The following is a 57671-nucleotide window of genomic DNA, read 5'->3' on the forward strand; positions in this document are numbered from 1 at the left end:
CTATTTGCTTTAGATTGTGGTTGAAAGTTAACGCTTACAACGCAATCCTAACACATCCCTCTAACTTTGTCTATTGGTTAAACTAAGTTGATATTTTGGTATTCATTCCCTGTTATATTAGACCGTGAATTATCGTTGATTCTCTCCTCTATCTGTTGCAATTTTATAATCTTCCCCCTAGACTATGAGCATATATTACGTTCTATTTGACTACTGAAGGATGGGTTTACCATGACAAACATCACTGGTGATCAAGCACTGGTTAAGAAGATAAATATGTCTATCGTACTGAATACGATTATCCGCTATTCCCCTCTATCCCGTGTCAAAGTATCCGAATTGACTGGGCTTAATAAAGCAACAGTATCGAATCTTGTGCTTGAGCTGTGCGAGAAACATCTCTTATTAGAGAGCGGACCTGGTGAATCAAGCGGCGGTCGTAAACCACGCATGCTACTGTTTAATGGAAAAGCAGGTTATGCCGTAGGGGTAGAAATTCGCCTTAAGCAGATGGTCGCAATCCTGACGGATCTAGAAGGAAGAATCATTGCAGAGAATGAATGCTTGCTGGAACATCACGATGTGTCATCTGTGTTAAATCGTATGGTGCAGTTGATTAAAGGTCTCATGCAACTTGTACCCCCTTCCCACTACGGGATCGTAGGCGTCGGCGTAGGTGTACCTGGTATGGTAGACAGTGATGGTACTGTTCTATTTGCTCCTAACCTGGGGTGGGAGATGGTTCCACTACGGCAACTCCTTGAAGATGAAGTCGGTGTGCCGGTCACGATTGATAATGAAGCTAACGCTGGAGCCCAGGGTGAGCTTCGATTTGGGGCCGGTCGTGACGCACAGCATCTGCTGTATATTAGTGCTGGAAGCGGTATAGGGTCAGGGATTATTATCAATGGAGAGCTCTACAAGGGAGCACGAGGCTATGCCGGGGAAACTGGACATATGACGATCGAAGCAGACGGGAAGGCGTGCTCATGTGGTAATCGTGGATGCTGGGAGCTATATGCGTCGGAGAAAACCTATAATTCTCTTGATGCTTCTCTCCCTTCACGCCGAACATTGGATTTAGTGAAGTATGCTGAACAAGGGCATGATAATACGATTGCTCATTTTGAAAATATTGGTCGTTACCTCGGGGTTGGTATTACAAATCTCGTGAACGGCTTTAACCCTCAGTCGGTTGTTATCGGAGGCCCGTTGTCGGATGCGCGTGAATGGATTCAAGATACGATCGAGCAAGTCGTCTCTAAGCGAACCCTTCCCTATCACCGTGAACGAATGGAAATACGCTTTGCGGAACTAGGCAGTCGATCTACAGTCATTGGAGCTGCTTACTCAGCTATTTCGCATTTTCTCGGGCCGGTACGTGTGTCAATGCCTGTAAATTGACGTAATTTCGCCTCATTTTTTATTTCGTAACTAAGGTAATATCCATCTGTTTCCTATATAATGGATTTCATATATGTGTGATATATGTCACTTCGAAACACGAAATCTATACGGGAAGATTCAGATAGGAGAGGAACGTTTCATGACTTATGTCGATACTTCGGATATTACGGCACAAATGTTTGTTACCGTGCTGCTATTTCTCTTAGTTATTGCGCCACTGTTCAGCTTAGCTATTCTACGTCTCTTTCAAGGAAAGAAAAAAGCAGGTCTTACGCTTATTGGTGCGGGAATCGGTGCATACGCTATTTTTCAGCTCATCATGGTTATCTTTTTTTGACAAAAAATGAAACATGAAATTCCATAGTGCAACAATCAACTTTGTCATTCTGACGTTTTGTTAGAGAATATCTATATCGCAAAGGGGCTGTCCCAAAAGATCATTAGATCTAGAGGGGTAGCTTCTTCTTTTACGTAAAAGTCGCTCCGCGTACGAAACGTTTCTACCATCGCTGTTGCCCCCAAATTTCATTGAATTATTTAACCAATATGGATGGATCATGATTCTACATCCTCACAAAAAGGATTTTTGTCTAAATTAATATACTTTAAGTTTGTGAGCTTACTCAAGAATGCAGGCTTTTCCTTTAACATATTATTGTTCAGCGATAATGACCGCAGGTTTACTAAGGATTCCATCTCCACTGGCAGCTCCGATATGGCTGTGTAGCAAATGTCCAAACTCTCCAGATTCGTAAGCTTGCCGATTTCCGGTGGAAGCTTCGTCAGGGAAATATCACTTTTTGGAATCATAATGGATAAATCGGTAATCGTATGATAGCTCCCACAATAGACGGTTAAGCTCTTTAAGTGGATCAGCTTGCTGATATCTGCAGATATCCCCTCCAGATCCGCCGTATAAATCGTGAGTCTCTCCAGTGTCGTCAGATCAAACAGTGATCTCGGTAGTCTACGAACATCCTGCTCAAAAATGTACAAATCTTTCAAACCCTTAAGCTCCGAGATGCGTTCTGGAATCTCTTTGATTCCATAAGCCTCAATGGATAGCTTCGAAGGCTGATGGTATGCGGCATCCTCTATAAAAAGCTCAAAATTCTGCTTGTATTCACGACGATCAAAGAACAAACCAGGAATGGATTGAGCCAGATCTTCCGCTTCCGCTTTATCCAACTTCATGCCAGCCATTTGCTCATGTGCGATATTGTACAAAAAGTCTCGTTTCTGTTCATCCCAAAAGCTTAGATCTTCCGGAAGATGTGAATTCTGCCACTCAAACAGACTGTTTGCCGTGTCTTTCAGCACTTTCCCGGCTTCCGGGCAGCATTTGTATATATAATAGGTTCCTTTGCTGTAGGCTATAGCATTGTCCGGCATCATCTCCCCCATATGACGTGTCTCAATCAAAAAGGGCTTTAATGCGGTGAGTGCCCGCTCCCCCTTCTCAGAAAGGCCTAAACTATGGCGGGTTGCTAGCACAAAAAACTTAGACCGTTCCACAACATAATCAATCAAACGTCTATAAGCTTCTCCTTGTATATCACAATAAAATGGAATCATAACATCCCCCCTCTATTTGTCCTAAAGCAATTTGCATAAGATAATACATGTCAACCCCATGATTTGTAAACACACTCCAATGCTTATCTCATACAAAAAAAGAGCAGCTTCACTCTATCAAGTGAAGTGCCCTTTCGTGCTTATAGCTACATATCTAAGTTGTGCGTAGCAGACGCAATCCGTTCAGAATAACCAGAATCGTACTGCCTTCATGGCCAATTACGCCTAGTGGAAGAGCGACGCCTTGGAGAAAATTCGCAACAATTAACGTAAGAATTACGGTGATCGCAAACACCATATTTTGCTTCACAATTCGCTGAGTCTTACGAGCTAGCTTAACGGTTCCTGCAATTTCCTCAATATTATCATTCATCAACACCGCATCTGCCACCTCCAGCGCTGTTCCGCTGCCGGTAACTCCCATGCCGATACCAACTGTTGCAGTTGCTAAAGCAGGCGCATCATTCACTCCATCGCCCACCATAACGACATGCCCATACTGTTCACGCAGATTCTTCAAATGTTCAACTTTATCCTCGGGCAGCAAATCAGAGAAAACCATATCAACCCCCGTCTGCTTCGCAATGACTTGAGCGGTTGCGCTGCGGTCACCCGTTAACATAGCTACTTTAATCCCAAGCTGTTGAAGCTGCTTCACAGCTGCTGCCGCTTGCGGACGCACTGCATCCTGCATAGCGATCATTCCGATCACCCGGTTATCTACGAGGACAACCGATACCGTCTTTCCTTCAGATTCTAGTTCCGAGCGGATAGAGGCCCAATCCTGATCCGATGCTCCTTCCACTCCGGGCCCCAAAGAAGCAGCATAGGTTTTATATTCTTCTAAATCCAGAACATCACTCTTTCCGATCTTCCACACCTTCCCTTGAACCTCAGCCTGCATGCCCCATCCCGTTATAGACTGTGCGTTCTCAGCTGGATGGAGCACTGCGCCTTCCTCTTTCGCCAGCTGAACAATTGCCATGGCAAGCGGATGCTTAGACATACTCTCTACGGATGCACAAATACAGAGTAACTCTTCACGCGACATTCCTTCACCAACAATAAAGTCAGTGACAATCGGTGCTCCCAGCGTCAATGTTCCCGTCTTATCGAATGCCACAACCGCAGTTCGGGCCATATTCTCAATATGGGCTCCACCTTTAAACAATACCCCTTTGCGGGCACGATTCGAGATCGCAGACAGCATGGCAGGCATAATGGAAGACACTAGTGCACATGGTGAAGCAACAACTAGAAATACCATTGCTTTATAGAATGAAGTACTCCAATCCCAACCGAGCAGCGGTGTGGTTAATAAAATTAATCCCATCGTTACGAGGACCACCACTTTGGCATAAATCGATTCGAAACGCTTGATGAAGCGCTCCGATTCCGGAACTTCACTCTCTGCTTCCTCGACTAATTTAATGATTTTGGCAAAAAGAGTCTGGTCTGCAGACTGTGTAACTTCTACATATAACACACCTTCACCATTAAGCGTCCCAGCAAATACCTCATCCCCTACCACCTTATCTACGGGAATGGATTCCCCCGTGATGGAGGACTGATTCACAGAAGAGCCTCCTCGATAAACCTTACCATCAGCAGGTACAAGCTCACCCGGTTTAACAAGGATGAGATCGCCAAGCTCCAATTGATCAATGGAGATCGACACCATCTCACCATTCTCAATACGAAGTGCCGTCTCAGGCTGAAGCTCCATCAGTGAAGAAATGTCCTTGCGACTACGCTGCATGGTGTAGCTTTCCAATGCACCACTTAGCGCAAAGATAAAGATCAGCATCGCCCCTTCATTCCAGTAACCGATCGTCGCAGCTCCCAGCGCAGCAGCAATCATTAACAAATTAACATCCAGATCACGTTCAATGAGAAGTGTCTTAACACCTTCTTTAGCCTTGATCCAGCCCCCTATCGTATATGAGACTACGTATAAAATAACAGATAGAGATTCTGACCACTGGCTCACTGCCCATGCGGCAAGCATGAGAACACCGCTTCCAAGTGCTGCTAGCACCTCCGGATTGCTAAGTAAGCTCTTCAAGTCCCATCCACCCGAATGACGAGGCCTTTGTGGGCCTGCTCCGTTCTCTACCGACGACAAGTCTCCAATCTGTCCACTCTGTACCATTTGCATCGTTAATCAACTCCTATTTGAGAATGAGATCCATTCTTATTCCCCTTAAAATGACACATGCTGCCCCGGCTAAGCCGGAGCAGCATGCTAAATGAGAATGAGAATCATTTTTGTCCTTATACAATTTATTTTCCTTAGACCAACTTTATACTTTTATCATACCCATAACCTGCCTATTTGTAAACCTACATTCGCTTATTCATTGGTGATTTTTTTTTCAAAGCTTGTCCGAGTGATGTAGAGCAAAAAGTCCATGCGAATGTTGTAATCACATGGACTCATTACTCATTGCTCTTAGAAAGATAACTCGCTTATTCAAACTCTCATTTCCTATGCCTCTTCTGCAGTTGGAAGACGACTTAACATCCATTCCAAGCGGATCCCTGCAATACGAACTGCCGCCACCAAGTCAAGTGCACAACATACTTCCGATATGCCAAGCCGGTACACTCTCCGTAAATCTGATACTGTAACTTCCCCGCTTACTCGAATGACCATATGAGGCTTAACACGACGAATACGGAGCAGAATCTCTTCCAAATTAGACCCAAGCAAGGCCGGACTAGCCCAGTCTGTTATCGGTTCATCCATCTTGAAACTGTCCGTTGCTCGGAATGAACTTTCCTCATCGAACCGATGTAACTCCGATTGCTTTTCTGTATCTACAACAATAACATCCGCTAATCGAGCGATTTCTGCCGCATCCACTGGTGCAATCTTAGGGTGAAGCAGGGCTCCGATTTTAGGAACAACAGAAGGCTTCACATGACAAAGTGTCTGCTTTCCAACCTCTTCAATAAAATCATGTGCTGCGATGAAATCTGCTGTATCAGCAGGCCATAGAGCTAACAGCTCTAACCGACTATCCAAGCCTGCTTCATGGCATCTCGCCAACGCACGATATAATGATTCAAGTTGTATATCCTGCAGATCATGCCGGATCTCAGGTCTGCATGCTATAGCTGTATCCCATGCCAGACTTACGGCACACAACGATTCACCCACAGCTTGAAGAACAGCCACCCACTCCTCGGTCCAGAGTGAAATTAGACGTAGACGATAGTGCTGTCTCTCTATTTCCTCCTCACTTTTAAGCCAGTCGCAATAAATTTCATATAATCGTGTATTGTTGTAAAGTATGGCTTCTCCTCGCAGCAGTCCAATGCCTTGGGCACCTCTTTTCATTCCTGAGGTTACCTGCCCCACATCATCCGCACGAATCAATACTTTTAATCTTCGCTTCTCATCACTCCGTAGAAGCAATCGCTCAAGAGAGGATTGATCTTTACCGGAGGCCTCTTTTTTTCGTATAAGTTCTTCTATATCTTCGGGAGCTGCCAGTAACAGTAGAGCCTCTTCATGAGTAACCCCGCCGGTCGCTGTCAATTCACTTAATAAATCAATACCGTTTATATTTCCTGCTGAGCGTTCCCGATCATTTCTGCTGAACATATCATAAAAGCGCTTCCCCAATTCAGTGCCATTTCCCCGTTTCCCCTCGGTCATGATTTTTCTTCTACCCCTTTTCACTTGAATTGGTGGTTCTGTCACCTTCCCTAAAGATTATTATGAAGAAGCTAGAAATATACAGATCAACTGTTTTTTCAGTGCTGGAAATATATAAAAAGGCATTCTCCTCAATGCTGAGGAAAATGCCCTTGAAAATACTTATGATTACATTAATGAACTCATTATTGTTGACTTGCCGTCAGTGCCTGCTCCAAATCATACAAAATATCATCAATCGATTCCGTTCCTACCGAAATGCGGAGAAGTTCAGGGTTTACACCTGCTGAAACTTGCTCTTCTTCCGTTAACTGCTGATGGGTTGTGCTCGCAGGATGAATAATTAACGACTTCGAATCACCGACGTTAGCAAGGTGGGAGAATAGTTTTACATTCTCAATCACTTTACGTCCTGCTTCTGTTCCACCTTTGATACCAAATGTTAAAATAGCACCTTGACCCTTCGGCAAGTACTTCTTAGCGAGCTCATACGATGGATGGCTCGGCAAGCCTGTGTAGCTCACCCACTCCACAGCATCATGGTTTTCTAAGTACTGAGCAACTTTAAGGGCATTTTCACTATGGCGCTCCATACGTAGATGCAAGGTTTCAAGACCTTGAAGAAGCATCCAGGAGTTGAATGGAGAAATGGAAGCCCCGATGTCACGAAGTAACTGTACGCGCGCTTTGATAATGTATGCAATAGGTCCAACCGCTTCTGTGTAGACCACGCCATGGTAACTTGGATCTGGCTCTGTCAATCCCGGGAATTTACCACTTGCAGCCCAGTCGAATTTACCGCCATCCACGATAACACCGCCGATAGAAGTACCGTGACCACCAATAAATTTCGTTGCGGAATGCACCACAATGTCTGCACCATGCTCAATAGGGCGAAGCAGATATGGGCTTGGGAATGTATTATCTACGATAAGCGGAATTCCATTCTCATGGGCAATATTCGCTAAAGCTTCTACATCCAAAACATTCCCCTGTGGGTTTCCAATGGTCTCAGCATACAAAGCTTTAGTCTTATCGTTAATATATTTACGGTAATTCTCTGGATCGGATGAATCAACGAAGTGAACTTTGATTCCTAGCTTAGCAAGTGTGTTAGAAAACAGATTATATGTACCACCGTACAGGCTAGAGGAGGAGATAATCTCATCACCAGCACCCGCAATATTCAGAATTGAGAACGTAATCGCGGCCTGACCAGAAGCTGTAGCCAGTGCACCTGCTCCACCCTCTAATGCAGCGATACGCTGCTCGAACACATCCGTTGTCGGGTTCATAATACGAGTGTAGATGTTACCGAATTCTTTAAGCGAGAACAGATTCGCTGCATGCTCGCTATCCCGGAATCCATAGGATGTCGTCTGGTACAGCGGGACCGCCCGTGACATCGTAGTTGGATCAATCTCCTGACCTGCGTGTACGGCTAACGTTTCAATGGATAATTTGCGTTCGTCTGACATGAATATTTCCTCCCTTTTCTCTCGATGGAAAATTTATGATGAAATAATTTCTCTCATTCTCTCACACTTTCCATCGTTTGAAAAGGTCTAATCCCCATTACATTTATCGGAATTATTTTGTGTCAAAATGATGCGAGCCTACAGTGAAATTAGCTTATTCTGCATACACGGTTCCCCATCCGTAACCCGCTTCTGGAGATGTGTCTTCTGGCATTCCTGGCAAGATTAGACCTCCGTCAATTCGCAGGTTAATTCCTGTAATATAGGATGCTGCATCAGAAGAGAGCCAAGCAATTGCCTCACCGATATCGGATGGTGTTCCAATACGACCTAGTGGTATTTTTCTACCTAGCGGCTCTTGTTCAGCATTTTGATCTAATCGATTCACTGTAGCACCTGGAGCTACACAGTTAACACGAATGCCATATGGCGCCCATTCCAGTGCAAGGGATTGGGCTGAACGAATTAGCGCGGCTTTCATACCGCCATACACACTGTCCTTCGGATAGGCTCTTTCTCCTCGGGATGAGGTAATAAAGATGACATTGCCCGGAATTTTATTCGCAATCATCTCTCGCACTACATACTTACTCAGCAGCATCGGTGCTCTGTAATCCAGTTGAATCGCCATGTCCATAGCGTCTTCTTCCATCTCCGTCAGAATAGCATGATTCCCGATCCCTGCATTGTTAACAAGCAGATCAATACGGCCGAATTCTTCCATCGTCTGCTTAACTACGGACTCCGCTTCTCCTCTAACTGTTAGATCACTCTGAATGATAAGTGGGGCTTTGCCGTAAATATGAGAAATATCTTCTTCCACTTCACGAATATCATCCTCACTTGAATGATAAGTAAGCGCCAAGCGGTACCCTTTCTGAGCTAACACTTTAGCAATTCCTCTACCGATACCAATACCTGCTCCGGTAATCAGAGCTACCTTTTCATTTCCTTGCTCACCTATCGTTCTCATGTTTCAATCTCTCCCTTCAAGGTAAATAGACTGTCCACGAAAATAGTACGCTAAGAAGAGACATTGCACTGCCTCTTGTCTTTTATACCCATGAGAAGCATCTCTGATAGAGGAATAGTAAGAGTAACGCTGGAAATAAAGTCTCAAGCTATCATATTCATTACAATTAGCGTAAAATGTAATATGTACCCAGGAAAAGGAGTCGATACCATGGACATTACCCTTTGGATCATCGCTAGCGTCCTGTTTCTATTTTTCCTCATCATGATTCCCGTCCAATATAATTACATCAAAGCAATAAATGAAGACCAGCGACGAAAAAACAAGACCCAGAATCAATATTATGAAGGCATGTCATACCAGGAAGAACAACTTCATTTCAATACTCAATTAGCGTTTTGGCCCTCTTCTTTTGTTGCATCCCTCATCTATAAAGCTAGACATGGGAAGAGTAAGATAAGCAAACGAAAAAACATCTCCTGATTTGGAGATGTTTTTGTTATGTTACGCTCGTTGCTGGGTTAGTGCATCCATATGAACGAAGAAGGTATCTTCTAAAGTAGGCTCCTTCTCTGAATACCCCGGTCCAGGCGCACTGTGGCCCATTCGTCTTACTCGAACTCCTTGCGGCAACATTCTGAAGTGGATGATACTTTGTTCCGGAATGGTCTCGAATTCTTTAAGACTAACCTCTCCCTCCCACACCTTCAACGGTGCAGCGAGTTTCCAAGCTCGTGGAGAGCCATTGTAACGAATTCGTCCTTTATGGAGCCATACTACGGTGTCCGTTGCGTCCTCCCATTCATTCAGCTCATGTGCCGCAACAATCACCATTCTCCCTTTTGCATAACGGGTTAAATAGGCAATTAAGAATTTGCGCTCTTCCGCGTCCATACCGTTCAAGGGTTCATCCAAAAATAAGAATGATGGCGAAGCCAAAAGTGCCTGAACCACGGCTATTCTGCGCTGTACACCTTGGGATAGATTCTTCACTTTGGTCCGTCGGTGTGCCTCCAATCGAAATTCTTCCATTAATCGATCTATAATTTCTGGAGAACAAATCCCCTTCATTTCAGCCAGATAGGTCAATAATTTGCCTACTTTCATATCTCCGTACAATTCAATATCAGATGGAACATATCCGATCTGACTGCGAACCAGCGGCAGATGGTCCGTTGCCTTACGCCCTTTGTACAATATTGTCCCTTCATCTGGAGCCTGAAGCGTCGTGAGTATTTCCATAAGTGTTGTCTTACCTGCTCCGTTCGCTCCAACAATTAGGTTCAGTCCCATTTGAAGTCTGGCTTTGCCAATTTCCAGCCGATAAGTGCCAGCCTGACGAACAAGTCCTTCTACACTAATCATTGAGCCACGCCCCCAGATAACGTGCTATCCTTACGACTCCGACCATAGGAGAAAATTAACAGCAGCGCACCGATGAGAAGGATACCTATATCTACGGGTGTTTTGATAACATGCGGTACTCCATAACCATTGATCTGCCCTTGAAGCACAATCCACATGCCATAAACTAGAATAGCGGAAAGAATAGAAGCAGCCATTCCTTTTCTGAACATCATATACATGGCAGCGCCGCCCGTTAGAAGTAGAACTCCCATCCATTCAAGTACAAAGGGACCAAACAAAAAATTCGATGTCTCCGCATTCATCGCCCGTATGCCAAGCACTAAAGTGCTGAGCAGAGCCATACCAACCACGATTCCAGTAACCATGAGTAAGCGGCTGTATAACACAAGTGCTGGTGGATACGGGGTGATCGTCTCCACCGCTCTCATTCCGCGGTCCCAAGTTCGGCTACTAAACAACATCGAAGCAATCAGCAGCAGTGGTGTGATAAGTGGAAATATTCCCCCTGGTATACCGGCAAATTGATCAAGCGGATACTCTGGATCAACCAGAAGAATAAGCATGCTAAACACAGCAGCACTAGCGAGCAGGATAGATTTCTGATTGAGACGAAGCTGACTTCGTAACAACTGCTTCAGTGAGGGGGGATCCACCTGCGGGTTAAAGTCCAGCTGGGGAGGTGAGACCTCAAGTTTAAGCTGGTCAAATTCCCCTTGTAGTGAAGCGATCAACTGTGCCGTTTCACTTGGGAGCGGTGGCGGCATAACCGCACCCTTTAGCGGGCCTCTTAGCTCCTCCTCAAGTCTTCTCAATTCATTATCGGAAGGATGATCCATGGGAATACACCTCACTTTCTTTTTGTTCAACTTGCCGACCTTCTTCACTCACTGATTTCCTCCGGGAATTTCCTGGCGGCCCACTGGAGCGAGCCGAAACTGCCGGAGCGTAAGAGTGATCTAGTGTCATTACTTTCTTCAATTTTCTCAATCCATTGTATAAATGTGTCTTCACTGTACTTAGGGGGATATCCAGCAATTCCGATATTTCCTGAAGCTTCATATCGTGAAAGAACCGTAATGAAACCACGTTCTTCTGGACTGCAGGCAGACTCTCAAGTGATGCGGCAATCTCCATTGACGTCTCTTGCCTCTCTACCAGTTCTTCAGCACCAACGGATGGATCCGAACGTTCCGGGAACTCTTCTCCGGCTAGCCCTTCTGAACGGTATACCGAACTCTTCCAATAGTCCTTACATTGATTTAGCGCAACACGGTAGAGCCAAGATCTGACGTGCTCCAAAGCCCCCTGCTGTCTATAATGCCTTATCAACTTAACAAAGGTCTCCTGTACAATATCTTGTGCTTTCTGACGATCCTGCAACTGATTGGATATATAACTAAGCAGCGGGCCGTGATAACGGGTCACGAGCATCTCGAATGCATCTTGGTCACCCGCAGCCATTCTTTCAGATAGCTCCTGATCGGTAATCATGCTTCATCCCCCCTTCCGTATTCGTATTTTTTGTACCATTTACCATCAGGATTGATCTCTACTTTTTGGGATTTGAACGAGGACTACCCACAACCTTATCCCACGCTCGATTCCATTCATCCAAGGATATTGCCTGTTCATTTAGATACATATTCTCTCTTCTACCTGGTTGACTAATACCTTGGTTGTAAAAATGCAGAAGGAGCTTCTTAACTTCACGCTCTTTCCCCTGATCAAGTGCTTTCGAAACCTGCTTCAGCATCTTACGACCAATCCCTTTCGGATCGTAATCCTTATCTTTCATAGTCAGCAATTGAATAGATCGCTTCCATCCGTATTGATCCACAATCTCCTCATCACTTAAGCCTGCTGCTTCCCGGTAATACAGGTACCAGAATAAGCTGCTGATTTTCCCTCGAACATCCTTAGCTGTCTCTTCACTGCTAGTATAGATGCTTAATCCTTCTTGACCCCCAAACATCATGGTATTCATCCAATCACTCGACAAACCATCCGTTGAAGGATCATTGATAAAATTCACTAGCGATAGAATCATTTTATTATCGACTTTCGTATGTTCATCCGAAGCAGCTACACTCCTGCCGAGGTACATAACATGTGTAATTCTAGGTCTAAACTCAGGAATCCAACTTGAGAAATATTCATACTTTCCAGTCAGTTCGCTCATTATTTCCTGACTATATCTCCTATTATATGGTGTCGTAACTAACGTAATCGGAAGATTCTCATACTCCAGTTCCAGCCAATCACGGCTACCTATAAGCGTAAGCCCCCTTACCTCACTGCCAGCAAACTCTTGGTAGCCTTCTTTACGTACCAGCTCGGGAATACCTGTATACAATGGATTCGAATAACCCTCCACCCTCAGTGTCATAGCTGCTGGCGGGAAGTACATTGCTGAATAGTAAAAACCTGTATATATACGAGTGGGATCATAATCATCCACATAAACATCTTGATGTCCAGGAAGTGGGTACCATGCCATAGACTTTGGCAAATTCACCTCAGTACCAACACTGAACGCAGGATACTTCTCGATATTATATCTCTTTAGAAAATTCATCATTTTTCCACTGTACAATACATCAATCTGTAGATTTCCTTTTACTTCATTCGGAATTTCCACATTCAAATGATCTCCTTGCCGACGAAATGTGGTATCAACACCTTGAACAAGCACTTTACTCACTTGGAAGGTTCGATGAAGAGTAAGTGGAAACGAGGTTCTATCCGCAAGTTCCTTATTTGGTACTTCCAGCTTAGCTGAAAGCACGAGCAGATCATCCTTATTTCTCTCTAATGTAATATCATAACTGGAAATCGTTAATCGTTTATCCTTCGAAAAATCTGTTCCTGCTACTCTTAAACTCGGATCATTCTCAATCTCACGAATTACAGCATACCGATCCTGCCACATCGATGCATAGGGTACAAATGCGACAGTGGACAAGATTACAGCTCCTGCAACGAAAACCCAGCAATATTTAATAGTCATCGTAGGACGCGTTCGGTTCAGTAGCAGAAGGCTGACCATCAACATTAGAAGTGTAAAAGCAAGTACGAATACACGGGACTGATTAAGCTCCCCTCTAAACAGCTCATACCCCCAGCTTTCATCACCCATTGGGGCTGTACTAAGGAAAAACTGGCTCAAGTGAAATGTTTTGATTGCAGAAAGTCCAGCTTGTTCGATAAGAAAGATATCCATAAAAAAGGTACCAAACATCCATGCACAGAACCCAATCAGGTACACCACACGATTCGGTATACAGACAGCAAGTAACATCGCTAATGCGAGTGTAACCAAATAGGACACTTCTGCTTGGACTGCAATATTCATCGTATGTCGCAACGCAATACTTCCATCGACACCTTGTCCTACGGACAAAACGTAAAATATAATTGACGTCGGTATGGTGAACAGTGTCATATACAAGAATCCCACGACATACTTGGTCGACAACAGCATGCTGAAGGAAACAGGCAAACTCCGGTTCCATTCAAAAGACGATCGTCTGATATCTCGCCGAACCATCAAAATACCAATCATCATCGCTGGCCCAAGGGAAATGGTATGGGCAACGGAATGATATTGAATCAACTGATTATATATTTCAGAATCGATGTATTCTAAAGAATCAAGCGAAAATACAAGAAACAAAGCACCATATATAACAGGAAATAACGCGAAGACAGGGTTTCCCAATAACAATCGAATTTCGAGCAGCCCATGTTTCAGCCACTTTTTCATTCCCTGTCCCTCCTCAGCAGCGCTAAGTAACCATCCTCAAGCGTTGGCTCTATCCGAACCGCCCCGCTCAGCGGAGGTTCATCGCCAGTCAGTCTGCAGATCATTCCTTCTGGCACCGTACGCGTCGAAATAATGGTAGCCGGATCAACGGCTGCGAACTGGGCAGGACTTAATACTGCTTCCCACACATACCCCTCACCACAGGCTTGAAGATCCTCCAGATCACCTGTCATCAGAAGACTGCCTTGATTCATGACTGCAACCTTACGACAGTTGCTCTCAATATCAGCTACGATATGAGTGGATAGCAGCACTGTCCGATTGATGCTGAACCGAGTCAACATATTTCGAAACCTTACCCTCTCCTGTGGATCGAGACCAGACGTAGGCTCATCTACGATGAGTACATCTGGTGAACCAAGCAAAGCTTGCGCAATTCCTATACGCTGCTTCATTCCCCCAGAGTAGGTTCGAACCTTTTTATCCGCCTTTTCCTGTAAATTGACCATCTCCAAAAGTTTAGAAATTTCCTTACGACGCAAGGCCGGGTCTGTTAGACCTTTCATCACACCGACATAATCAAGATAATCACGTCCGGTCATCTGTGGATAAATATGAAAGTGCTGTGGAAGGTAGCCGAGCATACTCCGAATTTCTTCTGGCCTTCCGAGCGATATACCATTTACCGTGACTTGCCCTGAAGTCGGCGCCAAAAGTGTAGCCAGAATACGCATCAACGTTGTTTTACCCGCACCGTTTGGTCCAAGCAGCCCCGTCATTCCTTTATCGAATGTAAGTGAAACATCGAGAAGTGCCCATTTGCCTTTTCGGTAGGTTTTGGATAGATGCTCAATCGTAATCATGTGTTATACCCTTTCATTCCAACAATAATAAAATAAGTCCGCGCGGTTCTTATTATGGAAACGAATCAGATTTAAGAAAAGTTTGTTTCGCTTAGCATTTACCTTTGATTAATTTTCTATTTAATCCTTAAATATGCCCGGAGGGCCTTTGTTTGGGCTCACCGGGCATACATCCTACAGTATATTAAATTTTCATATCATTGATTATTTATGATGTAAAGGAATCATCCTACCTACCGATGCTGCTCATACTGATTCGCTCGGCTAATGACTTGAATCGTCTGAATCTCCTGCGGTGAAAGAGGCTCCATATCTCCTGCAGCAGCATTGTGCCGAAGCTGATCCACAGAGCTTGCCCCCGGGATGACGCAGGCTACTGCCGGATGTGCTAGTGCATACCGGATAGCCGTATGGGATAACGTACGCTCAGGAGTAAATTCCTTATTCAGCTGTTTTGTCACATGGAGTAAATCTTCTTTTGTATAGTTTAGGTAGCCTTTTGCTGACTTCTCTTCACTTCGATCACTCAGAATACCTTTGGCCACTGGTCCTCGGGCAATGACAGATATCCCGTGCTCCGCAAGGAGTGGCAAGACTGCTTCCTCCGGCCGACGATCCAGAATGCTATACTGCATCATAACGCTAACGATATTCGATCTTTTCACGTACTCACGAATTACATTCGGGCGAATAGAGGATATACCATAATACCGGATCCAGCCTTCTTGCTTCAGCTCCTCAAAAGCCTCTATCGTCTCATCAATCGGGTCATCCAACGTACCACCATGCAGTTGGTATAAATCAATATAATCAGTACCGAGTCGACGCATACTTTCTTTGGCTGCCGCTTTGATATATTCTTTCGATGGATCCCATACCAAGCCTTCTTGGTCAGGAACACGGCGATTACCAACCTTGGTCGCAAGGATTACGTCGTTACGGCGTCCCTTTAGTGCTTTACCGACCAGCTCTTCGTTCATTCCTGCATCATAAAGATCAGCCGTATCCAGCAGATTGATTCCTTGCTCAAGCGCCTCATGGACAAGCCGAATCGCTTGCTTCTCTTCGGTTCCTAAAGACATACATCCCAGTCCTATTTCACCCACATACAAATCCGATGAGCCGATCTGGTTTCTATTCATTGATATTGCCTCCTCTTCCCTTGCAGTTTGTGTGTATGACTTATACTAAAATATCGATCCAAATTTTCACGGCTGTCACTGCAATCAAAACGACCAACGCATAACGGAGCATTTTCACATTCATTCTTCGGCTCAAATAAGTTCCCAGAGGAGCACCTAATAAACTGCCAATAACAGCAAATACAGCGGGCCACACCGGAATATCACCTGCTGTTAATTTTCCTGTAACCCCTCCCACCGCTGAGAGAAATACAATGGCAAGTGAAGAGGCGATGGTAATTCTCGTAGGAATCTTGAGTAAGGTCAACATAATCGGAATTAGAATAAATGCTCCTCCTGCCCCTACAATACCAGATACAATACCCACGAGGAAGGCAGCGGAAACAGCTAGGAGTACATTGTAAGTAACCTCTGTTACAGGTTTATTCTCTGACGAGGCTTTCGTAGGAATGACCATCATCACCACAGCTATTACCGCCAGAAATCCATAAATCATATTGATCGTAGCACTATTCAGAAATGAGGAAGCGACACTACCAATCAAGCTTCCGATCAGGGTACTCAAACCCATCTGGAGTACAAGCCTCTTATGTACGAGGGAAGGGCCTCCCTTAGAGCTTATGCGGTTCGATACCATGCCTGATAACGATGCAAAAAACACCTGCAGCATACTAATCGAAGCGACCTCTTTCGGCGTGAAGCCTGTAAAACCGAACCACTCGGGTACGTATAACAGAAGGGGGAAATTTATGATGGCGCCCCCGATACCGAGCAGTCCCGAGAAAAAAGAACCGACAAGACCAATGCAAATCATGATGAAATACTCTAAAACCATGTTGACGATCTCCATTCGTTATTTTTGTATATCCATTCAAATCCATTTCATAACTCATTATAAAGACGAAATGATAGGTAACTGATGAGCAGCTAAAGATATTATGAAATGGATTCAATTAGGCAACATTAATACTGTACTAACCAGAAATTTTGAATTATAATAAAACCTAGTAAGTTCATCGGAAAACAGGAGGTGCTTGTCATATGTTCAGCAAATTCATATCATTGTTCCAAGACAGATGTCCTGAATGTGACCAAAAGCTCGTATCGCATTATGATCAAATGTCGCTGACTAAGCACTGCCCTGACCATCATTACAAAGAAGAAACCTACAACCACCTCGGTGTAACTATTGTATATAAATCGCATGAACAAGGTAACTGAGCATCACATGAAAATTGACGGTACTCCTATGGTATCATAATTTCTTTGCAATCAGGTTTCTAAAAAAGACGTTGCTTGCCAAACCCCAAACATAAGAAGGCTACCCATGATGAACCGGGTATCCTTCTTTTTTATATCGTTGTATTCAAATGTAAATGTTCTTTATTTTACAATGCGATAGCCGGTCTATCTTTCCACAAACGCCCAGCAGCCCGCGCTAACAAAACAATGGATAACCAAGAGATGATAACAGCAATTCCTAATGCGAAAAGGATCGGGATCATAATATCCTGATCTAGATTCAGGCTAAATGGCATAACAATCAGCCACATGAGTTGAATGATCAGGAAAAAGCGAAGACGAGTCTGCGCCGCTTGTTTCAACACAGTTTGCTTTAACCCTTCAGCCCGACACTCAATTCCTTTGCAGATACAATATCCAAGGATCATATTACCGATTAATGAAACGATCTGCATCGCTGCTTCCATCAAGGTCATATCTCCGAATGAATACATTGAAGAAGGTTGTTGCCCAAACGTTGTAAGGAACTGAATAATAGATACGATCATGACCAGCCATCCTGCCTTATTTCCGATCTCAAAATATCGATTCTCCTGCTTCAAACGATTAAAACCGGCAAGCAGCAAAATATAACCTAAAATATCCGGAAGTAGATCGAAAAACTCAATCCGGATATCAATCAAGATTAACAGAAGCCCCCACGATACCTGATAACAAGCCTTACTCATTAGCTTCCCTCCTGTCTCTTACCAAGTTACGAATCGCCTTTTCTGTAAAAGAAGGAGCGAATTTAATGTGTATCGTGTGGTCCCATAGCTGGTCCTCTTCCATAAATTCAATTTCGAGATGAATACTGTAGATATCTGCACTTATTTCTTCGGGAATATATTTATAGGAGAAGTGAATCGCATCCCCCTTATGAAACTTTTGAGGCAGTTCCAGTTCTTGAAACGGAACTCCTTCAAGCAATATTCCCCCGTCCTCACTTTCATTCATCTGAAAGGTAGTGCCAGGCGACTCCGTTATAGTGTCTATATACAGCTTTAGTTGGCCAGATTTAATTAAGGAAAGATAATTCGTTTTGATCCCCTGAAGCGATACAGGACGTTCAATTTGAACTGTATCAAACCCTGCTAAATCTGAAGAAGATCCTCCCGAGGACCATTTCACTGGTGATTTATCCTTATCGATAAAAAGCTTTTTCAGCCGAATCTCACCAATGTCTACTTCCTTTGACGTTCCGTCATTGAACTGTACGAATGCTGTCCGAATGATTTTCGGAGTATCAGCATCGTCCATACCCAATCCAGCAATATCCGATGGCAGAGACATAATAAATCTTCCTAACTGTTGATGGCTGTATCGCTGATAATCAGGTTGTTGTGTCGTAATCCTTATCTCGGGGAAATCAGGTATTGAAATCGAACTTACCTTCTTCTCCCCGTTCAAATCCTCAAGATAATATAAATCAAAAATATCCCCTGCTATTGCAGTCATCTCAATATGATGCTCCAAAAATAAAGGTTCCCCTAACTGCTGAGCTTTAAAGTACCACACATTTCCGATCCAGCTCACGGCTACCATCACAATGGTCAACGTCATACCCATCCAAAGTCTCTTCATGACGAATTCCTTTCAACTTGAATTTTTATCCATCTCCTATAATTAAACACTTTAGAAGAAGTTGAAGTTTGATCATGAAACCAACCCATGAATTGATGAAATAGTCTGAGGCATTTTGGGTAATGACTACCAGTACAACAAATTCGCACTAGAGGAAGGTGTAGGCGCATGAAACATCCACTGGAAGATGTATCAGAGTGGTTAAAATCCCATACGAATCAAACGATTTTAATAAAAAAACGCGAACAAGATGACTTAGATGAGGTTCGCATGCTACTGGAGTTTATCGGATATCGCAATGGTGATAATTGCTCCGTAGATGATTATATTGCCTGCAAAGCACTTTTACTTCATGGCAGTGGTGTAATTATTACGGACAACGAGGAGGCTCCACTTCCCGATAGTACATTTACCATTCCCGTCGACAAGTTATCACGTACAGAAGTAAACGATAAACAGGTGACGCTGGAAAATGGGCGTGGGGTATATACGATTTCGGTTCATTAAGTTCAACGAATGTCTATCAAGCAAAAAAACAGCCGTTGATGTTCAGGCTTTATGCCCGCCCTATCAACGGCTGTTGTATTGTGTATCACAGAACTATACATGAGTGAATTTCACACCATCTGCGTAAAAAAAACGTTGATCTGTTCACTTATTTATCTATTTTCACCGTTCCAAGAGCCTCTTTTAAACTTTCTTGCTCCACACCTTCGCATAAAAGTGTTAAACTTACAGAAGATCAATATTAGAGTAGCGCGGTGAAATTCTGCACAACTAAGTTAATGTTGTGCATCTAAACCCTCTTTTGAATGGTTCTTAGGATCGTAATGACAGGATTACTTCCTGCTCTCATACTTATGATACATAGAAGCAAATGGACAGGCTGGCAGAGAATCTTCTCGGTCACGTAGGAAATACTGCCTCCATTCGTAGTTGTCCTCGGCTCCATACATCTTTAAATCTGGATGCGGGGGTACGGGATCATAGGCGTACAGTCTTTTTCGAATCATCTGTTTAGTCTTCTCGGCCTGTAGGGGTATCGAGTTGAAATTCTCCAAGACCCATCGCGGTGTAAATGCAAGAACCATGTAAGGAAAACTTCGACTCCGCCTCACTGTATGTGCAGGAGTTCCGCAATATACGAAATAAGGTTCGCCATCATAACAATACTCCCATAAGTGATCCGAAGGGTCATAAGGTAAATGAGATGGCCAAGGCTTACGATCCATCGCGGTCGTTCGGCTAAGTAAGGACCAGAATAATCGCTCGTAATATTCTACTCCATCATTACAATGCGGCTTAACTTCGGTATCAATAAATACGATTAGTGATGTATAAGAACCGAATGTTCTCGACTGTTCACCGAAACTTTGTAACAGATTGGCAAGCTGCTCTGCGGCATCGATTTCTTCTGTATTATTGACAAATCCGTACCTCAGATGATTCAAGGCATATCCTTGAACGGCCGGAATACATGGAAACTTCGATTCTCGGTCTGTCATCTTTATCGTCCATTTATTTATGGCATCCAGCTGCCAAGGTTCATATATGTCAGATGTCTTGATAACATCATCAAGCATCAATGGCTTAATCATGGGCTGCCCTCCTCTTCTTACAGATTATAAAAAAGAGGAGAATGGGTGACTGTCCCTTGGCATTTTTCAGAAAATAAATAACCGCTTTGTCGTTTTAGTCTCTATTTCAGAATATCGTTTCATTAAACTCTTACTTTCTGCTATCTTAATTAGAGATACTCGGAATCATTCATTTAAATATATCAGGGCAATGCCCTTAATTACCATAGAGAGGAATTCTTCTACATTATGTCTAAACCCCTTTTAACAGAAAAGATTCAGACGGTCCCTTCCAAAAAGCCAAAACCTTCATCGCCACCTGTACGTGTATTTGCACTTGGAGGTCTCGGTGAAATCGGTAAGAATATGTACGGTGTTGAATTTAAGAATGAAATTATTATTATTGATGCAGGTCTGAAGTTCCCTGACGCTGAGATGAGCGGCGTAGATTATATCATTCCGGATATCCGGTACCTGATTGATAATAAACATAAGATCAAGGGTCTATTCCTAACACACGGTCACGAAGATCATATTGGGGCCATTCCTTATGTGCTGCGTCAGATTCAAATGCCAATCTACGGTGGGCCGTTAACCATTGGGCTTGTTCGAGCTAAACTGGAAGAGCATCGTCTACTAGATCAAAGTGATCTACGTGTATTCCATGAAAGTGAAACCATCTCTTTCAAGTATCTGTCTGTCCATTTCTTCCGGACAACCCATAGCATTCCGGATGCTTACGGCATTGTCGTGGAGACCCCATACGGTCCAATCGTTCACACGGGGGACTTCAAATTCGATTTCACACCACAGGATCGACCTGCAGATTTGCACAAAATTATGAGCATTGGTCAACGTGGCGTGCTTGCCCTACTTGCGGACAGCACGAATAGTGAGCGTGAAGGCTTCACACCTTCTGAACGAACTGTCGGCGAATCTATTTTGAAGCAGTTCCAGGAATGTCCGGGTCGAATTTTATTCGCCACATTTGCTTCGAATGTACACCGTCTCCAACAGGTTGTAGACGCAGCTATTCAGACGAACCGAAAGATTGCTATCGTTGGTCGCAGTATGGAAAAAGTATTCACGATCGGACAGGAACTTGGATACATTCGTGTACCGGACGGGATGATCATTGATGTGAAAGCTGTTAACCGCTACCGTGACGAGCAAGTTCTCATCATCTGTACAGGAAGTCAGGGGGAGCCGAATGCGGCGCTCACTCGAATTGCATCAGGTGCGCATCGTTCCATCCAGATCCATCCGGACGATACAGTCATCTTCTCATCATCTCCTATTCCAGGGAATACGCAGAACGTTAACCGCAGTATCGATCTATTGATGCGTGCAGGAGCGGAAGTTCGCTATGGTTCTGTGCTGGACATCCATACGTCAGGACACGGCTGCCGAGAAGATTTGAAGTTAATGCTGAGTAGCTTGCGTCCGAAGTATTTCATTCCCATTCACGGTGAATATCGGATGATGCTCAATCATCGTCACTTGGCTGTACAAGTCGGTGTTAAAGAGAATCATATCTACCTTATGAATATTGGAAACACGCTTTCATTGTTCCGTAACGGAGCGCGTAAAGGCCGTAATATCCCGTCAGGTGATGTATATATCAATAACGGTGAGCTTCGCGTACATGAAAAAGAACTGCTTGAGGAACGTGTCCAGCTCGCACATGACGGTGTAGTAATTGTTGCGATTACCATTAACCCGGAGACACGAAAGTTACTTGCTGGACCTGAACTCATTACACGCGGTTTTGTATACATGCAAGATTCCAAACCTCTGCTGCGTAGAGCAGAAGCTATGCTGCGCAAGCAGCTGAACAAGACTGGTGAGCAGCGTGAATATGACCGTGCAGCATGGGAACACCTTACTACCACGTCTTTGACCCGTTATTTCAAAAGAGAACTCGGACGCAGTCCATATATTATGCCTTCCATCATGGAAGTGTAAGAACGATAAGCCAAACGTACAGAGGGGCAGCCCTATGGTCGAATCAAGACCATAGGGCTGCCCCTCTTAGATTTCTACTCATGAATGAGCTAATCGGCTAGCTCCCTGCCTTTTGTCTCTTTACCCAGAAGGATCACGCCAATCGCACCTACCAGTATGGTAATGAAGAACATGACGAAAATGGCTTCAATACTCGTTCCATTTCCTTTCAATACCCCAACCAATAACGGTGCAATCACACCGCCGACCCTTCCAAACGATGTTGCAAGTCCAACACCGGTAGAGCGTACACGAGTCGGATATAGCTCCGGACTATAGGCATACAATCCGCCCCAAGCCCCCAGATTAAAGAACGATAAACTTATACCAGCAGCAAGCAGCATACCCACGGAATCCGCATATCCGAACCATATTGCACTGAGCGCAGTACAGATCAAATAGGTAACCAGAACAAATTTCCGCCCAAACTTCTCAATGAAATAAGCTGCGGTGAAATAACCTGGCAGTTGTGCAATTGTCATAATGAGTACGTACTGAAAGCTTTTGACCAGACTAAAGCCCTTATCTACCATCACGGTCGGCAACCATAAGAACATTCCGTAGTATGAAAAAACAACCGTAAACCATAGCACCCATAACATGATTGTCGTCTTGCGATGCTCTTTAGACCAGACAGACTTAATTCGCTCTTGGACAGACAGCTTAACGGCTTTCTTCTGCTGAAGATATCTAGGCGAGTCTTCAATGGCCCGGCGTAAGTAAAGCGCATAAAATGCAGGTAAAGCTCCAATCACAAACGCCATCTTCCATCCAAAATGCGGTATTACAAAGTAAGCAATCAGCGCGGATAAAATCCAGCCTGCTGCCCAGAAGCTTTCAAGGAGTACAACCGCCCTTCCCCGCTCCTCCACAGGCATACTCTCAGATACTAACGTGGAGGCTACCGGCAATTCCCCTCCGAGACCGACTCCCGCGATAAAGCGGAACACGCACAGCATTGCAACCCCCGTCGCAAGTGCAGATAGTCCGCTAGCGGCTGAAAAGATAAGCAGAGTCCACAATAAAATATTCTTTCGTCCATACTTATCTGCAAAAAAACCAGCGAGTGCCGCTCCAAATACCATTCCTATGGACGTGGTACTTGTCAGTAGACCCACCTGCTGTGGGCTTAGCGACCACTCTGTAGCCAGCGCCGCTACAACAAAAGAAATCATACCTACGTCCATTGCATCAAACATCCAGCTTAGGCCCGCACTGAAGAGCAGTTTTCGCCGTTTAGGATCCTTCATCAATTGAGTACGACTCATGAACAGCCCTCCTTCGTTCTATATCTTTCTACTGTAGGTATAAGGGTACATCTGGTCAAGAGTTTTATCATTACTTCGGTATATGTACAAGTGGTAATGAAACTTCTATGATGGTCCCCTCATTCGGCTTACTTGAGACTGCCACCTGTCCGTAATGATTTTCAACCATCTTCTTACTGATCATGAAACCAAGACCGGTCCCCTTTTCTTTCGTTGTATAAAACGGTTCTCCAAGCCGGGTCAGAATCGCCTCCGGAATTCCGCAACCTTCATCTATAAACTTAATAACCACTTGATTCATACTACTGCACTCCATATGTATGGTGAGGCTTCCTCCACGTGGCATGGATTCTACTGCATTTTTAATAAAATTAATAAACACCTGCTTCATTTGACTCTCAACACAGTACACATAGCATGGATCAGGTCCAAGGATCGTTATGATCTCCACATTGTTGAGGATGGCCTGCGTATTAAGCAGCGGAATAACCTGTTCAAGAAGAAGACGTATATCTTTCCGTTCAAATTTAATGCTCTGAGGCTTAGCTAAAATCAATAGTTCGCCAAGGATCAACTCAATTCGTTCGATTTCAGAAGAAATGATGTCAAAATACTCCTCTTTACTTCTTGAGCCCGAACGCATAAGCTGAACAAAGCCTTTGATTGATGTCATCGGATTTCGAATTTCATGTGCTATACCTGCGGCCAGTTGTCCAGCCATCGATAGCTTGTCCGACTGAATCATCATTTCTTCGGCGTATGAATCCGCTCTTTTTTGAGCCGTTAGATCCGTTAAATACACGACAAATCCACCGAGTCTCCCTTCATCATTCTTCACACCAGAAAGTGTGCAAGATACCCATAAGGTATGGCCCAATGTATGAAGAAGCTTTAACTCAACTTGGTAGGTGGACTGCTTGCCTTTAAACAAATTTGAAAAATGATTATTGACTAACGGAGCATCATCGGGATGAATCCACTCGTGTATGGAATGATTCATTAGATCATCCTCACCACATCCAACCAATAAACATATGGCAGGGTTAACCTTAATAATTCTTCCCTCGGAATTAATGAATACCGTTCCAATCGGTGCTTTATCTATAGCCTGAACCATAATGTGATTGCTCAGACTTGTGCCATTTGTCATTATACGATTTTCCCCCAATCCTTCGTGTACAGCATTGTTGATACAATTCTAGCAGGGGATTCCATTCTCCTTCAAACAAGTGTAACAGCTGAAATTTTTATCATAAATCGTCGTATTTTTTTGTCTTTTCATCTTTATTGTCTACTTATCCGGGACGTACTTTTTTCATGAACCCAATCCTATCTAATTTGAAAAAAATTGGTTTTTTTTAACTTGAATAGGTGGCTCTTTTCGTTTATTGTGGAAGAAGCAAGCATATTATGAAAGTATAGGTATGACCGTTAACAAAGGAGTTTGCGAGTATGTATACGGAACAAAATATTTGGATCGTGCTTACGGGCACGGGAACCTGGTTCAGCAGGATGATCCAATGCTTTACGAATGCCCCGCTGAATCATGCATCTATCGCGTTTGATTCCGATCTGCATGAAGTTTACAGCTTCGGTCGTAAACAAGCGAACAACCCGTTCAATGGTGGTTTAGTACGCGAGAATTTAAGAGCCCCTTTTTTTTACACCTCCGATTGTGCGATCTACCGCTGCACTGTCAGCGCAGATGATTACCAGCGCATGTACAACTTAGTTAAGGAAATGATGTGCAATCAGGATCGCTACAAGTACAACTTGCTTGGACTGCTTGGTATCTTATTCAGACTTCATATTGATCGTGCAGATGCCTACTTCTGTTCTCACTTCGTAGCAACGGTCTTCGAAAGAGCCGGACTACATCCGGTGAATAAACCTCCTCACTTGGTCACTCCAGAGGACTTTACGAATTCAACACAATTAAATGAAGTATACCGTGGACCTCTACATCACTACTTATCCGATATGGTTAATCCTTCGCTTTGCTCTCCAACCTTCCATCCTGTAACAGTCCCAAAAGAAAGAGGGAAAATATTCAGATTTGGAAAAACAGGTTAATAACGCTGCATCCACAGCTTCACCATACGAATAGAACGGGAGATATGCCTAATTAGGTAATCTCCTGTTTTTGTTTATGACGGTAACTAAAAAAAGCAGCCAAATTGGCTGCTTCTTCGTGCTATATAAACAATACATGTTGAAGGTATCTCTTTAGTAATATTTACGCTGAAGGGGTTTGCTGATCAGAAATCGTTACCTCCGAAGCAGGTTGATCCGTTTCAGCCTGGATCGCCTCATTGCGTTTGCGTTTACGTCTCCGGTTCCAATACACACCTATCAACAGTAACGGTACTGCAATAATGAAAATATAAAGCGACACGTTCTTGACCATACCCTCTGCTGATCTTCCGTACAAGTAGAACAGAATCCCAACAACATAGAACTTAGTGGCTCTCCCAATGGCAGCATACGCAATCAGGCGCCATAGTGGAAAATTCAAGCAACCGGACAAGATCGTAAAGACTTTAAATGGAATAGGTGTAAAAGACCCCACCAGAATAGCAGCCTCACCGTTCTTCTGAAATCTCTCGGTAGCAGCATCGATCCATTCTTTTTTCAATATTTTATATAGTACCGACTTACCAAGCAATTTACCGATCATGTAACCGACAGGGGTACCTAGCAAACAGCCAATAAATCCAGCGGTAGCCAACCAAAGAGCCGTTGACGGATTAAGTAAACTTAAAGAAACTTGAAGAAAGAATGCAGGAATTGGAAAAATCACAGCATCCAAAAATGAATGAATAAACAATCCCCATGGACCAAACTTCATTAAAAAATCCAACACATCCTGAAACATATCCCAACCCCTAAACATTTTCTCAAGTCCCCAGAAGACCCTTTTTTTGAATTATATCACATTATGATGAATCAAGGCGCCTAACATCTCAATCACGCATGAATAAAGGCTTGTACATCCATGGTGAATACAAAAAAAGCTTTCCCGTAGTAGAAAATCCACTTACGAGAAAGCTCTGTCTATTGTTCATGTAGACATCATTCTGCCATAGGCTACTTCGCTTAAATTCATTACTTACTGCGGTGAGCTGAGTGACGTGTCGGTCCAACAAACTCGTTTAATTTGAATCCATTAGCAATCGCTTGGGTAATGAAGGACTTCGCTTGCTGTACAGATTCACGCACCGTAAGTCCTTTTGCGAGACCAGCTGTCACTGCTGCAGATGAAGTACAACCTGCACCGTGCGTATACTGAGTAACGACGGCATCCGCTTCAAACCACTCGAAGTTAGTACCATCATACAGCAGATCCATCGCCTTGCCTTCTTTGATTTTACCTCTGTCCTTAATCAGAACGTTCTTCGCGCCCAAGCTGTGAATAACAGCAGCAGCTTCTTGCATCTGTTCCAGGCTCTTGATTGGACCAGACTTCGCAAGCTGAGAAGCTTCGAATAAATTCGGTGTCACCAAGTCTGCCCGTGGTAGAAGGAATTCAATCATCGCTTCCGTATTCTCAGGCTGAAGTACTTCATCGGTTCCCTTACATACCATAACAGGATCAATAACAACCCGCTTCAGGTTAAAGCGATCCATATACTGTGACACAAGCTCTATAATATCAACGGAACCAAGCATACCGGTCTTCATGGCATCTATACCGATTCCTTCAATTACGGTCTTAAGCTGCGTTTCCACAACATCAAGTGCTACCGGGAATACCTGGTGGTTCCATGTCTTCGGCTCCATGCACACAATGGTCGTGAGTGCTGTCATACCATATACATCAAACTCCTGAAAAGTTTTCAGGTCCGCTTGAATACCAGCACCACCACTCGTATCCGAACCAGCTATCGTCAATGCTTTTTTTATCGTCATGTCCATTATCCCTTCATACGTAAAATTGATTCTATTATAACGTCTGGAAACTACAAGTACTATACTAAAAACCAGAAAAGTATTTACACATTCTGCTCTGTCAGAACGAGCGGGCCATCCTTCGTAATCGCAAGCGTGTGCTCATATTGTGCTGACAATTTACCATCAATCGTCCTTGCAGTCCAACCATCTGCATCGATTTTCGTGCCGTATGAACCTAGATTCAGCATCGGCTCAATCGTAATAACCATGCCCTCTTTCAAGCGAGTCCCACGATGCGGAGGTCCATAATGAGGAACTTGCGGCTCTTCGTGCATATCCTCTCCAATACCATGGCCAATAAAATCACGTACGACAGACAAGTTCTCCGATTCAGCAAAGGTCTGTATGGCATTCGAAATATCCCCGATACGATTCCCGATCACCGCTTGCTCAATACCAAGATACAGTGCTTTTTTCGTTACGTCTAACAGATGCTGTGCTTCCTCAGAGATGTTGCCAACCGCATAAGACCATGCGGAATCCGCTAGCCATCCATTTAATTTCACAACCATATCAATCGTTACAATGTCCCCGTCCTTTAGTGGAACATCGCTAGGAAATCCGTGACAGATCACATCATTTACCGATGCGCAAGTCGCATAAGGGTAGCCATTATAACCCTTTTGTTCCGGATGAGCTCCACGCTCTGCAAGAAATTTCTCGACAAACTGATCGATCTCCGTCGTGGTCACGCCGGGCTTAATCATTCCAGCAATACGCCGGTGACATTCTGCAAGTAACTTCCCAGCCTCATTCATTGCGTCAATCTGTTCTTTCGTCTTGATGATAATCATTTCTGCACTCCCTATTCTTTTTTTCTCGCACAAAAGTTCAAAAAAAGCCTTACAGGCCAGTTATCTCGAGTACAGGCACTTGCCTATCCCGAAACAATCGGCCAATAAGGCTGATTCATTAATAACAAAGTACTGCCTGTCATTAACATTCTACTCCTGTATGGGAGTATCCACAACATGCATGCACTTATAAAAAATATTACCTTGCATCCTCAAGTCTAATCAGGACTCTAGCTGCTTCTGTTCTGATTTCGTCATGTCACTCTTATCCTTCGAGAGGAAAAAGCCGAGAACCGCAATCAATATTAGTACACCCCAGAAGGTAAGTTTCCACCCTGTGCTTTTCGGAAAAGTCTTCTCAAGAACACCGATCTCAGGGTGAGCGAGTGTGTATATAGCAAGCTTAACACCAACCCATCCAACAATCAGGAATGCTGCTGTTTCAAGACCTGGCTTCCGTTCCAGCAATTTGACGAAATACGTTGCCGCGAAACGCATAATAATGAGACCAATAATACCGCCGGCAAAAATAACGAGGAACTGTCCTCCATCCATTCCACCAATTTGCGGTAAACTTGTTGCTGGCAATGTTAATGCAAGCGCAACGGCTGCCAAGATCGCATCCACTGCAAAAGCGATATCTGCAAGTTCTACTTTAAGTACAGTGACCCAGAATTTCTCGTCTTTTTTCACGGCTTCTTTCATATGGGCCTGCTTCTTCACAAACAATTGTTTTATGATGTGATTGATACTAATGTATAACAAGTATACGGCTCCTAAAGCCTGAACGTACCAAACATCGGCCAAATACGAAATAATGAAAAGCGAGGCAAAACGAAATACAAATGCCCCAGCCAACCCATAAAACAATGCCTTCTTTCTCTCTTTCTCCGGAAGATGCTTGACCATGATCGACATGACAAGTGCATTATCCGCAGCGAGGATTCCCTCCAAACCGATTAACACCAATAGAACCCACAAGTACTCTAGCAACAATCCCGTATCCAATAGCATTCTTCCCTTCTATGATATGATCCGAACACTTCGGTTCAAGGGAACAAAAAATACCCTTACCCCCCAAAGTCGGTGGTAAAGGTATTATCCGTAGGCGCAAAGCAGGAATAGGTACCTTTACCGTTTAACGGCAAAGGTCTCGCAAACAACTTTCGTTGCCAACAAAGCCGGAGACACGAATGTCACGTAATGACGACTTTATTGTAGAGCTACTCCCCTTCACTAATTAAGAGCATTATAGCATTCTTCCTTGTGTTCTGCCAATAGTAACAATTAAAATTTTACATTTCTTCCGCAGGGATCAATTCATAAAGGTCTTCGACCCGGCAGCCGATTGTGTTCGCAATAGAAATAGCAACCTTAGATCAACCTTCATTTCTATCCCTCACTTCCTCCGAGTCTATAAACACATTATTGACGCTTGCCCCTTCTCTTAATCCGAACATACAAGAGTACAGTAATACACATCACAACTGTAATGATCAGTGCGATCACAATAAAACGGATTGGCAGGCTTTCATTGGTGCTTCCAGTATCAGAATGATTCGTAGGCTTGATATGACTGGAAGGCGCGTATCCTTCTCCAAGTGCCGTAATCTCCTTCTCGGCCTTGGATACAGGTTTATTGCCCTCGCACACCCCCGTCTCAAGCCGATCAGGCTTTCCGTAGGCAAATACAATGAACTCCTGATCCAGCGCAAAATCTCCATAACCACAACTAGCCCCATCTTTTGCCGTATATACATCCGTTTCCTTTCCAAGCTCGCCTTTCCACACTTTAGCTACCTCTAAGGTGATTTTGACAGGTACAGCCGAAGATATGCTTCCGTCTTCTTCTGGTTTAGGCTGTTCAATCCTTATCACTTTCCCTGTGAACACAGCTGTTTTACGCTGCAAATTTTCCTCGACACTTGGCGGTTCAGCACATGAACAAGCAAGTGCCTCCGAAGGTTTGATAACATATGCACTCACAAATAGAAATACGCAGCATATGAACAGAAATAATGAACGCTTCCTCATCATAATCACCTCATTATTTCTGACGTTAATTGATGTTATTAGTTGCAGCACTTTCATCTCAGATGCTCTTACATTGAACATGATAATTTTTTGATAGGGTATGTTTCTTACGTGTATTAATCACAAAAAGGCCCTCCCTGTACCTGCATATAGCGGTAGGAAGAGCCATCTCTACTTGTAGATTCAGTACAATTAGGACATTACTTAAACTTAGGTAGCCAGTTTCCGTGCGCTTCAATGAGGTCATCACACAGAGCTGTAATATCGTCTAGCGATAATTCAGCTGCTGTATGCGGATCTAACATCGCAGCATGATAGATATGCTCTTTTTTGCCGGTAAGGGCCGCTTCTATTGTGAGCAACTGAGTATTGATATTTGTACGGTTTAATGCTGCCAACTGCGGTGGCAGATCACCTACATATGTTGGTGTAACGCCTGATGAATCAACTAAACATGGTACTTCAACGCATGCTTCCTTCGGCAGATTCGTAATTAGGCCTGTGTTCATGACATTGCCGCCGATTTTGAAAGGAACATTCGTCTCCATAGCTTCCATGATGTAGGAAGCATACTCGTGGGAACGGGTATGCTCGATACTCTGACTTTCGAACAGTTTCCCACGCATTTCCTTCCAGCCGTTAATCTGATTCACACAACGACGTGGATATTCATCAAGAGGAATATTAAGCTGCTCGATCAATTCCGGATAGTTGCGCTTAATAAAGTAAGGATGGTACTCCGCATTGTGCTCAGATGATTCTGTCACATAATAACCGAAGCGAAGCATGAGCTCGAAGCGAACCATATCATGATGCTTCTCCTTCTGCTTCTCGGCAGCACGGCGTTTGATTTCTGGATAGAGATCAATTCCGTCTTTTTTCACTTCCAGAAGCCATGCCATATGGTTAATACCCGCGATTTTGGACTCCACACCACGCTGATCCATATCTAGCGCTCTGAACAGTTCTGATACGCAGTGCTGAACACTGTGACACAGACCAACCGTCTTCACACCACCCGCTGTATTCATGACATTCGTTAGAACCGCCATCGGATTCGTATAGTTCAGGAACCAAGCATCCGGGCACACTTCCTGCATATCCCGGGCAAAATCAAGCATCACTGGAATCGTACGAAGGTTACGGAAAATGCCGCCAATCCCAACCGTATCTGCAATCGTCTGACGCAAGCCATATTTCTTAGGAATTTCAAAATCTGTAATCGTACATGGATCGTATGCGCCAACCTGAATTGCATTAATTACATATTTGGCACCTCGTAAAGCTTCCTTCCGGTCTGAATATGCTTTGATAACGCAAGTGCTGCCAAGCGTGCTCTTAATGCTGTTAAGCAACCGCTCGGAATCTTGCAGACGCTCCGGATCAATATCGAATAAAGCAAGTTCGAATCCTTGCAACGCAGGTGTTGACATGACATCTCCAAGCACATTTTTAACAAATACAGTACTGCCTGCACCAATAAACGTTATTTTAGACATGAATGATTCCTCCTAGAATTCTGGGCTTCAACTTGATCTAACTATACCTGTACTCCAGCCTAAAAAACATGGAGAAACCCCATCAATACATGTCATAATCCCATTTCCGTATCTCTTTTTCACTTGTTTCAGGTCGTTTTACATAGAATAATATTAGCATTCAAGCATCATTATTTTGATCGTAAAGGTGAACTCGTTCTGACAGAAAGTCTACTAAATGAACAGCTTCAACACGATCCTGAGCACCAGCACGCTCAACCCCCCACTTCATCTGCAGCAAGCACCCTGGATTCGAGGTGATTACCACTTCGGCCTTGGTGTCTTTCACATGCTCCATCTTATGGTCCAATAAATCCATCGACATCTCAGGCTGCGTCATATTGTAAATCCCTGCTGAGCCGCAGCAGACCTCTGCTCCCTGAAGCTCGCAGAGACTTACGCCATCTAGCTGTTGAATTAAATCCCGAGGCTGTCCCTGGACATGCATCACATTCCGAAGGTGGCAGGAATCTTGATAGGTCACCTTTACTGATGTCTTCTGATGCGTATGATCTTCAAGCGGTACAAGTGGACGACCGATATCTCTTAGCAGCTCGGAAATATCTTTCACCTGCCCAGCAAACGTATTCGCCTGTATGCGCAGCTGAGGGTCTTCATCGTCCTTCATTAGGTGATCGTACTCTTTGAGGAGTGCTCCACAACCTCCGGCATTGCTGGCGATATAGTCCACACCCGCTTCTTGAAAGGCTGCTAGATTCTGACTGGCTAAATTTCGTGCATCATCCATCTCACCGGCATGAGCATGCAGCGCTCCACAGCATACCTGAGCGTCAGGAATTACCACTTCGAAGCCAGCCTGACGCAGCAGGCGAACTGTATTCACATTCGTCTTCGCAAACATTACATCCATAATGCAGCCCCGGAACATGCCTACCCTCGATACTTTTTCGCCTACCGCCGGAATGATCAGCATGTCGGTTCCGGATGTGGTTTTCTCCGTACGTACAGGGAAGCCCGCCTTTTTCCACAAATCCATAAGCCCGTCTCCCGTTACCGTAGGAAGCACGCTCTCCAACTGCTGAAGATGCTCCGGGAACATCTTCAGCACACCGGATGAACGAGCAAATCTCTGTAAGCCTGAAGTCTGATACAATTTGAGCGTCTTCCCCATAAATCGAAGGCGACCCTTATGCGGAAAAATTCCTTGAAGGAATGTCCTTCGGACAAGCTTCACGGGTAGGGAAAATTCCTTCTCTTTCGCAATCGCTTCCCTTGTCTGTTCGATAAGCTGCCCATATTTCACATCAGATGGACATGCAGGCTCACAGGCTCGACAGCCAAGACACAGATCTATCTGGCTCTGGAAAGCCTCGTCAGGTTCCATAACGCCGTCCACGACCGCTTTCATCAGCGCAATTCGCCCCCTTGGGGATGCCGCTTCAAGTCCTGTCTCCAGAAAGGTAGGGCAAGCCATCTGACAAAAGCCACAACGCATGCAGTTGGTTAGCTGCTCTTCATCGAGCGTCAGCTTCATACGCTGCGCAAGCGCTCCGCGTGATTTCTCCATTCCCCTCATCCCTTTCATACTTCAGTTAATCTAGCCGCTCATGCATCACAATCCGTTTCCGTGTCTCAGCAAACATTTTACCGGGGTTCATAATACCTTGTGGGTCAATCGCATCCTTTATCTGTTTCATCATGTTAAGGCCGGCAGCACCCACCTTCCACTCTAAGTAAGGGGCTTTAACAATCCCTACGCCGTGTTCTCCCGTGATCGTACCGCCTAACGCAATAGCCGCTTCAAATATTTCAGCAAGGGCTTGCTCCACCCGATGAATTTCCTCGGCATCTCTCGCATCTGTCATTGCTGTAGGGTGAAGATTTCCATCCCCTGCATGACCAAATGTGCAGATCTGTACGTTATATTTCTTAGCTATACGCTGAACTTCAATTACCATATCCGCAATCTTAGACCGAGGAACCGTCGCATCTTCAAGAATCGTTGTCGGACGGAGACGAGATAATGCAGCAAGTGCACTACGGCGAGCCTCCATCACCTTCGCTCCTTCTTCCTCTGAAGCCGCGATCTTCATCTGTGTAGCCCCTGATTCTAGACATATCTCTTCCATCCGCTTCAGATCACGCTCTACGTCCTCTTCATTGCCATCCTGCTCGATCGCAAGCATGGCCTTGGCATGCACCGGAAGACCAATCTTCGCAAAGTCCTCCACGACTTGAAGTGTCGGTTGATCCATAAATTCCAAAGTACATGGAAAGATATGATTCGCGATTATGTTGGAAACGGTGCGTGCGGCTGCATAGATATCATCGTACATTGCAACCATGGCCCGCCGATAAGTCGGTCTCGGAATAAGCTTGACCGTCGCTTCTGTCAGGATGGCCAGCGTCCCCCCGGAACCTACTAGCAAGCGGGTTAAGTCATAGCCTGCGGCATCTTTAACAAGCTTGCCTCCCGTGCGCATAATACTTCCATCCGGCAGAACAGCTTCAAGTCCTAACACATAGTCCTTGGTGGTCCCATATTTGAGCCCTCGTAAACCACCTGCTCCAAGGGCAATATTGCCACCCATCGTACAGATAATCATGCTGCTTGGATCTGGTGGATAGAACAGTCCGCTGCGCTCCACCATCTGGTGGAATTGCTTCGTATTTAGTCCGGTCTGGAAGGTCGCTGTAAGATTGTCCGTATCGATCTCAATCAGCTTATTCATTCGGGTCATTACGATGATAAGCCCGCCTTGAAGCGGTACCGTTCCTCCACACAGATTGCTACCTGCTCCTCTTCCTATTATCGGAATACGGTTCTCCGCACAGATTTTCACAACATCGGATACTTCGAGCGTACTCGCTGGAAAGACAATCCCATCCGGCATGGATTGATATAACGGCGTAGCATCATAGCTGTATGCGACAAGACTTTCTTTGTCATCCTTAAACCATTTCTCTCCCACCACCGCAGTCAGCTGTTCTCGTATAGCCTGTTTAAGCAACACTCTTCATCCTCTCGTAGATGATTCTTCCGCGCTCAGTTATCCCTTTACGGCAAAGCCAGCTTGCCCATCACTGTCGGACGGCTTGCACCGGTTGCTGCCGGTAAATTATTCGGAATACCATTCATAAAGTCGTTACCAAGTAGAGCAAAAATTACGGCTTCCTTCGCATCATCATGAAATCCAAGCTGCGCCGAGGTCATGACTTGCTTCTGCGGCAACATATCTGCAAGCATGCGAAGCAGCTCTGCATTATGAGCCCCTCCACCCGAAACTATGACTTCCTGAATGTCGCTAACTGGGAATACATATCTCCTGTAGCTGTCTGCAATCGAACGAGCGGTAAACCCCGTTGCCGTAGCGACGATATCTGCATCTGCAAGCCCTTTATCTCTCGCCATCTCCAAGAAAGAGACTGCGTAATCCTTACCAAACAGTTCTCTTCCTGTGGATTTTGGAGGGGCCATCTGAAAATAGTGGTGTGACATCAGTTCTGTAATCAATTCTCCATCTACCGTTCCCTCTGCTGCCCATCGTCCCCCATGATCATAGGTTAATTTGCCTTCGGATAAGACATGTACCACTTCATCCATGATCATATTGCCTGGACCTGTATCAAATGCGAATACTTCAGAAGGAGTAGCTCCGCTTGGTATCGCCGAGCAATTGCCGATTCCCCCGATATTCTGAAGAATTCTGCCTTTGGTTTCGTGCCGAAATAATATAAAGTCACCATAAGGAACAAGAGGTGCCCCCTGCCCACCAACAGCCATATCTGCTGGTCTGAAATCTCCCACGACCATTTTGCCTGTATGCTTCGCAATGACCGACAAATCACCAATCTGAAGTGTGGAAGGAACTGAGAATGGATCACCAGCCTCACCTTCTGGGATGTGCCAGAGGGTCTGTCCATGCGAACTAATAAAATGAACCTCATCCATTGAAAACCTGGCCTCTTGAGCCGCCCTTATTGCTGCATCTGCGAACTTCCTACCTAAGTAAGCATTCATACTGCATACACTGGCACTACTGGAATGCTCAATACTACATAAAGCTTTCAATTGTTCTCTAATCGAGGCATCATAAGGTGTATTGTAGTAATAGAGAAGTTCCACCTGTGACTGCAATCCGCTCCCAGTAATCCGAACGATTGCTGCATCAATGCCATCCAGTGATGTTCCAGACATCAAACCTATAATGATGCGTGGCTCATTCTTGACATGGTTGAACGGTATCATGGCGATCCCTTCCCTTCTTTTATGATATCGCTTTCAAAATATTAGATTGTGTCCATTATAGAATGTGTGAAATAATATTTCAATTGATTATTATGTTATTAAAATTTTATTTTACATGAATATATTTATCTCCTATACTAACAATGGAAAGCGAAGTGATGTTCAAGTGAAAATTTATATAGGCGTTGACGGAGGCGGTACAAAAACAGAGGCTGCCGCCATAGACATCCAAGGAAAGGTAATCTCCCGCTATACCGGAAGCTCAACCAATCCGTATGTCGTCACTTTTGAAGGTGCAATGCAAGAACTCATGAACGTATTAGACCAACTTTTAGCACCACTATCCTCATCTATATCTACATATGCGATTCAAGGCATTTGTCTCGGCATGTCCGGGATCAGCACGATTCAAGAGAAGGAGAACGTCATCTCTTCCATACGTGATTATCAAGAAGAGCGAGGCCTTTCTTTCCCCATATCCATCCGAACAGAGGCCGAAATATCTTTGATGGCTTCCTTGGAGCGCGAATACGGCATTCTTGTTATTTCAGGAACCGGATCCAACACCTATGGCATCACGAGTAATGGTGAAATTTATCGTGTAGGTGGCTGGGGGCATATTCTGGGGGACGAGGGCAGTGGTTACCAGATCGGTCTCCTGAGTCTAAAGACAGTGATTAAGAGCCTTGAGGGAATGCTCCCGCCAACCTCGATGACAAAGGCCATTACAGATGCTTATGATTTCAGTCATATCTCAGAACTCAAGGGGTATGTCTACAAGTCCTCTATTGGTCGAAATGATATTGCTGCATTTGCACGTTACTGTGTGGAAGCTGCAGAGGGTGGCGATTTATTGGCCCAAAGCATACTACAGGATCAGGCGAGGGAACTCGCGGAGACGACAACAACCTTAATTGGGAAACATAAAGAGCTTGAACAGACCGATGTCGTCTGTACCGGATCTATATTCAGGCATTCGACGGTGTTCCGCAATGGCTTCCGTGATATCCTGTTGAATCGATATCCGAAATTGTCGTTCATACAAGGAAGACATAATCACTCTCCCGCAGATGGTGGTGCTCGGTTAGCTAGGAAGCTATATGCAACAAGAGCATAAAGAATTTTAGTCTAAGATGACCCGATAGGACCGCGCATATGGAAATCAAAAATACCGCAGTGATAACCTATCACTGCGGTATTTATATTAATCAGATACAGATCTTTCATAAACCGACCTGTTCTTCACTCCACGTCCACAATCGTTCTGCGAGCTGAGGATCAGCTGCCCGCTTCGACACCTTCGCTGGCTTACACTTGATGAAGTATTCTCCTGTTACCATCTCAACCTCTTTACTTGTAGCCAAATAGATGGCGGTCTGAGCCCCTTCCAGCGGTGTCTGGAAGAATGGGTTTAACAGCTTATGAACAGACTTACCGAAACCACTCTTCCGGTCTACACCAAGGCTTGTACTTACCGCTCCCGGATGAACCGAATTTACAGTAACCGTACTATTGTTAAGTCGACGCGCAAGTTCCTTCGTGAACAATATATTAGCGAGTTTGGATTGTGCATATCCTTTCACCACATTGAAGCCTTTTGTCAGTCCTGGATCGTCAAAATGAATACACCCTACTTTATGTGCTCCGGATGATAAATTTACAATCCTGCCTTGATCAGAGCGAAGCAGAAGCTCTAGTAATTCATGAGTCAGCAAAAAATGTCCGAGATGATTCACGCCCAGCATCGCTTCAAATCCATCAACAGTCGTCTCTCTTTTGACAGTAACCACACCTGCATTGTTAAGTAGCACGTCCAGCCGATCATACTTCTCCTTAAAGGCTGCGCTAAAACTTCTTATGCTGGCCAGGGATCCGAGATCACAGTTCATTAAGTCTATCCTTGTGCTTCCACTATCTTTTCTTGCTTGCTTCAGAGCTGCTTCTCCCCTTGCCTGGTTACGACATACCATAATGACATGGGCACCAAGGCGAGCCAGCTCTGTTGCAGAAGCGAGCCCCATTCCAGCATTTGCACCGGTTACAATGACGTTCTTGCCTGACATGTCGTTCATCTTGCAAGCCTCCTTTATCCTATATGTTATATAACCGCGGGTAAGAATAAAAGTTTAATCACTTTAGAATTTGAGGTGGAAAAATAAAAAAGGTACCCTACGGCCGAATCGACCTTGTAGAGCACCCTATTCGTTTTCATACAATCGAATGAACTATAAGGTCATCTAAACCCCAGCTTCATTCAATGCAAGAATAATAGCCGTCAGACCAAAGCATAGATTAAGCAAGCATAGAAAAATAAGTGTCTGCTTCTGATTAAGCCCTGTCGCAAGCAGTCGGTAATGCGCCTGTGATGCGTCAGCCTGATAGATCGGCTTCGATTCACGAAGTCTGCGGATAACGACAATAATATTATCGAATATCGGCACACCCAGTGCAAAGATTGGAACAACAAGTGATGCAATGGTAGCACCTTTAAAGGCTCCATCCAAAGCGATGATCCCAAGGATGAACCCGAGGAATGTGGCTCCTGCATCGCCCATAAACACACGAGCTGGCGGTTTATTATAACGTAAATACGCAAGAGCTGCCCCTACCAGAATGACTGCGAGGAATGCAGAATCCCCTCTTCCGAGCGTCAAAGCAACCACGAACAGAGTTCCACCTGAAATGGCTGAAAGACCACCAGCCAGACCGTCGATACCGTCCGAGAAATTTATGACGGTTGTAACGCCGAAGATCCAAAGAATCGTTAACACCAGCTGCATCCATTCTGGCAAGTTAATGTACTGACCGTTAAATGGATTATTAAAACCTTCAAATGCAATGCCGGAACTGTAGACGATGATAGCAGCACACACTTGAACGATTAGCTTAGGTAACGAAGCCAGCTCTTTACCATGGGTCTTGTACCAATCATCGATAAGCCCAATCCCTAATATAAGGAGGCTTCCTAGGAATATCCCCACCGACTCTTTCGTTATGTTTCCGACAAACAGGAAATACGTGATAAAAAATCCGAGAAAAATCGCTATGCCTGCGGTAAGAGGAATCGGTTCGCGGTGAATTTTCCTTTCACTGTCAGGTCTTGGTTTATCTACGAAGTCGATCTTGATTGCAAGCTTTCGAAATGGCGGAATCAATAGGAGCACAAGTACGACCGAAACGACAAATGCGGATACATATAACATGATTTCCTCCCAATAATTGATGAAATATGGAGAACATTGCAATCACAGTATATGTCTTTCTATGAAATCTAGCAATCTATCAAGTAATACAATCCTAAATTATATAAAAATAGACAAAAAAAGAGGGCATCTTTCGCCCTCTCGAACCTGCGCTATGATTTACTTTTATTCACCGCAAGTCCAATGATCATAACAATAAGTCCCAGCAAAGCAATCAGCTGATCGATTGTCATAGCCGCCGCCTCCCTTAATCAAGGATGGCTCTTTCGCGACTCCTTCTCTCCCCATGCTGTATTCATGCCTTGCTTACGTTTCCCCATATCAATATATGAGCATCATGGGAGCGGTATGAACGAAAATTGCAACATCACAGTTCAAAAAGATAAAAAAACGGCCCTCCACAATGACTCTGGAGGACCGCCTAAATTCGATCTGACTATTCAGTTACAATATCATGTACCAGTACAGGCGCTTCCGCATGATCTGAAATACGGATGCTTGCATACAATTTTTCTTTTACATCATCCACGTTCTCACGATTAGCATGGATCGTTACAAGGGACTCACCCTTCTTCACCTTGTCACCGATCTTCTTATTCAGCATTAAGCCAACAGCTAGATCAATTTCAGACTCCTTCGTAGCTCGCCCTGCTCCAAGCAACATCGCAGCGGTTCCGATTTCATCGGCAACAAGCTCTGCCACCATACCGTCTTCAAGAGCTGGCAGTTCGATCTTGTACTTAGCCTGAGGTAACTTCTCAGGATGATCTACAACGGAAGCGTCACCGCCTTGGTTCGCGATAAACTCTTTGAACTTCTCAAGTGCCTTACCATTTCGCATCACTTCTCTAAGCTTCTCTTCCGCTTCCTCTAGTGATTGTGCTTGATTAGCAAGGAACACCATCTGTCTGCCGAGTGCAAGACAAAGCTCTTCTAGATCCTTCGGTCCTTCACCACGAAGTGTATCAATGGCTTCCTTGACCTCAAGGGAATTACCAATCGCTTCTCCAAGGGGCTGGCTCATATCAGAAATAACAGCCATGGTCTTACGACCCACATTATTCCCGATACTAACCATGGCATGAGCAAGTTCCTTCGCATCTTCCACGGTTTTCATAAAAGCGCCTGCACCTGTCTTCACATCAAGAACAATCGCATCCGAGCCCGCAGCAATCTTCTTACTCATGATAGAGCTGGCAATCAGTGGGATTGAATCTACGGTAGCTGTTACGTCGCGCAGAGCATATAGCTTCTTATCAGCAGGCGTCAGGTTGCCGGTCTGTCCAATCACCGCAATTTTATGTTTATTAACAAGATTCACAAATTCATCTTTGCTAATCTCCACATGGAATCCTTCAATGGACTCCAGCTTATCAATCGTTCCACCAGTGTGTCCCAAACCACGCCCAGACATTTTCGCTACCGGAATATCCAGCGCTGCTACAAGTGGGGCGAGAACAAGTGTCGTTGTATCACCCACACCGCCTGTGGAGTGCTTATCCACCTTTACCCCTTCAATCGCAGACAAGTCTATCGTTTCCCCGGAGTTTACCATGGCCATGGTTAAATCTGCCCGTTCGCGGTCTGTCATGTCTTTGAAAAAGATCGCCATATTCATTGCGCTGACTTGATAATCGGGAATGTCACCATTGGTGTATCCTTCAATAAAGAAATTAATTTCTTCTGTGGTCAGTTCCTTCCCGTCACGCTTCTTCGCAATCAAATCAACCATTCTCATCGCACATGCTCCTCACTGTTTGTTGATTGTTTTATAACGTATAAAAATTCCTAGTTCCTACATTTAATACTGCTTTATATTGAAATCGCAGTCTCCAAAGCGACTTCCATCATGTCATTAAAAGTTGTCTGACGTTCTTCAGATGTCGTTTCTTCCCCAGTCAATAGATGGTCACTTACCGTCAAAATCGTCAATGCTCTTACACCTTTTCTAGCTGCAATGGTATATAGGGCCGTTGTTTCCATCTCGACACCTAGAACACCGTGATCCATCAGCTTCTGAACCGCTGACTTGTCTTCACGATAGAATACGTCCGAAGTAAATACATTCCCTACATGCAGATTCAAGCCTTTCTCCACGCCTCGATCATATGCCTCTTTAAGCAATGGAAAGCTTGCAATTGGAGAGAAATCATACCCTTGGAAATGGTGACGGTTCATTCCTGAGTCTGTACAAGCAGCTTGTGCCAAGATTACATCACGCACGTGCACATGTTCCTGCATGGCGCCACATGTCCCTACACGGAACAAGTTTTTGACACCATACTCGGAGATCAACTCGTTTACATAAATACCGATCGAAGGAACCCCCATACCGCTACCTTGAACGGATACACGTTTTCCTTTATAGGTTCCCGTGTAACCGTACATACCTCGGACTTCGTTATAACAGATCACATCTTCAAGGTAAGTATCTGCTATAAATTTTGCCCGAAGTGGGTCTCCCGGTAATAGTATCGACTCCGCAATGTCCCCTGGTTTCGCTCCAATATGTGTGCTCATGATTTAATTCCTCCACCTTATGATATTATTTCAGATCACTTAAAAAGCTCGTACCATGCTCAGGTTTCGTCACACCAAAGTTCTCGGCTACGGTAGCGCCAATATCCGCAAACGTCTTCCGAAGAGGCAGTTCCTTACCTTCAGCAAAACGCGGTGAATATACAAGTAGTGGAACATACTCACGAGTATGGTCTGTCCCTTTATAAGTAGGGTCGTTACCATGATCGGCAGTGATGATGAGTAGATCATCCTCGGTCATTTTGGCAAATACCTCTGGGAGTCGTGCGTCATAATCTTCTAGAGCTTGGCCGTATCCCTTCGGATCACGACGATGTCCGTAGACAGCATCGAAATCGACAAGGTTTAAGAAGCTAAGACCTTTGAACGCTTTATCCATCGTTTCCACCAATTTGTCCATACCGTCCATGTTAGACACCGTTCGAATTCCTTCGGTAATCCCCTCTCCATCATATATATCCGATATTTTACCGAGAGCGATGACGTCAAATCCAGCGTCTTTAAGCTCATTCATCGTTGTACGCCCAAACGGCTTCAGAGCATAGTCATGACGATTGGCTGTACGCTTAAACTGTCCTACTTCTCCTACGAATGGACGGGCGATAATACGCCCAAGCATGTAAGGATCCTCAAGAGTGATTTTACGGCAAAATTCACAAATCTCATACAATTCCTTCAAAGGAACAACATCTTCATGCGCTGCAATCTGAAGAACGGAGTCCGCGGAAGTGTAAACAATAAGTGCTCCGGTCTTCACATGCTCTTCACCGAGTTCCTCAATGATCTCTGTTCCACTAGCTGGTTTGTTACCAATCACTTTCCGTCCTGTCTTTTCTTCAATGCGAGTAATAAGCTCGTCAGGGAAGCCCTCTGGAAACACACGAAACGGCGTGTCGATGTAAAGGCCCATGATCTCCCAGTGTCCGGTCATAGTGTCTTTACCATTAGACGCTTCCTGCATTTTGGTAAAATAGGCACGCGGTTTCTCAGCCACTGGTACACCCTGAATTTCACGGATATTTGACAATCCAAGCGAAGACATATGTGGCATGTTCAAACCGCCGCATTCGCGAGCGATATGACCGAGTGTATCGGAACCTACATCATCAAAAGCAGCCGCATCCGGTGCTTCTCCAATCCCTACAGAATCCAGTACGATCAGGTGAATCCGTTTAAATTGTTCCATCTCCAAGTCCCCCATTTCAGCTTTTTCTCAGATGCTTACTTCTGATTACAAGAATAGTCCTGCAATTGTAGCAGACAGCACACTTACCAAAGTTGCACCGTAGAGCAGTTTAAGTCCAAAACGTGCCACCACGTTACCTTGCTTCTCGTTCAAGCCCTTTACGGCACCCGAAATGATACCGATCGAGGAGAAGTTAGCGAAGGATACGAGGAATACCGATACGATCCCAATGGTACGTTCAGACATATCTTTGAAATTAGCCAGATCCAGCATGGCGACAAACTCATTGGATACGAGCTTAGTAGCCATAATACTACCAGCATCCACAGCTTCTTTCCAAGGAACCCCCATGACGAACGCAAACGGTGCAAAGATATATCCGAGTATTTGTTGGAAGGATATTCCGAATATCGCATCAAAAATCCCGTTAATCATAGCGATCAGGGCTACGAATCCAATCAGCATCGCAGCAACCGTAATGGCTACTTTAAACCCATCCATAATGTACTCTCCTAGCATTTCGAAGAAAGACTGTTTCTCCTCTTCCTGTACTTCAAGGATGTCTTCTTCCTTCGAAACTCGGTACGGGTTCACGATGGATGCAATGATAAATCCACCAAACAGGTTAAGAACAAGCGCAGTTACAACGTATCTTGGTTCGATCATCGTCATATATGCACCGACAATAGACATGGAGACTGTAGACATCGCAGACGCACATAACGTGTACATCCGATGCTTCGGAATCAGTGCGATCTGCTTTTTCACAGATATGAATACTTCCGATTGTCCCAATATCGCTGATGCCACAGCGTTATATGACTCGAGCTTACCCATGCCATTTACCTTACTCAAAACGATACCGATATACCTTACGATGATCGGCAGCACCTTAATGTACTGCAAAATACCGATCAAAGCCGAAATGAATACAATAGGAAGCAGCACGCCCAGGAAGAAAGGACCCGCTCCTTCATTGGCAATCCCGCCGAATACGAAATCTATACCCTCTGCTGCGTATTCAAGTAAAGATTCAAACACACTTGCTATCGCTTTAACCAGATATTCACCGATACTCGTATTTAGAAGCAGAAAACCGAGAATCAACTGAAGTACAATCATAGTGGCAAGCGGACGGTAACGGATATTACGCTTGTCATTACTAATAATGAATGCTAACCCGAATACAACGAGCACACCCACGATCGCGATTAAATATTTCATGTAATGGTCCCCCATCGATGAGCATTTTTGAAATTCACATGCTGCTTAATCCTAATCTCCAGTATTTTCACAAAACGCTTGTCAGAAACGGCCGTTACTATTCAACAGTTGTTGGTTTGTCCATATCTCCCGCTTGGAAAGCTCCTGGCAATAACTGTGCCATTGTCCACTCTTCGGTGTTACCGTGTAGATTGGTAAGATAAATCTTAGTGTCACTATCACAGAACTCTGCCATGACTTGGCGGCAAGCCCCGCAAGGAGAAACTGGCCCCTCCGTGTCCGCCACAACAGCAATAGCCTCAATCTTTCGGTGTCCTTCGGATACTGCTTTAAATATGGCTGTGCGTTCTGCACAGTTAGTTAGACCATAGGATGCATTCTCAACATTACATCCCCGGTACAGTTGACCATCCGTTAGTAAAGCTGCTCCGACTTGAAACTTAGAATAAGGTACGTATGCTGACTTTCGTGCCTCAATCGCTTCTTGAATCAGCTTATCTTTCACTTCCATTCATCCTCCTTGATTTGGATTGGATTTAATAAGATGAAGTAGATTGTTCGCCTTCCATGATCTTCACACCAGAGCTTGCACCAATTCGAGTAGCTCCTGCTTCAATCATACTGTTCATATCTTCCAAGCTCCGTACACCTCCGGAAGCTTTCACACCAGTCTTCTCACCAACTGTTTTGCGCATAAGTGCCACATCAGCCGCTGTTGCTCCGCCTGTAGAGAAACCTGTGGAGGTCTTCACAAAATCAGCACCCGCTTTAACAGAGAGCTCACAAGCACGAACCTTCTCTTCATCGCTCAGCAAGCTTGTCTCAATAATAACTTTGACAATCGCCTTGCCTGCTGCTGCATCAACAACCGCCTTGATATCATTTAGCACTAAATCATTATCATTGTCTTTCAAAGCTCCAATATTGATAACCATATCTACTTCTGTAGCTCCATTAGCAATTGCATCCTTTGTTTCGAAAGCTTTAACGGTTGAAGTAGTTGCTCCTAACGGGAAGCCGATCACTGTACATACCTTAACTTTTGTGCCTGCAAGCTGCTCTGCTGCATAAGCTACCCATGTTGGATTGATACATACGGAAGCGAACTCATATTTCTTAGCTTCCTCAATCAACTTCGTAACTTCACTCTTACGTGCGTCTGCCTTCAAAATCGTGTGGTCTATCATTCCTGCTATACTCATTTCATTAAACACTCCTTGTTTTATCTGAAATTAAAAGCGCTATCATTCATTGTACAGCCATCATATCATAGCCTTGAACATATGTAAAACCATTGTTGAAATTTTGTTCAAGGTGTTTTACGGCAATAACATTCATCATTCTTCGCTTTAGGAGTCTTTATCATTCATGAATAATTTTGGTACGATAATACCTACCCTATTCATAAGTCCTATACCCTTTCCAACAGAACATAAACAACCAGCTACCTACAACCAAACTTCTTCACACAGAACGAAAAAAAGCACCCTCCCATGTAATCACACCTGAAGATTATTAATCCTTCAGTAGATTGCTGAGAAGACGCCTTTAAACCTTTTCTTCTATATATAAGAAATGTATCGCCGCATCATTAAGCGAATGAATATTCAACCTGCTTAATCTAACAAGGCTTGAGCTGTATACTGATCCGTTACGAGTACGTTAGCAAATTTCCCAATCAAAGCTGCCTTTATTGCTTCAATCTTTCGCTCTCCACCTGCCACCAGAATCGATTTATCCTTCTGCCTTAGATCTTCAAGCTCGATTCCTATCGTGCGATTATTAATCACCTCACTGCAGACATTTCCCTGTGCATCAAAAAATCTTGAGCATATGTCACCTGCACCCGAGTGCTGCAGTAACTTCTGTTCCTCAGCACTTAGATATCCAAGGCGGAACAAAAGTGCATCCTCTTTCACCGTTCCCACTGTAAAAACTGCGATATTAGCTTGCTTGCCAAGCTGAATAATACGCTGTATGTGGCGGTCTTTCTCCACCATTCTTTTCACTTCTACATTGTCAAAAATAACGGGCAGTGGTAAATGTCTTGCTGTTGTATGATACGCATCCGCGAATAAATTTACGATCTCAGCCGCGTATGTGTTCACATGCGAATGACTTACACCACCTTTTAGCTGAACAACCTCAACACCTTTAACCGGCTTGTGCTGAAGTTGCTGTGCGACGGCATGCATCGTTGTGCCCCATGTGACACCTATGATATCTCCATCCTGTACCGTTTCATTTAAATATTCTGCAGCCCTTTGCGTGATATGCTTCTGTATTTCACGGTATTCATTCAAGGGACTATAACACACGAGCACTTGATCTAGTCTGTAACGCTGCTTAATCTGTTCACCAAGCGCCCCAAGATCCTCCAGCGGATCAACTATACTAATCTGAACATACCCCTGCTCCTTAGCATATTGTAACAACCTCGATACTGTTGGACGGGATACTCCAAGCTTTGTTGCGATATCTTGCTGACTGTAATCCAACATATAGTATAGTCTTGATGCTTCAATACATAATCGTTGTTTTTCTTTATCCATTATTCAACCTACTTTATCGTCTAATCATTTATCTGTGTCTTCCCGTAAAAATTCCGATATCTCTAACATAACATACTTATCCACAGTGGATAAGTCCGTACAACATAGTTACAATAATAATATAAATAAATCAACAAGACCTAATACGAAGGAGCATCTCATGAAAACGGAAAAAGACAAGATGATAGCCGGTGAGCTATATAACGCTGCTGATGCCGAGCTAGTACAGGATCGATTAAATGCCCGAAGATTAACTAGACTTTACAATCAAACGGTTGAGACAGAAGAAAGCCTTCGTACGGAGTTAATAAAGAAACTGTTCGGATCCATGGGGCAACAGTTCTACATTGAACCCACATTTCGTTGCGATTATGGCTATAACATTCATGTTGGTGAGAATTTCTATGCTAATTTCGACTCTGTATTCTTAGATGTGTGTGAAATTCATATCGGAGATAACTGCTTCATAGCACCAGGTGTTCACATCTATACAGCAACCCACCCGCTACACCCCGTTGAACGTGCATCAGGAGTAGAGTACGGGAAGCCTGTTCGAATTGGACACAATGTCTGGATTGGTGGAAGGGCTGTTATCAACCCTGGGGTCACCATTGGCAACAATGTCGTCATTGCTTCTGGTGCTGTTGTTACAAAAGATGTACCTGATAATGTAGTTGTGGGAGGAAATCCTGCGACAATAATAAAAACAATAGATATGTAAATTTCCATTGCACATTTTATAAAGCCGTGTTATTCTAATAATCTTTCTTATAATAATTAGAATATGTTTATAACTATGTGTATACATAACTGCTAAGCTACAGCTTATCCACAATTTCAGCTTTAATCCCCCTTCAAACTTCTTAGAATGTTCCTAATTGAAGGTTTATTTGCTGTTTCAACAGGAGTTATCCCAAATCTGTTCACAATCTCTGTATAACTTTATAAAAATCAACCACGAATCTCACTTTCGTATGATTTCTTTTGTTCATAACTTTTTAGATAACTTGACTCGTCAAGAGTTATTCACATATCCACTTTGCTTTTTTCAATTATGTACACAGTCTAATGCCAGGAACCAGATGATTGATTCCTGACATTAGACTGAATTATGGATCATTTTTCGATTCGCTCTGTCTACAGAATTATCTCTGCACTATTCCCTGGAGATACTAATTCCACCCATGCAATATATAAGCCCAGTAGTGCTGTTACGACAACGAGAAGTGCTGCATAAAAGGAAATTACCTTCAAATTTGACGTCGTAGATGTGGATTGCCTTTTGTCATTGTTCAATCCCTTTACTCTTACTTTTTTCAAACGATCATCCTCCTTCCAAGCAGGGCTCTGTATTATATTATGAACGGCTAATGCTTAAGTTTCTTAAAATGTATGGACTCCCATTATCCACATGTGAATAAAAAAAGCCCCGGAGTATTTTCCGGAGCGCTGTGGGATGAATATCCCTCGAATTACACACAAGCAGGGGATAAACTGTGTATGAATATGATTACTTACTTTCTTCCGTAATCCGCTTTAATCTCTCCCCAAATCTTCGTTTGCCACTTCATCACTTTATTCTCATACGTATTCGTTCGAAGCCAGTGTTCTGCTCGATCGACTAAGTCCCATATTTCTTTAGTGGATTCATCGCGCACAAGCGTTGAGACAACCTTCTTCTGTTTCACCCACTTCATTGCGTTAACTGAGTCACTATATACAGTCTTCGTACTACCGATCTGCTTCAGATACGCCAGCGCATGAACGATTGCAAGAAACTCCCCTAAGTTGTTTGTTCCCTTCTGAATCGGGCCACAAGAGAAGATAATATCTCCGGTCTGTGTGTCTACCCCTTTATATTCCACAGGGCCTGGATTACCCCGAGTCCCCACATCCACGGAAATACTGTCATAATCGATTTCGCCCGGATCTTCTAATGCAGCCGAACTACTTCTTTTGGTTTTTGATGCTGTTCCTGCTTTATTCTGCGACTGCTGACCCCAATAGCTTTTCCAACCTTGAGCATATGCTTTTTCGGCCTCGGCCTTCGATTCAAATGCTTTGAATTTTGCTCCATTATATTGATTCACCTGAAGCTGACAATCGCCCCAGTTCGTATAAATTCCGGGTTGATTCCCTACCCAGACCACATAATATTTTTGCTTCGCCATAAAGCCCCTCCATCTCAAGACTAGATCTCTCTAGCGTACTATAGCAGTACTTATTAAGAAGTGCAAAGTACGGTATATAAATAAAAAAAAGCGCCATCGTCTCCGATCCGCTTCTTATGTTTAAGCTTATGCAATTGTTCCTGTTTGGTAGGCTTCACTCTCACATGCTGTGATATTGCGCCATAATCTTCATTCGTCTTTCTCATATTTGCAGTAGACCAACTGCCGGCGCGCTCCGCTTTGCGAATGGCCTTTTGGGTTTTCGTTCGAGCCATAACTCCCACACTCCTTTATGAGTTTACGCTCTTTATTTTACGTTATAACTTCACGAAAGGGAACGGAGAAGATAAACCTATCTCTCCCATAAGAAAAATTTGTGCGAGGAGAGCACAGCATCAGACTATGCCCACCCCTGCACAAGTCTTCCCTCTTTATAACGAGGACCTGCGTCCTTCTGTAAGCCTTACCCAGAACCCACCTTTAAAGCTTTTAGGTTCGTGAGAGATAATAAAGGCACTTGGAGAAAATTTCTTCAGCGTCTCCATCAATCGTTTCTCGTTACTTCGTTTCACAAGTACTTGCAGGACAAGACGTTTACCGTCCTTACCATCTGCTGTCCAAGAGGTAACGCCGTATCCCTTCTCGCGCAGCTTAGCTGGCAGTTCCATCTCTAGTGAATCTACAATAACTTGAACAACCAAATACCCAAGAGCCAGATATTCTTCGATGCGGCTTCCTAGATAGACACCCAGACCAAACCCCAAACAGTATGCAGCCATATTTACGGGATTGTCCACATTTTGCAAAACCAGATTTAGGCCAACCAAATAGACAAACACTTCAACCATAGACAGTACAGAAGCAAGTGCTCTTCTGCCCTTAATCATTAAAATTAAGCGAAGCGTAAAAATCGAAACATAAACGACATTAATACCGATGATGGATGCAATAAGTGTAATTGAGATCATCTTATTCTAATTTCCGCCTGAAATTTTGTATGTAGTATTTCCTTAGATAAGATCTCTGAATGGTACCGATTCATATGATCATCTCCTTACGTATTCACTAAGATGCTCGTTTATCCTCATATATAACCCAAATTATTGGTCAAAGAAACAACATTTTTAGCAAAAAAGTTAAAAAATGCACTCACTCTCTACTTTTTCTTTGCAACGTATACCATGCTGTGGCTATACTATTCATTCTTCACTTCCTCCTAATAACAAACTCTTTTTAGGTTCTTTATACATGGTTGAGGGGTCCCCAAAAACGAGTCTTGATATGATTAACGAAACTTTTTCAGGCGACTCCTCCATCCCTGTATCTAACCAGTGCTGAATGACCCCCAGCTGTGCTGATATGGCATAAGCCGAAATGTATCCAAGCGGAACAAATAATTCGTCCTCTTTCAGATGCATCAAAATCCCCTCGGCCATAATGTCGCGCATCACACTTTTTAACTTAATATGAAAAGCTGGATTCCCCTTAGCCCCAAGAATAACTGTCATAAAGTCTGCATTCTCCTTAAGGTACTCGAACAATTCCGTAACGAAAGGGATCGGCTCATTCATATAGTCAAACGTGGGTATGTCTTCTTTTTTTAGCAGCTTTTTTTTGCTTTTGATATTTTTAATTCCTTCAATGATCTCTTCTTCACTTTGTTCGAGCAGATCATACTTATCCCGATAATGCAAATAAAAGGTGCCGCGGTTAATATCCGCTCTAGTCGTAAGATCACTCACTGTAATCTCATCAAAAATCTTTTCTTTCATTAATTCTGTCAATGCATCACGTAAAGCTTTCTTTGTTCGTACAATTCGTCGATCTATCGTATTTTCCTTCATTAATAGCCCTCCAACATCATATGTAAAAATTTAAATATTAGACATCTTAGCGTTTTCTTGTTCAGAATATAACAGTTCATCTTATATTGTTTATTGCAATGAGGATTATGTGTATTATAATAGACTTCATGACTTTTAATAAACAAGTTGTTTATTAACATAAGTGAATTAGATACATCTTTCGATTCATCGTGCAACTAACTTGAAGGCGTCTTAATTAAAGGAGGGGTGAATAACGCCTTCCCAATGGTGTGCATTTTTTCAATCGAAAACTATTGGAGGAGAAACTATGGAGAATATTAACGGTCGATCTAAAACCTCGACCTCGCCTTTTGGAATTATAGCCATTTTGTTAACGGGAGCATTTGTAGCTCTACTAAGTAACACCCTACTAAATATTGCATTACCTTCTATTATGAAGGAGTTCAACATTCAAAGCCCATCAACCGTACAATGGCTTACAACGGGATACATGCTTGTGAACGGTGTGATGATTCCATCCACTGCATTCCTGATTCAGCGTTTCTCGGTAAGACATTTATTCTTAACAGCTATTAGTTTATTTGCAATCGGTACGATTCTAGGTGGATTCGCACCAAGCTTCCCTATTCTGTTAACTGGACGTATGATTCAAGCTTCTGGCTCTGCTATCATGATGCCGCTCTTGATGAATGTTATGCTCACGAGCTTCCCTGTTGAGAAGCGTGGCGGAGCGATGGGAATGTTCGGTCTCGTTATGATCTTCGCACCAGCCATCGGTCCTACACTCTCTGGTTGGATTATCGAGCACTACCGATGGAACATGCTGTTCCACATTATTTGGCCCATTGCAATCCTTGTTCTATTAATTGCTTTCTTCAAGCTTAAAGATAAGAAAGAGAAGATTGCAATCCATCTGGATGTCCTCTCCATCGCCCTGTCTAGTGTAGGTTTTGGTGGTATTCTATATGGCTTCAGTGCGGCGGGCAACACAGACAAAGGCGGCTGGAGTAACCCTGAGGTATATGTAACACTGGTTATCGGTCTTATCGCTCTCGTCTTCTTTATTCTTCGTCAATTTAGATTAAAACAACCTATGCTAGATTTCCGTGTTTATAAATATCCGATGTTCGCATTATCATCACTCATTTCGGTTTCCGTCAACATGGCGATGTTCTCTGCGATGCTGCTTATGCCGATATTCCTGCAATCCATTCGTGGTATTTCGCCAATGGATTCCGGATTGCTTATGCTTCCTGGTGCGATCGTGATGGGGATCATGTCCCCGATTACAGGTAAGCTATTCGATAAGTTTGGCGCAAAAGCGCTCGGTTTAATCGGTCTAACGATTACCATTGTTACGACTTACTTCTTTAGTCAGCTTTCACTTGAGACGTCTTACAACACACTGATCCTTATGTACACCTTCCGGATGTTCGGGATGTCCATGGTTATGATGCCGATCATGACGAACGGATTGAACCAGCTTCCAATGCGTTACACACCTCATGGTACAGCCATGAACAGCACCTTGAACCAAGTTTCCGGTGCGATTGGTACAGCACTTCTTGTTACTGTTATGTCCACCCGTACGAAGACACATATTGAAAATATGATGGAATCGGCGATGGCTAAACTGACAAGCAAACCTTCCGCTGATGAGCTTGCTACGCTTAAGCAGCAAGTAATAGCACAGGGTACAGTAGAAGGGATTAATGATTCCTTCTTAGTATCAGCAGGTATCATTCTTATTGCGTTAGTACTTGCACTATTCATCAAACGTTCAAAGCCAGCTGTGGATAAAGACGCTGATAAGGCTCCAGCTGCACAAAGCGCATAATATCAATACTGCTAAGACCCCTGATCTTTAGGGGGTCTTTTTCTATTGGCCATAATAAAAGCGGCCTCAGCCCGGTACATATACCGGCTGAGACCGCCAATTTTCATGGTTTAATCTTTAAGCTTTAACTACTTTGAGCATACTTGAAATATTTCCAAGGTGCATCGCTTCATGGATCAATGCGAAGTTAACCATTTCTCCCGCAGTTTCAAAGTGCATAGGGCCAAGATCAACTGGCGATTTCAGTTTTTCCTCAAGTGCACTTGGGGATACGTCTGCCAAACGCTCGAGCTGACCCGACAGATGCTGCATAAGCTCATCTTTAGTAGGAGGTTCTATGCTCCAGTCAGATGGTTTCGTTCCCGTCATAAACAAGCCTGCATATGATTCTGGGAGTTCATACGAATACGGAACAGACATCGAGAGGAAATGATTCAAACTCACGATGATGTGGCCCACATGCCAGCGAATTGTATTGTTAAACTGAGCTGGCTGAATATCGAAAAGTTCTTCCGGAATAGGCTGAATTTTTTGGATGGCCATTGAATGGACTATTTTTGCTGTGTGTACGATACTTTGAGACATGAATTATCCCTCCATTTATTGTAGTATGTATAGGTACTATACTTATAATAGTTTAACCTGTTCATTCGGAAAGAACAAATCAGATATATAAACAGCCATTTCTTACTCCAGAAAAAGAACCAAGCGAAGTTTAGGATGCCTCCTTTTCTCACTTGGTTCTGGATGTTCATTATATTACCTATAGCCTACAGTGCTTTGTCATCCACGCTATTTAGCCAGTTCTCAATGTCCCCCACAATGGAGGCTACAGCTCCATCTTTAAACGGAGAAATAAGACCCGCGTACTCCACGAGTTCAACAAAGGACTTACTGCCACCAACTTGACAAAGTTTCAAATAATCAGCCCAAGCCGCTTCATAGTTCTCATGCAGACGAACCCAGAACTGGAAGGCACAGATTTGAGCCAATGTGTAGTCAATATAGTAGAACGGAGATCTGAAAATATGTCCCTGCCTATGCCAGAACCCCCCGTTCTCCAGATATTCATTACCTGTAAAATCACGATGCGGCAAGTATTTTCGTTCGATTTCACGCCATGCTGTTTTACGTTCAGCTGGAGTCGCATCCGGATTCTCATATACATAATGTTGGAACTCATCTACAGCCACGCCATATGGAATGAACTCTAGGCCTGAGGCTAGATGACTGAACTTATACTTATCTGCATCTTCTTTGAAGAACAGCTCCATCCATGGCCAAGTGAAGAACTCCATGCTCATGGAATGAATCTCACACGCTTCATATGTTGGGAAGTTATATTCCGGAACATCAAACCCACGGCTTTCATACACTTGAAAAGCGTGACCGGCCTCGTGCGTGAGGACATCAATGTCACCAGAGGTTCCGTTAAAGTTGGAGAAAATAAATGGTGCTTTGTAGTCCGGAATGTATGTGCAATATCCTCCAGCCTGCTTCCCTTTTTTACTCACCAGATCCATAAGGTCATTCTCGATCATAAAAGTAAAGAACTCGTTCATCTCAGGTGATAATTCGCTATACATTTTTTTGCCGTTCTCTACGATCCATTCGGGATCACCCTTCGGAGTTGCATTTCCAGACTTGAAAGTAAAGCCCTCGTCGTAGAATAGCAAATGATCAACACCAATACGGCTGCGCTGACGCTCCTTCAGCTTCGAGGCAATAGGTACAATGTAATCTTGCACCTGCTGTCTGAAATTGGCCACCATATCCGCGTTATAATCGGTCCGAGCCATACGCGCATAGCCTAGCTCCACAAAATTGTTATATCCCAGCTTCTTAGCTATCTTCGTCCGCACCTGAACCAATTCAGCATAGATCCGGTCAAACTCAGCTTCATGGTCTGCCATGAATTGATAACGCGCTGTATAGGCCCGTTCACGTACTTCCCGATCTGTGGATAATTCATATGGAGTCAATTGTGAGAGGGTAAGCTCTTCATCGTCAAAAGGGATTTTCGCCGATGCGATCAACTGAGAGTATTCTGTCGACAACTTATTCTCTAACTGCAAGTCTTCAATCACTTCAGGACTGAATGTATTCAATGATAGCTCAGCAAGTGCGAACAGCTGTCGGCCCCACTTCGCTTCCAGCTCAGAACGGAATTTCGACTGGACAAGAGCTCTATAATAATCGGTTATGTACTCCTGTAATACAGGTTCAGCTTCATCCATGAAATCCTGTTCTGCCTTGTAGAACGAATCATTCGTATCGATAGAGTGACGGATGCTCGCTAAGGTAGATTGTGTAGTTACATTTTGTCTTAGTTCATTAATCGCGGACATGACCTCATCTTGCTTCTCGAAAGAAGATGCTTCGTCGAACTGCTTCAGCAATTTCTTAAACTGTTGTTCAACTTCTTTGATGTCCGGTCGTTTATACGGATATTCAGTAAACTTCATAGATAGGACCATCCTTTCTAGTTACAGAGTATATCTATTATACTAAAATCCGTGAATGCTAAACCCATAAATTTCAATTGCAAATGCCATCAATTAACGTGTTTTCGTATCAATTAGTTCTTCTAGTAATCTGGCGATATACTCAGAACCCTTTTGCAAGTCAGCGTGTTCTAAAGTAATCCAGGCATGACGCTCATTCATATCAAGTGACTGTTCAAGCCAGCCAGAGATCCCTCGTCCTCTACGATCTACCTCTACAAGAAGAGACATACCGTCTCTCTCCAAATGCATGATGAGTTCAAGCTCTTTCACTCGATCAGCGAATTCTCTGCCCGGATAGAACTCGATTTCTTGTACAAAAGGTATCCCACGTCCCAGCCGTGAATGATATTCACAGGTTGCCTCTTTGAAGCGGAAGCCCAGTTCTGACACTGCATCCAACACTACCGCTGTATAGGGATGTGGGATTACTTCAATAAAATCACGATCTTTAGGATCAATCGCATTCTCGATATCAAGCCCCGTACGCAGCCACACCGGCTGTCTGGACAGGGTAAGCGGTGTTTCTAACGGAAGAGGAAATTCAAATGGAATTTCTAGCTGTTCGCCTTGCTTTACGATCAATTTGTCAGAAGCTCTAACCTTTGCTATTGTGAAGGACTCGGTATACTTTCTGTCATTACTTTCCTTGGTATACTCCGTCATCAGCTTGACGTAAATATGATCTACACTTTGCTCCACGTTCCCGCCCGTAATGTGTATAATACCCTTTACATCCTCGCCAGGATAATAAGATGATTTCTCAAGACGTGTATCGACCTGAACGGATCCAATTCCTACACTCGCAAGGATTTTATTAAAAAAAGACATACTAAAGGCCCCCTCAATTTTCAAGATATTGGGGTATACGCTCTCTACACTATAAAGTTTCATCTTATCGTGTAACAAAAAAAGACACGGATCAAAGTTTCCTCCGTGTCTTTTTCATCATCTCCACCTGTTTATGGGTCAGGTTTCATTAGAAATCGTAAGCTGCATCTTTGGCCATCTGCATATTCTTGACCGCATCTACATGCAGCACCGTATCCTCGACCAACCGATCAATCCGGAACAAAATATCGTCATTCACTATTTCTTTGCGGTGGAAATCCTTTTCCTCCATGAATACATACGTAGGCACGATTTGAGCCTTCATATAGGACAGAATCGGCTTCAATTGCTGCTCTACCATGAGATAATGCTTAGATGTCCCTGCTGTGGCAAGAATGCTCACGACCTTGTCTCGAAATGCATTGACGGGTAATAAGTCAAAAATATTTTTGAGTGTCGCGGGGATCGAAGCTTGAAAGGTCGGGGTCCCGATGATTAGCGCATCTGCAGCCATAATTGTTTCGGAAACGTATTTAGTATCCCCTTCATATTCCCAGTAGTTTCGACCATCACTAAACACCATCTGAACCTCAGCTAAGTCTAGCAGTGCAATCTCTGCCTCCGGATATTTCTCACGAGCTACCTTTAAGGTGTAATCCATGGCTGTTCTGGTCTTCGTCCCTACATTGGATCCGGCAATCATTACGATTTTCATGATTATCACTCCCTTATTATTTTGATGTATGTTTCTTAACCGCAGGCATAATTTCGGTTGCAATCAGTTCAATGTTCTGCATAATTTTCTCAATTGGCACGCCGCCAAAATCAATTTGTGCCATGAACCGCTGCTGTCCGTACAGCTCATATTGATATAGTATCTTCTCAATGATTTGTTGTGGACTTCCCACCATCAATGCATCCCGATAGTCGGTGGACTGTGCAAATTGCTGTTTAGGGTAGCCACTTCCTTTGAGTGCCGCCATACCGGAATTGATATGCGGATAGTATTCACGAAGTGCGTCCTGTGAGTTCTGCGCAGTATAGAATAAACTTGTTGTTGCAATCGGCAAAGATTTCGGATCGAATCCACTGCGTGTTGCAGCTTCTCTGTATGAATCCACTGAAAGTTTAAAGTTAATTGCAGGACCACCAAGCGTTGTTAACATCATCGGAACACCTGCATGACCTGCCTTGATCGCACTGGCTGGTGGACCTCCGACTGCCCGCCAGATCGGCATTTTTCCACTTTGAGGCTGTGGAAGAATGGTTGCATTGTTAAGTGGTGCACGGAACTGCCCCTCCCACGTTACACGCTCTTCTTCATT

At 43.9% G+C, this 57671-nt stretch carries 55 protein-coding genes (1 of these 55 cut by a window edge); 10 read left to right on the plus strand and 45 right to left on the minus strand.

Going from position 1 to position 57671, the window contains the following annotated elements; translation table 11 throughout:
* The first annotated feature begins 231 nt into the window (after positions 1-231).
* Both ACK8P5_RS22025 and ACK8P5_RS22030 read left to right on the plus strand, forming a co-directional pair.
* Positions 232-1404, plus strand: a complete 1173-nt coding sequence (locus ACK8P5_RS22025) for an ROK family protein (protein ID WP_422658355.1) — start codon at positions 232-234, stop codon at positions 1402-1404.
* A 142-nt stretch (positions 1405-1546) separates the two neighbouring features.
* Positions 1547-1744 (plus strand): hypothetical protein, encoded by a 198-nt coding sequence (locus ACK8P5_RS22030; protein WP_422658356.1) that lies wholly within the window; start codon positions 1547-1549, stop codon positions 1742-1744.
* A 218-nt stretch (positions 1745-1962) separates the two neighbouring features.
* On the opposite strand, the gene ACK8P5_RS22035 is transcribed toward ACK8P5_RS22030, so the two are convergent.
* The 5 genes from ACK8P5_RS22035 to ACK8P5_RS22055 all read right to left on the minus strand — a co-directional run bounded on the left by ACK8P5_RS22035 (position 1963) and on the right by ACK8P5_RS22055 (position 9097).
* Positions 1963-2982 carry a leucine-rich repeat domain-containing protein gene (locus ACK8P5_RS22035; RefSeq protein ID WP_422658357.1) on the minus strand — a complete coding sequence of 340 codons (1020 nt, stop codon included), beginning with the start codon at positions 2980-2982 and terminating at the stop codon, positions 1963-1965.
* A 154-nt stretch (positions 2983-3136) separates the two neighbouring features.
* Positions 3137-5140, minus strand: a complete 2004-nt coding sequence (locus ACK8P5_RS22040) for a heavy metal translocating P-type ATPase (RefSeq protein WP_422658358.1) — start codon at positions 5138-5140, stop codon at positions 3137-3139.
* A 330-nt stretch (positions 5141-5470) separates the two neighbouring features.
* Positions 5471-6670 carry a PEP-utilizing enzyme, TIM barrel domain protein gene (locus tag ACK8P5_RS22045; RefSeq protein WP_422658359.1) on the minus strand — a complete coding sequence of 400 codons (1200 nt, stop codon included), beginning with the start codon at positions 6668-6670 and terminating at the stop codon, positions 5471-5473.
* A 161-nt stretch (positions 6671-6831) separates the two neighbouring features.
* The gene (locus ACK8P5_RS22050; RefSeq protein ID WP_422658360.1) at positions 6832-8124 is read right to left on the minus strand and encodes a homocysteine synthase; all 1293 of its coding nucleotides are present in this window, start codon (positions 8122-8124) and stop codon (positions 6832-6834) included.
* A gap of 154 nt (positions 8125-8278) precedes the next feature.
* The gene (locus ACK8P5_RS22055) at positions 8279-9097 is read right to left on the minus strand and encodes an SDR family NAD(P)-dependent oxidoreductase (RefSeq protein ID WP_422658361.1); all 819 of its coding nucleotides are present in this window, start codon (positions 9095-9097) and stop codon (positions 8279-8281) included.
* A gap of 264 nt (positions 9098-9361) precedes the next feature.
* On the opposite strand from ACK8P5_RS22055, the gene ACK8P5_RS22060 reads away from it, so the two are divergent.
* A complete protein-coding gene (locus tag ACK8P5_RS22060; protein ID WP_422661548.1) occupies positions 9362-9580 on the plus strand; it encodes a DUF3949 domain-containing protein in 219 nt (72 codons plus the stop codon).
* A 21-nt stretch (positions 9581-9601) separates the two neighbouring features.
* On the opposite strand, the gene ACK8P5_RS22065 is transcribed toward ACK8P5_RS22060, so the two are convergent.
* The 7 genes from ACK8P5_RS22065 to ACK8P5_RS22095 form a co-directional block, all read right to left on the minus strand.
* On the minus strand, positions 9602-10462 hold the full coding sequence (locus ACK8P5_RS22065) for an ABC transporter ATP-binding protein (protein ID WP_422658362.1): 861 nt from the start codon (positions 10460-10462) through the stop codon (positions 9602-9604).
* A complete protein-coding gene (locus tag ACK8P5_RS22070) occupies positions 10459-11301 on the minus strand; it encodes a hypothetical protein (RefSeq protein ID WP_422658363.1) in 843 nt (280 codons plus the stop codon). Before ACK8P5_RS22070 ends, ACK8P5_RS22065 begins: the two co-directional genes overlap by 4 nt.
* On the minus strand, positions 11282-11956 hold the full coding sequence (locus ACK8P5_RS22075; RefSeq protein WP_422658364.1) for an RNA polymerase sigma factor: 675 nt from the start codon (positions 11954-11956) through the stop codon (positions 11282-11284). The genes ACK8P5_RS22070 and ACK8P5_RS22075 overlap by 20 nt, the downstream gene beginning before the upstream one ends.
* 58 nt (positions 11957-12014) lie before the next feature.
* Entirely contained in the window at positions 12015-14228 is a 2214-nt protein-coding gene (locus ACK8P5_RS22080; RefSeq protein WP_422658365.1) for an ABC transporter permease, read from the minus strand.
* Positions 14225-15091, minus strand: a complete 867-nt coding sequence (locus ACK8P5_RS22085; protein ID WP_422658366.1) for an ABC transporter ATP-binding protein — start codon at positions 15089-15091, stop codon at positions 14225-14227. Before ACK8P5_RS22085 ends, ACK8P5_RS22080 begins: the two co-directional genes overlap by 4 nt.
* A 233-nt stretch (positions 15092-15324) precedes the next feature.
* Entirely contained in the window at positions 15325-16233 is a 909-nt protein-coding gene (locus tag ACK8P5_RS22090; protein ID WP_422658367.1) for an aldo/keto reductase, read from the minus strand.
* A gap of 40 nt (positions 16234-16273) precedes the next feature.
* On the minus strand, positions 16274-17083 hold the full coding sequence (locus ACK8P5_RS22095) for a sulfite exporter TauE/SafE family protein (RefSeq protein WP_422658368.1): 810 nt from the start codon (positions 17081-17083) through the stop codon (positions 16274-16276).
* A gap of 191 nt (positions 17084-17274) precedes the next feature.
* On the opposite strand from ACK8P5_RS22095, the gene ACK8P5_RS22100 reads away from it, so the two are divergent.
* Positions 17275-17454 (plus strand): hypothetical protein, encoded by a 180-nt coding sequence (locus ACK8P5_RS22100; protein WP_422658369.1) that lies wholly within the window; start codon positions 17275-17277, stop codon positions 17452-17454.
* 167 nt (positions 17455-17621) lie between these two features.
* Here the strand turns inward: ACK8P5_RS22100 and ACK8P5_RS22105 are convergent, their stop codons facing one another.
* Positions 17622-18203: a hypothetical protein gene (locus tag ACK8P5_RS22105; RefSeq protein ID WP_422658370.1), complete on the minus strand. Its 582-nt coding sequence runs from the start codon at positions 18201-18203 to the stop codon at positions 17622-17624.
* Entirely contained in the window at positions 18196-19098 is a 903-nt protein-coding gene (locus ACK8P5_RS22110) for a hypothetical protein (protein ID WP_422658371.1), read from the minus strand. Before ACK8P5_RS22110 ends, ACK8P5_RS22105 begins: the two co-directional genes overlap by 8 nt.
* A gap of 168 nt (positions 19099-19266) precedes the next feature.
* Between ACK8P5_RS22110 and ACK8P5_RS22115 the strand changes: the two genes are divergently transcribed.
* Positions 19267-19605, plus strand: a complete 339-nt coding sequence (locus ACK8P5_RS22115; protein ID WP_422658372.1) for a hypothetical protein — start codon at positions 19267-19269, stop codon at positions 19603-19605.
* 332 nt (positions 19606-19937) lie between these two features.
* Here ACK8P5_RS22115 and ACK8P5_RS22120 read toward each other — a convergent pair whose 3' ends face one another.
* The gene (locus ACK8P5_RS22120) at positions 19938-20696 is read right to left on the minus strand and encodes a YqcI/YcgG family protein (protein ID WP_422658373.1); all 759 of its coding nucleotides are present in this window, start codon (positions 20694-20696) and stop codon (positions 19938-19940) included.
* A 228-nt stretch (positions 20697-20924) separates the two neighbouring features.
* Here ACK8P5_RS22120 and rnjA point away from each other — a divergent pair, with 228 nt between their 5' ends.
* Positions 20925-22640 carry a ribonuclease J1 gene (gene rnjA / locus ACK8P5_RS22125; RefSeq protein ID WP_422658374.1) on the plus strand — a complete coding sequence of 572 codons (1716 nt, stop codon included), beginning with the start codon at positions 20925-20927 and terminating at the stop codon, positions 22638-22640.
* Positions 22641-22729: 89 nt separating this feature from the next.
* Here the strand turns inward: rnjA and ACK8P5_RS22130 are convergent, their stop codons facing one another.
* Together ACK8P5_RS22130 and ACK8P5_RS22135 are read right to left on the minus strand one after the other, a co-directional pair.
* Positions 22730-23947 (minus strand): MFS transporter, encoded by a 1218-nt coding sequence (locus ACK8P5_RS22130; protein WP_422658375.1) that lies wholly within the window; start codon positions 23945-23947, stop codon positions 22730-22732.
* A gap of 70 nt (positions 23948-24017) precedes the next feature.
* Positions 24018-25097 (minus strand): ATP-binding protein, encoded by a 1080-nt coding sequence (locus ACK8P5_RS22135; protein WP_422658376.1) that lies wholly within the window; start codon positions 25095-25097, stop codon positions 24018-24020.
* Between the two features lie 302 nt (positions 25098-25399).
* Here ACK8P5_RS22135 and ACK8P5_RS22140 point away from each other — a divergent pair, with 302 nt between their 5' ends.
* A complete protein-coding gene (locus ACK8P5_RS22140) occupies positions 25400-26020 on the plus strand; it encodes a hypothetical protein (RefSeq protein ID WP_422658377.1) in 621 nt (206 codons plus the stop codon).
* 163 nt (positions 26021-26183) lie between these two features.
* Here ACK8P5_RS22140 and ACK8P5_RS22145 read toward each other — a convergent pair whose 3' ends face one another.
* The 9 genes from ACK8P5_RS22145 to ACK8P5_RS22185 all read right to left on the minus strand — a co-directional run bounded on the left by ACK8P5_RS22145 (position 26184) and on the right by ACK8P5_RS22185 (position 36474).
* A complete protein-coding gene (locus tag ACK8P5_RS22145; protein ID WP_422658378.1) occupies positions 26184-26822 on the minus strand; it encodes a YqaA family protein in 639 nt (212 codons plus the stop codon).
* 230 nt (positions 26823-27052) lie between these two features.
* The gene (gene pdxK, locus ACK8P5_RS22150; protein ID WP_422658379.1) at positions 27053-27856 is read right to left on the minus strand and encodes a pyridoxine/pyridoxal/pyridoxamine kinase; all 804 of its coding nucleotides are present in this window, start codon (positions 27854-27856) and stop codon (positions 27053-27055) included.
* 83 nt (positions 27857-27939) lie between these two features.
* A complete protein-coding gene (map, locus tag ACK8P5_RS22155) occupies positions 27940-28692 on the minus strand; it encodes a type I methionyl aminopeptidase (RefSeq protein WP_422658380.1) in 753 nt (250 codons plus the stop codon).
* Positions 28693-28914: 222 nt separating this feature from the next.
* On the minus strand, positions 28915-29700 hold the full coding sequence (locus ACK8P5_RS22160) for a TerC family protein (protein WP_422661549.1): 786 nt from the start codon (positions 29698-29700) through the stop codon (positions 28915-28917).
* A gap of 417 nt (positions 29701-30117) precedes the next feature.
* Positions 30118-30726 carry a hypothetical protein gene (locus ACK8P5_RS22165; protein ID WP_422658381.1) on the minus strand — a complete coding sequence of 203 codons (609 nt, stop codon included), beginning with the start codon at positions 30724-30726 and terminating at the stop codon, positions 30118-30120.
* Positions 30727-30926: 200 nt separating this feature from the next.
* Positions 30927-32225, minus strand: a complete 1299-nt coding sequence (locus ACK8P5_RS22170) for an alpha-glucosidase/alpha-galactosidase (protein ID WP_422658382.1) — start codon at positions 32223-32225, stop codon at positions 30927-30929.
* A 160-nt stretch (positions 32226-32385) separates the two neighbouring features.
* Positions 32386-33792 carry a (Fe-S)-binding protein gene (locus ACK8P5_RS22175; protein WP_422658383.1) on the minus strand — a complete coding sequence of 469 codons (1407 nt, stop codon included), beginning with the start codon at positions 33790-33792 and terminating at the stop codon, positions 32386-32388.
* A 25-nt stretch (positions 33793-33817) separates the two neighbouring features.
* Positions 33818-35236, minus strand: a complete 1419-nt coding sequence (locus ACK8P5_RS22180) for an FAD-binding oxidoreductase (protein ID WP_422661550.1) — start codon at positions 35234-35236, stop codon at positions 33818-33820.
* A gap of 47 nt (positions 35237-35283) precedes the next feature.
* A complete protein-coding gene (locus ACK8P5_RS22185; RefSeq protein ID WP_422658384.1) occupies positions 35284-36474 on the minus strand; it encodes an anhydro-N-acetylmuramic acid kinase in 1191 nt (396 codons plus the stop codon).
* Positions 36475-36589: 115 nt separating this feature from the next.
* On the opposite strand from ACK8P5_RS22185, the gene ACK8P5_RS22190 reads away from it, so the two are divergent.
* A complete protein-coding gene (locus ACK8P5_RS22190) occupies positions 36590-37591 on the plus strand; it encodes a BadF/BadG/BcrA/BcrD ATPase family protein (RefSeq protein ID WP_422658385.1) in 1002 nt (333 codons plus the stop codon).
* 106 nt (positions 37592-37697) lie between these two features.
* Here ACK8P5_RS22190 and ACK8P5_RS22195 read toward each other — a convergent pair whose 3' ends face one another.
* From ACK8P5_RS22195 to ACK8P5_RS22235, 9 genes are all read right to left on the minus strand, one after another.
* A complete protein-coding gene (locus ACK8P5_RS22195; RefSeq protein ID WP_422661551.1) occupies positions 37698-38537 on the minus strand; it encodes an SDR family oxidoreductase in 840 nt (279 codons plus the stop codon).
* Positions 38538-38711: 174 nt separating this feature from the next.
* Positions 38712-39677: an MraY family glycosyltransferase gene (locus tag ACK8P5_RS22200; protein ID WP_422658386.1), complete on the minus strand. Its 966-nt coding sequence runs from the start codon at positions 39675-39677 to the stop codon at positions 38712-38714.
* 436 nt (positions 39678-40113) lie between these two features.
* Positions 40114-41415, minus strand: coding sequence for a pyrimidine-nucleoside phosphorylase (locus tag ACK8P5_RS22205; RefSeq protein WP_422658387.1), 1302 nt, complete (start codon positions 41413-41415; stop codon positions 40114-40116).
* Between the two features lie 74 nt (positions 41416-41489).
* Positions 41490-42197, minus strand: a complete 708-nt coding sequence (gene deoD / locus ACK8P5_RS22210; RefSeq protein WP_422658388.1) for a purine-nucleoside phosphorylase — start codon at positions 42195-42197, stop codon at positions 41490-41492.
* A 25-nt stretch (positions 42198-42222) separates the two neighbouring features.
* Complete coding sequence (deoB, locus tag ACK8P5_RS22215) at positions 42223-43401, minus strand: phosphopentomutase (protein WP_422658389.1); 1179 nt, start codon at positions 43399-43401, stop codon at positions 42223-42225.
* 45 nt (positions 43402-43446) lie between these two features.
* Positions 43447-44625 carry a NupC/NupG family nucleoside CNT transporter gene (locus tag ACK8P5_RS22220; protein WP_422658390.1) on the minus strand — a complete coding sequence of 393 codons (1179 nt, stop codon included), beginning with the start codon at positions 44623-44625 and terminating at the stop codon, positions 43447-43449.
* A gap of 97 nt (positions 44626-44722) precedes the next feature.
* A complete protein-coding gene (locus tag ACK8P5_RS22225; protein ID WP_422658391.1) occupies positions 44723-45130 on the minus strand; it encodes a cytidine deaminase in 408 nt (135 codons plus the stop codon).
* Positions 45131-45161: 31 nt separating this feature from the next.
* Positions 45162-45827, minus strand: coding sequence for a deoxyribose-phosphate aldolase (gene deoC, locus ACK8P5_RS22230; protein WP_422658392.1), 666 nt, complete (start codon positions 45825-45827; stop codon positions 45162-45164).
* Positions 45828-46241: 414 nt separating this feature from the next.
* On the minus strand, positions 46242-47177 hold the full coding sequence (locus ACK8P5_RS22235) for a sugar-binding transcriptional regulator (protein WP_422658393.1): 936 nt from the start codon (positions 47175-47177) through the stop codon (positions 46242-46244).
* Positions 47178-47337: 160 nt separating this feature from the next.
* Between ACK8P5_RS22235 and ACK8P5_RS22240 the strand changes: the two genes are divergently transcribed.
* Complete coding sequence (locus ACK8P5_RS22240) at positions 47338-47898, plus strand: maltose acetyltransferase domain-containing protein (protein WP_422658394.1); 561 nt, start codon at positions 47338-47340, stop codon at positions 47896-47898.
* 416 nt (positions 47899-48314) lie between these two features.
* Here the strand turns inward: ACK8P5_RS22240 and ACK8P5_RS22245 are convergent, their stop codons facing one another.
* The 5 genes from ACK8P5_RS22245 to ACK8P5_RS22265 all read right to left on the minus strand — a co-directional run bounded on the left by ACK8P5_RS22245 (position 48315) and on the right by ACK8P5_RS22265 (position 51192).
* Positions 48315-48497: a hypothetical protein gene (locus ACK8P5_RS22245; protein WP_422658395.1), complete on the minus strand. Its 183-nt coding sequence runs from the start codon at positions 48495-48497 to the stop codon at positions 48315-48317.
* Between the two features lie 194 nt (positions 48498-48691).
* Positions 48692-49348: a ribonuclease H gene (gene rnhA, locus ACK8P5_RS22250; RefSeq protein WP_422658396.1), complete on the minus strand. Its 657-nt coding sequence runs from the start codon at positions 49346-49348 to the stop codon at positions 48692-48694.
* A 53-nt stretch (positions 49349-49401) separates the two neighbouring features.
* A complete protein-coding gene (locus ACK8P5_RS22255; protein WP_422658397.1) occupies positions 49402-49623 on the minus strand; it encodes a hypothetical protein in 222 nt (73 codons plus the stop codon).
* A gap of 156 nt (positions 49624-49779) precedes the next feature.
* On the minus strand, positions 49780-50316 hold the full coding sequence (locus ACK8P5_RS22260) for a DUF2179 domain-containing protein (RefSeq protein WP_422658398.1): 537 nt from the start codon (positions 50314-50316) through the stop codon (positions 49780-49782).
* A 231-nt stretch (positions 50317-50547) separates the two neighbouring features.
* The gene (locus ACK8P5_RS22265; protein WP_422658399.1) at positions 50548-51192 is read right to left on the minus strand and encodes a TetR/AcrR family transcriptional regulator C-terminal domain-containing protein; all 645 of its coding nucleotides are present in this window, start codon (positions 51190-51192) and stop codon (positions 50548-50550) included.
* A gap of 289 nt (positions 51193-51481) precedes the next feature.
* Between ACK8P5_RS22265 and ACK8P5_RS22270 the strand changes: the two genes are divergently transcribed.
* Positions 51482-53011, plus strand: coding sequence for a DHA2 family efflux MFS transporter permease subunit (locus ACK8P5_RS22270; protein WP_422658400.1), 1530 nt, complete (start codon positions 51482-51484; stop codon positions 53009-53011).
* A gap of 117 nt (positions 53012-53128) precedes the next feature.
* Here the strand turns inward: ACK8P5_RS22270 and ACK8P5_RS22275 are convergent, their stop codons facing one another.
* From ACK8P5_RS22275 to ACK8P5_RS22295, 5 genes are all read right to left on the minus strand, one after another.
* Complete coding sequence (locus tag ACK8P5_RS22275; protein ID WP_422658401.1) at positions 53129-53596, minus strand: DinB family protein; 468 nt, start codon at positions 53594-53596, stop codon at positions 53129-53131.
* Between the two features lie 185 nt (positions 53597-53781).
* Positions 53782-55476 (minus strand): M3 family oligoendopeptidase, encoded by a 1695-nt coding sequence (locus ACK8P5_RS22280; protein WP_422658402.1) that lies wholly within the window; start codon positions 55474-55476, stop codon positions 53782-53784.
* A 93-nt stretch (positions 55477-55569) separates the two neighbouring features.
* Entirely contained in the window at positions 55570-56346 is a 777-nt protein-coding gene (locus ACK8P5_RS22285) for a sporulation protein (RefSeq protein ID WP_422658403.1), read from the minus strand.
* Between the two features lie 148 nt (positions 56347-56494).
* A complete protein-coding gene (locus ACK8P5_RS22290; protein ID WP_422658404.1) occupies positions 56495-57061 on the minus strand; it encodes an NADPH-dependent FMN reductase in 567 nt (188 codons plus the stop codon).
* Positions 57062-57077: 16 nt separating this feature from the next.
* Positions 57078-57671 carry the 3' portion of an LLM class flavin-dependent oxidoreductase gene (locus ACK8P5_RS22295; RefSeq protein ID WP_422658405.1) on the minus strand. It continues 462 nt past the right edge of the window, so 594 of the gene's 1056 nt are visible here — the last part of the coding sequence; the start codon falls outside the window, past its right edge — the gene reads right to left on this strand; its stop codon occupies positions 57078-57080.

Source organism: Paenibacillus sp. EC2-1, assembly GCF_049311625.1.
GTDB lineage: Bacteria > Bacillota > Bacilli > Paenibacillales > Paenibacillaceae > Paenibacillus_AQ.

Bases quoted from the DNA above. Each gene is read 5' to 3' on its own strand.
- ACK8P5_RS22025 (WP_422658355.1), top strand. From the start codon at position 232: ATGACAAACATCACTGGTGATCAAGCACTGGTTAAGAAGATAAATATG.
- ACK8P5_RS22030 (WP_422658356.1), top strand. From the start codon at position 1,547: ATGACTTATGTCGATACTTCGGATATTACGGCACAAATGTTTGTTACC.
- ACK8P5_RS22035 (WP_422658357.1), bottom strand. From the start codon at position 2,982: ATGATTCCATTTTATTGTGATATACAAGGAGAAGCTTATAGACGTTTG.
- ACK8P5_RS22040 (WP_422658358.1), bottom strand. From the start codon at position 5,140: ATGCAAATGGTACAGAGTGGACAGATTGGAGACTTGTCGTCGGTAGAG.
- ACK8P5_RS22050 (WP_422658360.1), bottom strand. From the start codon at position 8,124: ATGTCAGACGAACGCAAATTATCCATTGAAACGTTAGCCGTACACGCA.
- ACK8P5_RS22055 (WP_422658361.1), bottom strand. From the start codon at position 9,097: ATGAGAACGATAGGTGAGCAAGGAAATGAAAAGGTAGCTCTGATTACC.
- ACK8P5_RS22060 (WP_422661548.1), top strand. From the start codon at position 9,362: ATGATTCCCGTCCAATATAATTACATCAAAGCAATAAATGAAGACCAG.
- ACK8P5_RS22065 (WP_422658362.1), bottom strand. From the start codon at position 10,462: ATGATTAGTGTAGAAGGACTTGTTCGTCAGGCTGGCACTTATCGGCTG.
- ACK8P5_RS22070 (WP_422658363.1), bottom strand. From the start codon at position 11,301: ATGGATCATCCTTCCGATAATGAATTGAGAAGACTTGAGGAGGAGCTA.
- ACK8P5_RS22075 (WP_422658364.1), bottom strand. From the start codon at position 11,956: ATGATTACCGATCAGGAGCTATCTGAAAGAATGGCTGCGGGTGACCAA.
- ACK8P5_RS22080 (WP_422658365.1), bottom strand. From the start codon at position 14,228: ATGAAAAAGTGGCTGAAACATGGGCTGCTCGAAATTCGATTGTTATTG.
- ACK8P5_RS22085 (WP_422658366.1), bottom strand. From the start codon at position 15,091: ATGATTACGATTGAGCATCTATCCAAAACCTACCGAAAAGGCAAATGG.
- ACK8P5_RS22090 (WP_422658367.1), bottom strand. From the start codon at position 16,233: ATGAATAGAAACCAGATCGGCTCATCGGATTTGTATGTGGGTGAAATA.
- ACK8P5_RS22095 (WP_422658368.1), bottom strand. From the start codon at position 17,083: ATGGAGATCGTCAACATGGTTTTAGAGTATTTCATCATGATTTGCATT.
- ACK8P5_RS22100 (WP_422658369.1), top strand. From the start codon at position 17,275: ATGTTCAGCAAATTCATATCATTGTTCCAAGACAGATGTCCTGAATGT.
- ACK8P5_RS22105 (WP_422658370.1), bottom strand. From the start codon at position 18,203: ATGAGTAAGGCTTGTTATCAGGTATCGTGGGGGCTTCTGTTAATCTTG.
- ACK8P5_RS22110 (WP_422658371.1), bottom strand. From the start codon at position 19,098: ATGAAGAGACTTTGGATGGGTATGACGTTGACCATTGTGATGGTAGCC.
- ACK8P5_RS22115 (WP_422658372.1), top strand. From the start codon at position 19,267: ATGAAACATCCACTGGAAGATGTATCAGAGTGGTTAAAATCCCATACG.
- ACK8P5_RS22120 (WP_422658373.1), bottom strand. From the start codon at position 20,696: ATGATTAAGCCATTGATGCTTGATGATGTTATCAAGACATCTGACATA.
- rnjA (WP_422658374.1), top strand. From the start codon at position 20,925: ATGTCTAAACCCCTTTTAACAGAAAAGATTCAGACGGTCCCTTCCAAA.
- ACK8P5_RS22130 (WP_422658375.1), bottom strand. From the start codon at position 23,947: ATGAGTCGTACTCAATTGATGAAGGATCCTAAACGGCGAAAACTGCTC.
- ACK8P5_RS22135 (WP_422658376.1), bottom strand. From the start codon at position 25,097: ATGACAAATGGCACAAGTCTGAGCAATCACATTATGGTTCAGGCTATA.
- ACK8P5_RS22140 (WP_422658377.1), top strand. From the start codon at position 25,400: ATGTATACGGAACAAAATATTTGGATCGTGCTTACGGGCACGGGAACC.
- ACK8P5_RS22145 (WP_422658378.1), bottom strand. From the start codon at position 26,822: ATGTTTCAGGATGTGTTGGATTTTTTAATGAAGTTTGGTCCATGGGGA.
- pdxK (WP_422658379.1), bottom strand. From the start codon at position 27,856: ATGACGATAAAAAAAGCATTGACGATAGCTGGTTCGGATACGAGTGGT.
- map (WP_422658380.1), bottom strand. From the start codon at position 28,692: ATGATTATCATCAAGACGAAAGAACAGATTGACGCAATGAATGAGGCT.
- ACK8P5_RS22165 (WP_422658381.1), bottom strand. From the start codon at position 30,726: ATGAGGAAGCGTTCATTATTTCTGTTCATATGCTGCGTATTTCTATTT.
- ACK8P5_RS22170 (WP_422658382.1), bottom strand. From the start codon at position 32,225: ATGTCTAAAATAACGTTTATTGGTGCAGGCAGTACTGTATTTGTTAAA.
- ACK8P5_RS22175 (WP_422658383.1), bottom strand. From the start codon at position 33,792: ATGGAGAAATCACGCGGAGCGCTTGCGCAGCGTATGAAGCTGACGCTC.
- ACK8P5_RS22185 (WP_422658384.1), bottom strand. From the start codon at position 36,474: ATGATACCGTTCAACCATGTCAAGAATGAGCCACGCATCATTATAGGT.
- ACK8P5_RS22190 (WP_422658385.1), top strand. From the start codon at position 36,590: ATGAATATATTTATCTCCTATACTAACAATGGAAAGCGAAGTGATGTT.
- ACK8P5_RS22195 (WP_422661551.1), bottom strand. From the start codon at position 38,537: ATGTCAGGCAAGAACGTCATTGTAACCGGTGCAAATGCTGGAATGGGG.
- ACK8P5_RS22200 (WP_422658386.1), bottom strand. From the start codon at position 39,677: ATGTTATATGTATCCGCATTTGTCGTTTCGGTCGTACTTGTGCTCCTA.
- ACK8P5_RS22205 (WP_422658387.1), bottom strand. From the start codon at position 41,415: ATGAGAATGGTTGATTTGATTGCGAAGAAGCGTGACGGGAAGGAACTG.
- deoD (WP_422658388.1), bottom strand. From the start codon at position 42,197: ATGAGCACACATATTGGAGCGAAACCAGGGGACATTGCGGAGTCGATA.
- deoB (WP_422658389.1), bottom strand. From the start codon at position 43,401: ATGGAACAATTTAAACGGATTCACCTGATCGTACTGGATTCTGTAGGG.
- ACK8P5_RS22220 (WP_422658390.1), bottom strand. From the start codon at position 44,625: ATGAAATATTTAATCGCGATCGTGGGTGTGCTCGTTGTATTCGGGTTA.
- deoC (WP_422658392.1), bottom strand. From the start codon at position 45,827: ATGAGTATAGCAGGAATGATAGACCACACGATTTTGAAGGCAGACGCA.
- ACK8P5_RS22235 (WP_422658393.1), bottom strand. From the start codon at position 47,177: ATGGATAAAGAAAAACAACGATTATGTATTGAAGCATCAAGACTATAC.
- ACK8P5_RS22240 (WP_422658394.1), top strand. From the start codon at position 47,338: ATGAAAACGGAAAAAGACAAGATGATAGCCGGTGAGCTATATAACGCT.
- rnhA (WP_422658396.1), bottom strand. From the start codon at position 49,348: ATGGCGAAGCAAAAATATTATGTGGTCTGGGTAGGGAATCAACCCGGA.
- ACK8P5_RS22255 (WP_422658397.1), bottom strand. From the start codon at position 49,623: ATGGCTCGAACGAAAACCCAAAAGGCCATTCGCAAAGCGGAGCGCGCC.
- ACK8P5_RS22260 (WP_422658398.1), bottom strand. From the start codon at position 50,316: ATGATCTCAATTACACTTATTGCATCCATCATCGGTATTAATGTCGTT.
- ACK8P5_RS22265 (WP_422658399.1), bottom strand. From the start codon at position 51,192: ATGAAGGAAAATACGATAGATCGACGAATTGTACGAACAAAGAAAGCT.
- ACK8P5_RS22270 (WP_422658400.1), top strand. From the start codon at position 51,482: ATGGAGAATATTAACGGTCGATCTAAAACCTCGACCTCGCCTTTTGGA.
- ACK8P5_RS22275 (WP_422658401.1), bottom strand. From the start codon at position 53,596: ATGTCTCAAAGTATCGTACACACAGCAAAAATAGTCCATTCAATGGCC.
- ACK8P5_RS22280 (WP_422658402.1), bottom strand. From the start codon at position 55,476: ATGAAGTTTACTGAATATCCGTATAAACGACCGGACATCAAAGAAGTT.
- ACK8P5_RS22285 (WP_422658403.1), bottom strand. From the start codon at position 56,346: ATGTCTTTTTTTAATAAAATCCTTGCGAGTGTAGGAATTGGATCCGTT.
- ACK8P5_RS22290 (WP_422658404.1), bottom strand. From the start codon at position 57,061: ATGAAAATCGTAATGATTGCCGGATCCAATGTAGGGACGAAGACCAGA.